Source organism: Paenibacillus sp. MB22_1, assembly GCF_047200555.1.
Lineage (GTDB): Bacteria > Bacillota > Bacilli > Paenibacillales > Paenibacillaceae > Fontibacillus > Fontibacillus phoenicis.
Map to the genome: position 1 here is coordinate 1,034,863 of NZ_JBLADV010000001.1, position 57,447 is coordinate 1,092,309.

At 54.0% G+C, this 57,447-nt stretch carries 58 protein-coding genes and 1 riboswitch (1 of these 59 only partly in view); of the genes, 52 read left to right on the top strand and 6 right to left on the bottom strand.

What is annotated here, in order from left to right; genetic code table 11:
* The 14 genes from ACL02P_RS04740 to ACL02P_RS04805 all read left to right on the top strand — a co-directional run.
* On the top strand, positions 1-602 hold the 3' portion of the coding sequence (locus ACL02P_RS04740) for a protein-glutamate O-methyltransferase CheR (RefSeq protein WP_323076727.1). Its footprint begins 256 nt before the window's first position; the window shows 602 of its 858 coding nt (coding positions 257-858); the start codon falls outside the window, past its left edge; it ends in the stop codon at positions 600-602.
* Between the two features lie 268 nt (positions 603-870).
* Entirely contained in the window at positions 871-1,044 is a 174-nt protein-coding gene (locus ACL02P_RS04745; RefSeq protein ID WP_260071693.1) for a hypothetical protein, read from the top strand.
* Positions 1,045-1,359: 315 nt separating this feature from the next.
* Complete coding sequence (locus ACL02P_RS04750) at positions 1,360-2,706, top strand: hemolysin family protein (protein ID WP_412836882.1); 1,347 nt, start codon at positions 1,360-1,362, stop codon at positions 2,704-2,706.
* 227 nt (positions 2,707-2,933) lie between these two features.
* Positions 2,934-4,103, top strand: coding sequence for a chorismate synthase (gene aroC, locus ACL02P_RS04755; RefSeq protein WP_009225887.1), 1,170 nt, complete (start codon positions 2,934-2,936; stop codon positions 4,101-4,103).
* Positions 4,103-5,206: a 3-dehydroquinate synthase gene (aroB, locus tag ACL02P_RS04760; RefSeq protein ID WP_009225888.1), complete on the top strand. Its 1,104-nt coding sequence runs from the start codon at positions 4,103-4,105 to the stop codon at positions 5,204-5,206. Before aroC ends, aroB begins: the two co-directional genes overlap by 1 nt.
* The gene (aroH, locus tag ACL02P_RS04765) at positions 5,199-5,573 is read left to right on the top strand and encodes a chorismate mutase (RefSeq protein WP_009225889.1); all 375 of its coding nucleotides are present in this window, start codon (positions 5,199-5,201) and stop codon (positions 5,571-5,573) included. The genes aroB and aroH overlap by 8 nt, the downstream gene beginning before the upstream one ends.
* A gap of 394 nt (positions 5,574-5,967) precedes the next feature.
* Positions 5,968-7,530, top strand: coding sequence for an anthranilate synthase component I (gene trpE, locus ACL02P_RS04770; RefSeq protein WP_412836883.1), 1,563 nt, complete (start codon positions 5,968-5,970; stop codon positions 7,528-7,530).
* A gap of 18 nt (positions 7,531-7,548) precedes the next feature.
* Positions 7,549-8,589 carry an anthranilate phosphoribosyltransferase gene (trpD, locus tag ACL02P_RS04775; protein WP_412836884.1) on the top strand — a complete coding sequence of 347 codons (1,041 nt, stop codon included), beginning with the start codon at positions 7,549-7,551 and terminating at the stop codon, positions 8,587-8,589.
* The gene (gene trpC, locus ACL02P_RS04780) at positions 8,579-9,418 is read left to right on the top strand and encodes an indole-3-glycerol phosphate synthase TrpC (RefSeq protein WP_009225892.1); all 840 of its coding nucleotides are present in this window, start codon (positions 8,579-8,581) and stop codon (positions 9,416-9,418) included. The genes trpD and trpC overlap by 11 nt, the downstream gene beginning before the upstream one ends.
* The gene (locus ACL02P_RS04785; RefSeq protein ID WP_036645815.1) at positions 9,411-10,076 is read left to right on the top strand and encodes a phosphoribosylanthranilate isomerase; all 666 of its coding nucleotides are present in this window, start codon (positions 9,411-9,413) and stop codon (positions 10,074-10,076) included. The genes trpC and ACL02P_RS04785 overlap by 8 nt, the downstream gene beginning before the upstream one ends.
* Positions 10,076-11,275, top strand: coding sequence for a tryptophan synthase subunit beta (gene trpB / locus ACL02P_RS04790; protein WP_036645846.1), 1,200 nt, complete (start codon positions 10,076-10,078; stop codon positions 11,273-11,275). Before ACL02P_RS04785 ends, trpB begins: the two co-directional genes overlap by 1 nt.
* Positions 11,272-12,093, top strand: coding sequence for a tryptophan synthase subunit alpha (trpA, locus tag ACL02P_RS04795; protein WP_009225895.1), 822 nt, complete (start codon positions 11,272-11,274; stop codon positions 12,091-12,093). Before trpB ends, trpA begins: the two co-directional genes overlap by 4 nt.
* A gap of 47 nt (positions 12,094-12,140) precedes the next feature.
* A complete protein-coding gene (gene hisC, locus ACL02P_RS04800) occupies positions 12,141-13,238 on the top strand; it encodes a histidinol-phosphate transaminase (protein WP_009225896.1) in 1,098 nt (365 codons plus the stop codon).
* Positions 13,239-13,273: 35 nt separating this feature from the next.
* Positions 13,274-14,368, top strand: coding sequence for a prephenate dehydrogenase (locus ACL02P_RS04805; RefSeq protein WP_009225897.1), 1,095 nt, complete (start codon positions 13,274-13,276; stop codon positions 14,366-14,368).
* 1,074 nt (positions 14,369-15,442) lie between these two features.
* On the opposite strand, the gene ACL02P_RS04810 is transcribed toward ACL02P_RS04805, so the two are convergent.
* Positions 15,443-16,402, bottom strand: coding sequence for a helix-turn-helix transcriptional regulator (locus ACL02P_RS04810; protein ID WP_009227006.1), 960 nt, complete (start codon positions 16,400-16,402; stop codon positions 15,443-15,445).
* A gap of 143 nt (positions 16,403-16,545) precedes the next feature.
* Here ACL02P_RS04810 and ACL02P_RS04815 point away from each other — a divergent pair, with 143 nt between their 5' ends.
* Positions 16,546-19,680, top strand: coding sequence for an alpha-mannosidase (locus ACL02P_RS04815; protein ID WP_412836885.1), 3,135 nt, complete (start codon positions 16,546-16,548; stop codon positions 19,678-19,680).
* A gap of 23 nt (positions 19,681-19,703) precedes the next feature.
* Here the strand turns inward: ACL02P_RS04815 and ACL02P_RS04820 are convergent, their stop codons facing one another.
* Both ACL02P_RS04820 and ACL02P_RS04825 read right to left on the bottom strand, forming a co-directional pair.
* Complete coding sequence (locus tag ACL02P_RS04820; protein WP_260071681.1) at positions 19,704-19,826, bottom strand: hypothetical protein; 123 nt, start codon at positions 19,824-19,826, stop codon at positions 19,704-19,706.
* Positions 19,827-19,939: 113 nt separating this feature from the next.
* On the bottom strand, positions 19,940-20,242 hold the full coding sequence (locus tag ACL02P_RS04825) for a hypothetical protein (protein WP_260071695.1): 303 nt from the start codon (positions 20,240-20,242) through the stop codon (positions 19,940-19,942).
* 230 nt (positions 20,243-20,472) lie between these two features.
* Positions 20,473-20,576: riboswitch (TPP riboswitch) on the top strand.
* 155 nt (positions 20,577-20,731) lie between these two features.
* On the opposite strand from ACL02P_RS04825, the gene tenA reads away from it, so the two are divergent.
* From tenA to ACL02P_RS04900, 15 genes are all read left to right on the top strand, one after another.
* A complete protein-coding gene (gene tenA / locus ACL02P_RS04830) occupies positions 20,732-21,418 on the top strand; it encodes a thiaminase II (RefSeq protein ID WP_036646632.1) in 687 nt (228 codons plus the stop codon).
* Between the two features lie 65 nt (positions 21,419-21,483).
* Positions 21,484-22,332: a hydroxyethylthiazole kinase gene (thiM, locus tag ACL02P_RS04835; RefSeq protein WP_260071996.1), complete on the top strand. Its 849-nt coding sequence runs from the start codon at positions 21,484-21,486 to the stop codon at positions 22,330-22,332.
* Positions 22,329-23,147, top strand: a complete 819-nt coding sequence (thiD, locus tag ACL02P_RS04840) for a bifunctional hydroxymethylpyrimidine kinase/phosphomethylpyrimidine kinase (RefSeq protein ID WP_009227000.1) — start codon at positions 22,329-22,331, stop codon at positions 23,145-23,147. Before thiM ends, thiD begins: the two co-directional genes overlap by 4 nt.
* Before the next feature lie 38 nt (positions 23,148-23,185).
* Positions 23,186-23,830 (top strand): thiamine phosphate synthase, encoded by a 645-nt coding sequence (gene thiE / locus ACL02P_RS04845; protein ID WP_269724348.1) that lies wholly within the window; start codon positions 23,186-23,188, stop codon positions 23,828-23,830.
* A 326-nt stretch (positions 23,831-24,156) separates the two neighbouring features.
* Entirely contained in the window at positions 24,157-24,750 is a 594-nt protein-coding gene (locus ACL02P_RS04850; RefSeq protein ID WP_009226998.1) for an RNA polymerase sigma factor, read from the top strand.
* Positions 24,747-25,349: an anti-sigma factor family protein gene (locus tag ACL02P_RS04855; RefSeq protein ID WP_009226997.1), complete on the top strand. Its 603-nt coding sequence runs from the start codon at positions 24,747-24,749 to the stop codon at positions 25,347-25,349. Before ACL02P_RS04850 ends, ACL02P_RS04855 begins: the two co-directional genes overlap by 4 nt.
* A gap of 69 nt (positions 25,350-25,418) precedes the next feature.
* A complete protein-coding gene (locus tag ACL02P_RS04860; protein WP_009226996.1) occupies positions 25,419-26,018 on the top strand; it encodes a histidine phosphatase family protein in 600 nt (199 codons plus the stop codon).
* A gap of 114 nt (positions 26,019-26,132) precedes the next feature.
* On the top strand, positions 26,133-27,221 hold the full coding sequence (locus ACL02P_RS04865; RefSeq protein ID WP_009226995.1) for a hypothetical protein: 1,089 nt from the start codon (positions 26,133-26,135) through the stop codon (positions 27,219-27,221).
* A gap of 186 nt (positions 27,222-27,407) precedes the next feature.
* Positions 27,408-27,593, top strand: coding sequence for an IDEAL domain-containing protein (locus tag ACL02P_RS04870; protein ID WP_009226994.1), 186 nt, complete (start codon positions 27,408-27,410; stop codon positions 27,591-27,593).
* Between the two features lie 131 nt (positions 27,594-27,724).
* Complete coding sequence (locus ACL02P_RS04875) at positions 27,725-28,147, top strand: DUF2487 family protein (protein ID WP_009226993.1); 423 nt, start codon at positions 27,725-27,727, stop codon at positions 28,145-28,147.
* Positions 28,148-28,333: 186 nt separating this feature from the next.
* Positions 28,334-28,876: a ubiquinol-cytochrome c reductase iron-sulfur subunit gene (locus tag ACL02P_RS04880; protein WP_009226992.1), complete on the top strand. Its 543-nt coding sequence runs from the start codon at positions 28,334-28,336 to the stop codon at positions 28,874-28,876.
* Between the two features lie 16 nt (positions 28,877-28,892).
* Entirely contained in the window at positions 28,893-29,564 is a 672-nt protein-coding gene (gene qcrB / locus ACL02P_RS04885) for a menaquinol-cytochrome c reductase cytochrome b subunit (protein ID WP_009226991.1), read from the top strand.
* Positions 29,565-29,644: 80 nt separating this feature from the next.
* A complete protein-coding gene (locus tag ACL02P_RS04890) occupies positions 29,645-30,520 on the top strand; it encodes a menaquinol-cytochrome c reductase cytochrome b/c subunit (protein ID WP_009226990.1) in 876 nt (291 codons plus the stop codon).
* Positions 30,521-30,610: 90 nt separating this feature from the next.
* Positions 30,611-31,237: a DUF1405 domain-containing protein gene (locus ACL02P_RS04895; protein WP_412836886.1), complete on the top strand. Its 627-nt coding sequence runs from the start codon at positions 30,611-30,613 to the stop codon at positions 31,235-31,237.
* Positions 31,238-31,295: 58 nt separating this feature from the next.
* Positions 31,296-32,219, top strand: coding sequence for a sporulation protein YpjB (locus ACL02P_RS04900; RefSeq protein WP_412836887.1), 924 nt, complete (start codon positions 31,296-31,298; stop codon positions 32,217-32,219).
* Positions 32,220-32,302: 83 nt separating this feature from the next.
* Here ACL02P_RS04900 and ACL02P_RS04905 read toward each other — a convergent pair whose 3' ends face one another.
* Positions 32,303-33,172: a YitT family protein gene (locus tag ACL02P_RS04905; RefSeq protein WP_009226987.1), complete on the bottom strand. Its 870-nt coding sequence runs from the start codon at positions 33,170-33,172 to the stop codon at positions 32,303-32,305.
* 209 nt (positions 33,173-33,381) lie between these two features.
* On the opposite strand from ACL02P_RS04905, the gene ACL02P_RS04910 reads away from it, so the two are divergent.
* The 22 genes from ACL02P_RS04910 to ACL02P_RS05015 all read left to right on the top strand — a co-directional run bounded on the left by ACL02P_RS04910 (position 33,382) and on the right by ACL02P_RS05015 (position 55,629).
* Positions 33,382-33,690, top strand: coding sequence for a nucleotide pyrophosphohydrolase (locus tag ACL02P_RS04910; protein ID WP_036646645.1), 309 nt, complete (start codon positions 33,382-33,384; stop codon positions 33,688-33,690).
* A gap of 56 nt (positions 33,691-33,746) precedes the next feature.
* On the top strand, positions 33,747-34,277 hold the full coding sequence (locus ACL02P_RS04915) for a tetratricopeptide repeat protein (protein WP_009226985.1): 531 nt from the start codon (positions 33,747-33,749) through the stop codon (positions 34,275-34,277).
* Positions 34,278-34,299: 22 nt separating this feature from the next.
* Positions 34,300-35,106: a 4-hydroxy-tetrahydrodipicolinate reductase gene (gene dapB, locus ACL02P_RS04920; RefSeq protein ID WP_009226984.1), complete on the top strand. Its 807-nt coding sequence runs from the start codon at positions 34,300-34,302 to the stop codon at positions 35,104-35,106.
* A gap of 14 nt (positions 35,107-35,120) precedes the next feature.
* A complete protein-coding gene (gene mgsA / locus ACL02P_RS04925) occupies positions 35,121-35,543 on the top strand; it encodes a methylglyoxal synthase (protein WP_009226983.1) in 423 nt (140 codons plus the stop codon).
* Positions 35,540-36,253 (top strand): bacillithiol biosynthesis deacetylase BshB1, encoded by a 714-nt coding sequence (gene bshB1 / locus ACL02P_RS04930; RefSeq protein WP_009226982.1) that lies wholly within the window; start codon positions 35,540-35,542, stop codon positions 36,251-36,253. Before mgsA ends, bshB1 begins: the two co-directional genes overlap by 4 nt.
* Before the next feature lie 40 nt (positions 36,254-36,293).
* Complete coding sequence (gene bshA / locus ACL02P_RS04935; RefSeq protein ID WP_009226981.1) at positions 36,294-37,454, top strand: N-acetyl-alpha-D-glucosaminyl L-malate synthase BshA; 1,161 nt, start codon at positions 36,294-36,296, stop codon at positions 37,452-37,454.
* Positions 37,455-37,611: 157 nt separating this feature from the next.
* Positions 37,612-39,003: a CCA tRNA nucleotidyltransferase gene (locus ACL02P_RS04940; RefSeq protein ID WP_412836888.1), complete on the top strand. Its 1,392-nt coding sequence runs from the start codon at positions 37,612-37,614 to the stop codon at positions 39,001-39,003.
* Positions 38,978-39,961, top strand: coding sequence for a biotin--[acetyl-CoA-carboxylase] ligase (locus ACL02P_RS04945; RefSeq protein WP_412836889.1), 984 nt, complete (start codon positions 38,978-38,980; stop codon positions 39,959-39,961). The genes ACL02P_RS04940 and ACL02P_RS04945 overlap by 26 nt, the downstream gene beginning before the upstream one ends.
* Positions 39,962-40,269: 308 nt before the next feature.
* Positions 40,270-41,148: a 3-methyl-2-oxobutanoate hydroxymethyltransferase gene (panB, locus tag ACL02P_RS04950; protein ID WP_323076707.1), complete on the top strand. Its 879-nt coding sequence runs from the start codon at positions 40,270-40,272 to the stop codon at positions 41,146-41,148.
* Positions 41,145-42,047, top strand: coding sequence for a pantoate--beta-alanine ligase (panC, locus tag ACL02P_RS04955; RefSeq protein WP_412836890.1), 903 nt, complete (start codon positions 41,145-41,147; stop codon positions 42,045-42,047). Before panB ends, panC begins: the two co-directional genes overlap by 4 nt.
* Positions 42,047-42,430, top strand: coding sequence for an aspartate 1-decarboxylase (panD, locus tag ACL02P_RS04960; protein ID WP_009226975.1), 384 nt, complete (start codon positions 42,047-42,049; stop codon positions 42,428-42,430). The genes panC and panD overlap by 1 nt, the downstream gene beginning before the upstream one ends.
* Before the next feature lie 420 nt (positions 42,431-42,850).
* Entirely contained in the window at positions 42,851-43,480 is a 630-nt protein-coding gene (locus ACL02P_RS04965) for a tetratricopeptide repeat protein (RefSeq protein ID WP_412837318.1), read from the top strand.
* Between the two features lie 196 nt (positions 43,481-43,676).
* Positions 43,677-46,532, top strand: a complete 2,856-nt coding sequence (gene dinG / locus ACL02P_RS04970) for an ATP-dependent DNA helicase DinG (RefSeq protein WP_412837319.1) — start codon at positions 43,677-43,679, stop codon at positions 46,530-46,532.
* A gap of 40 nt (positions 46,533-46,572) precedes the next feature.
* On the top strand, positions 46,573-47,217 hold the full coding sequence (locus tag ACL02P_RS04975; protein ID WP_009226972.1) for a redox-sensing transcriptional repressor Rex: 645 nt from the start codon (positions 46,573-46,575) through the stop codon (positions 47,215-47,217).
* Positions 47,214-48,512: an amidohydrolase gene (locus ACL02P_RS04980; protein WP_260070803.1), complete on the top strand. Its 1,299-nt coding sequence runs from the start codon at positions 47,214-47,216 to the stop codon at positions 48,510-48,512. Before ACL02P_RS04975 ends, ACL02P_RS04980 begins: the two co-directional genes overlap by 4 nt.
* Positions 48,513-48,572: 60 nt before the next feature.
* Positions 48,573-49,058, top strand: a complete 486-nt coding sequence (locus ACL02P_RS04985; protein ID WP_009226970.1) for a DUF5590 domain-containing protein — start codon at positions 48,573-48,575, stop codon at positions 49,056-49,058.
* A gap of 254 nt (positions 49,059-49,312) precedes the next feature.
* Entirely contained in the window at positions 49,313-49,846 is a 534-nt protein-coding gene (locus ACL02P_RS04990) for a hypothetical protein (protein WP_009226969.1), read from the top strand.
* Positions 49,839-51,341: an AAA family ATPase gene (locus tag ACL02P_RS04995; RefSeq protein ID WP_260070804.1), complete on the top strand. Its 1,503-nt coding sequence runs from the start codon at positions 49,839-49,841 to the stop codon at positions 51,339-51,341. Before ACL02P_RS04990 ends, ACL02P_RS04995 begins: the two co-directional genes overlap by 8 nt.
* A gap of 137 nt (positions 51,342-51,478) precedes the next feature.
* Positions 51,479-52,351, top strand: coding sequence for a 3-hydroxyacyl-CoA dehydrogenase family protein (locus ACL02P_RS05000; protein ID WP_009226967.1), 873 nt, complete (start codon positions 51,479-51,481; stop codon positions 52,349-52,351).
* Positions 52,348-53,553 carry an acetate/propionate family kinase gene (locus ACL02P_RS05005; protein WP_009226966.1) on the top strand — a complete coding sequence of 402 codons (1,206 nt, stop codon included), beginning with the start codon at positions 52,348-52,350 and terminating at the stop codon, positions 53,551-53,553. Before ACL02P_RS05000 ends, ACL02P_RS05005 begins: the two co-directional genes overlap by 4 nt.
* 61 nt (positions 53,554-53,614) lie before the next feature.
* Complete coding sequence (gene asnS, locus ACL02P_RS05010) at positions 53,615-54,910, top strand: asparagine--tRNA ligase (RefSeq protein ID WP_009226965.1); 1,296 nt, start codon at positions 53,615-53,617, stop codon at positions 54,908-54,910.
* A gap of 26 nt (positions 54,911-54,936) precedes the next feature.
* The gene (locus ACL02P_RS05015; RefSeq protein WP_412836891.1) at positions 54,937-55,629 is read left to right on the top strand and encodes a DnaD domain protein; all 693 of its coding nucleotides are present in this window, start codon (positions 54,937-54,939) and stop codon (positions 55,627-55,629) included.
* A 59-nt stretch (positions 55,630-55,688) separates the two neighbouring features.
* On the opposite strand, the gene ACL02P_RS05020 is transcribed toward ACL02P_RS05015, so the two are convergent.
* Together ACL02P_RS05020 and ACL02P_RS05025 are read right to left on the bottom strand one after the other, a co-directional pair.
* Entirely contained in the window at positions 55,689-56,057 is a 369-nt protein-coding gene (locus ACL02P_RS05020) for a DUF423 domain-containing protein (RefSeq protein ID WP_009226963.1), read from the bottom strand.
* 118 nt (positions 56,058-56,175) lie between these two features.
* Positions 56,176-57,336: an asparaginase gene (locus tag ACL02P_RS05025; RefSeq protein WP_412836892.1), complete on the bottom strand. Its 1,161-nt coding sequence runs from the start codon at positions 57,334-57,336 to the stop codon at positions 56,176-56,178.
* Positions 57,337-57,447: the final 111 nt, after the last annotated feature.

Sequence of the window (57,447 nt, forward strand, 5' to 3'; positions counted from 1 at the left end):
TTAACGTATCTGAATTTTGGCGCAACCCCAATCGCTGGGAAGTGCTGAGGGACTCGGTGCTGCCGGGGCTGGCCGCCGGGCGGCCCCGGCTGAAGGTGTGGAGCGCGGCCTGTTCGACGGGAGAGGAGCCATACACGTTGGCGATGATTCTCGCAGATCTGGGGCTTCTAGCGAACACCTATTTGCTGGCAACGGACATTGATGAAGGAGCGCTCGGGAAAGCCCAGGAAGGATTATATCTGGAGCGTTCGCTGAAGGATGTGCCGAAGGCGGTCGCCGAGCGTTATTTTACGCCGGAAGGCCCGATGTTCCGCTTTGATCCGAAGCTGAAGAAGGCCGTCACGTTCAAGAAGCAAAACCTGCTGCTCGATCCGTTTGAAGAGGGCTTTGACCTGATCGTTTGCCGCAACGTGATGATTTATTTTACCGAAGAAGCAAAACAAGGGCTTTATCATAAGTTTTCGCGTGCGCTGCGTCCCGGCGGCGTCCTGTTCGTCGGCAGCACGGAGCAAATTTTCTCCCCTGGCCAATACGATTTGGAAGCGGCGGAAACGTTCTTTTATCGTAAGAAGGGGGAAGGGAACAACGGAGCGAGCAACTGAATTCAAGATTCGAAGTCGAATTCGCTTCACACGAGCTACTTCATGATTAAAAATTTTGGGTTCTTAGCGCCGAGAAGGTTGGATGAAGAGGTGAGTGAGTAGCGGAGCGTAGGGAAACCTACGTGAGCAACGGAGCGAGCATCTGAATTCAAGATTCGATGCCGTATTCGCTTCACATGAGTTACTTCGCGATAAGAAGCCAAAACGATAGTATAGAATGGTTTGATCTTTCCTATACTTGGACCATATAGTCAATGGAGGTCAGATCATGGACAAGCGAAAAGTGATCGAAGCTTATCGGCGGGGATTCTTGACGCCGCAGGAATGCGCGCAGGTGCTTGGCATCGAAGGTTCGCACCTCAAGGTGATGCTTGAGGATTTTCCGGTGGATCCCCGGCGTTCCGCCGCTTTGGAAAATCAACCAGCTTCAGGCCTCAGATAAGCTGCAAGCGCCCATACCAGTTAAATAGCGCCGACATCGCCAAGCAGGGCGGGGAACGGCGCTTTTTGCGTTCTCGGTAGAGGCGTTCTTGACAGCCGCCAAGGTGACTTTCTATAATAGTTATAAATTCAGGTCAGGAGAGATTTCATTCATGTACGATTCGGACGACCCGGAGAGTAGCAACGTATTACAATGGATAAATAACCTATTCGTAGGAGAAATTCAGGCATAGCCTGCGTCAATTTAGTGACGGCGGGTTATGCCTTTTTGCGTTCGTTTACCCGCTTGAGTGACGTGGGAAACTTTTGGAGGTGCATGGGATTGTTGGAACTTTTAGTTGTCTTTATCTTGGTTTTGATTAATGCCTTTTTTGCCGCATCGGAAATCGCCTTGATCTCCCTGAATGATAATAAAATTAAGGCGATGGCAGGGCAAGGCCATCGGAAAGCGAAGGTCATCGTGGGTTTGCTTGGCGAGCCTAGCAAGTTCCTGGCGACGATTCAAATTGGCATCACCCTTGCGGGCTTTTTTGCCAGTGCTTTCGCCGGGGAGAGCTTTGCCGACGACCTGGCGGCTTATTTAATCCGGATGGGGCTGCCGATCCCCGAAAACGTACTGAGCACACTATCGCTGATCGTCATCACTTTGCTTCTCTCCTACTTCCAGTTGGTGCTGGGTGAGTTGGTGCCGAAGCGGGTCGCGATGAACAAGGCCGAAGCGATGGCGATGTTTGCGGCGACGACGTTGTCTGTGTTATCCAAGGTAACTTCGCCATTCGTGAAGCTGCTGACTACGTCAACCAACTTGTTGGTGCGGTTGTTTGGCATCGATCCGAACGCCAAGGAGGAGGAAGTCTCCGAGGAGGAGATCCGTATGATGCTGGATACCGGTGAGGAAATGGGAACGATCCAGCCCAGCGAGCGTCTGATGATTAACAACATTTTTGACTTCGACAATTTGACGGTGTCTGATATTATGACGCACCGGATTGACGTCGTGGCGATTCCGGCCGATGCCGATCAGCAGACTGTGGCTGAAATCGCAGACAAGGAGCAATATACCCGCTTCCCGGTGTATGAGGATACGGTTGACAATCTGATCGGGATATTGCACAGCAAGGATTTGATCCGCTTTTTGCGCACGGAGGATAAGGAGAATTGGGATTTGCGGAAGCTGGTGACGCCGCCTTATTTTATTCCGATCTCCAAAAAAACAAATGAGCTGTTCGAGGAGATGCAGCAAAACCGCATTCATATGGCGATTGTCGTTGATGAATACGGGGGAACCGCCGGCATCGTAACGATGGAGGATTTGCTGGAGGAAATCGTCGGCAACATCTATGACGAACACGACGAGGAGGAACGGGAATACGAGCAGGTTGGCGAAGGCAGTTATCTGTTCAGCGGTACGATGTCCCTTGACGACGCCCAGAAAATCTTGGATATTAAGCTTCCGATCGACCACTATGATACGCTAAGCGGGTTTATGATCGGACAGTTGAAGCGGATACCAACGGTGAATGAACGACCGGAATTCGAATACGGGGGTTATGTTTTCGCTGTTCGGGAAGTGGGTCAGCATCGCATTCGCAAGCTTTTAGCCACCCGACGGACTAACCCGGAGCAAGCATATGCAGTTCATCCGGTTTCCGCAGATTCTTAAGATGGATCAAGGCCCCCGGATTTTGGTGAACCTCGAAGCGTGAGGCGCGAAAATCCGGGCAGGGCTTGGCCTCGGACCGCGTATGGTAAGAGAAATCCGAGAGGGTATGAACAGGATAAGTGAATTCACCACGTGACAGAATGCATCAAACAATATTATAATGAGCAAAGATATCATCGGGTTTTAGTTCTTTACAGTTTAACAGTTTAAAGGGGGAACGCAGCATCATGAGTTTGCGATACTTAACAGCCGGGGAGACGCATGGACCCCAGTTGACTGCGATTATTGAAGGCTTGCCCAGCCATTTGCAGCTGGATTTTGAAGCGTTGAATTTTGAGTTGGCCCGTCGTCAGAAAGGGTATGGCCGCGGCCGTCGGATGCAGATCGAGAAAGATACCGCGAAGATCGTCGGGGGAGTCCGGCACGGGTATACAACAGGAGCGCCGGTGGCACTGGTTGTGGAGAATAACGACTGGAAGCATTGGCAGAAAATCATGAACATCGAGCCGATCGAAGGCACGGATGAGGAGAAACGCAGAGTACATCGTCCCCGTCCAGGGCATGCCGATTTAAACGGAGGCTTGAAATATAACCATAAAGACCTGCGGAACGTGCTAGAGCGTTCGAGCGCACGCGAAACCGCTGTTCGCGTGGCGGTTGGTGCGGTGGCCAAGCAGCTCCTGGGGCGCTTTGGCATCCGGATCGCCGGGCATGTCATTCGCATCGGCGAAATTGAAGCACCGCCGCATAACCTGCCGCTGGACGAGTTGGCTCGAGTCACCGAAGCTTCTTCGGTGCGGGTTGCCGACCTTGAGACGGAGAAGAAGATGGAAGCCTACATCGATAAAATCAAGGAGGAAGGCGACTCCATCGGCGGCATCGTCGAATGTATCGTTGAAGGCGTTCCGGTCGGACTGGGAAGCCATGTGCAGTATGACCGCAAGCTGGACGGCCGTATCGCGCAAGCGGTAATGTCGATTAACGCGTTTAAGGGCGTGGAAATCGGCATCGGTTTTGAAGCCGGGAAGCTGCCAGGCTCCAAGGTTCATGACGAAATTTTGTACAGCGAGGAGCGCGGCTATTACCGGGCGACCAACCGGCTCGGCGGCTTCGAGGGCGGGATGACCAACGGCATGCCAATCGTCGTTCGCGGCGTAATGAAGCCGATCCCGACGTTATACAAACCGCTGCAAAGCGTCGACATCGACACCCGCGAGGCGTTTGCTGCTCAGGTGGAGCGCTCTGATGCTTGTGCAGTGCCAGCCGCGAGCGTTGTGCTCGAGAACGTGGTCGCTTGGGAAGTGGCCAAAGCGTTCCTGGAGAAATTCGGCGGCGATTCGATCGGGGAGATCGAGCGTAATTATAAGGGATATTTGGCTCAACTGGAGGAATATTGATGCGAACGCTGCAGGTCGATTTGGGCGAACGTTCTTATCCGATTTATATCGGCGGCGGCTTGCTGGGAAAGGCCGGGGATTTCTTCGAGCAGCATAAGCTGTCGGCGAAGAGCCCTGTCTTAATCGTTACCGATGACCATGTCGCGCCGAAGTATCTGCCGGTTGTCGAAGCCTCGCTGCAGGCCAAAGGCTATCGTACGGTCAGCAAAGTCGTGAAGGCCGGTGAAAAATCCAAATCGCTGGAGGTTTATGAGGATGTCATGACTACGGCGATTGAAGGCGGTTTGGACCGCCGTTCTGTGGTCGTTGCGCTGGGCGGCGGCGTCGTCGGCGATTTGGCTGGCTTCGTGGCGGCAACGTATATGCGAGGCGTAGCGTTTGTGCAAATGCCTACCACGATCCTGGCTCACGACAGCAGTGTCGGAGGCAAGGTGGCCGTCAACCATCGGCTGGCCAAAAATATGATCGGCGCTTTTCATCAGCCGGAAATGGTGCTGTATGACGTGGACAGCCTGCAAACCCTGCCGCCGCGCGACGTCCGGGCGGGCTTGTCGGAAATGGTCAAGCATGGCCTGATCTGGGATGCGGCATTTGCGGACTGGTGCCGCGAGCACACGGCGGATTTGCTGGTGCTGGATCCGGAAGCGCTGGGATACGGATTAACCCAGGGGTGCTCCGTGAAAGCCCAGGTTGTCTCTGTGGATGAGAAGGAGAATGGGCTTCGTGCGATTCTCAACCTGGGGCATACGCTGGGTCATGCCATCGAGGCGATCGGCGGGTATGGTGAATTTTTGCACGGGGAAGCGATCTCGATTGGGATGGCCGCAGCGGCGAAGCTGGCAGTGAACCGGGGCCGGGATCCGCATATATACGAGTACACGGTGTCCCTGCTGAGCGGCTTCGGTTTGCCAACGGCCATGCCGGCACATTTGAACGAGCAGGATTTGATTGGTGCGATGATGCACGACAAGAAGTTTAAGGAACAGACGATGGTGTTTATTTTGCCTGTAGAGATCGGCAAGGTGGAAATTGTCTCAGACGTGACATTGGACGAAGTCCGCCAGGTGATTGCTGAACTCAAAGAGGAGGGACAACATGTATAACAGAGGTATTCGCGGAGCAACGACGGTATCCCGCAACGACGAACAGGAAATTCTGGACGCGACAGCCGAGTTGTTAAAAGAGATTGTCGCTCGCAACGAAATCGAGCCTGAGGATATTTGCAGCGTTTGGATTACGGTCACGCCGGACTTGACGGCGACTTTCCCGGCTCGTGCCATTCGCGTATTAAACGGGTGGGATATGGTTCCTCTGATGTGCTCCACGGAAATCCCGGTTCAAGGCGCTTTGCCGAAGTGTATCCGGCTGCTGATTCAGGTGAACACCACCAAAGGGCAGCGGGATATGAAGCACGTGTATTTGAACGAAGCCCGCAGCCTCCGTCCGGACCTCAGCTCCACCAATTCCTGAGGGCAGCAAGCGAGCGAAGCTATTTTTAGGATTGGCAAATCAAGCTGCAGGTTTGGGTTGCCAAACGGGCCGCGGTTAGGGTATAGTTAATTTAGATTTTAGATGAGTGCAAGTTAGTTGAGTAAGTTAGTTGAGAGTAAGTTCTAAGTTAGAAGAGTTTAGAGTAAACACATTTTTTAGAGCTGAGTAGAGATCAGTTGAGATGAGCTGAGTTTAGCTGAGTGAATAGCCTGTTCCTTGTGCGTACTTCGTCGTTTTCTTGATTGTGGGAGAATGACGGCAAGACCGTCTTTAGGAGCTGTGCTTTCCCATAAACCGCAAATCCTACAACCTCTACTTCGGTAGAGGTTTTTTTATTTGGCTCTGAAACCAATTCGAAAAGGAAGTGAGAGACATGGCAACCCCGAATGTAGAACAGGTCATTGCTTTAGCAAACGAATATAATCTGATCCCGATTGCCCGAACGTTGCTCGCCGACATGGAAACCCCAATCCGGATCTTCCGTCGTATTGCTCAGCGGGAGCAGGCATTTTTGCTGGAGAGCGTGGAAGGTGGCAGTCAGTGGGCGCGGTATTCTTTCATCGGCACCGCCCCGTTCTTGACGATTTCCGCGAAGAAGGGCGAGATCACGATTCAACGGGAAGGCGGTACAGAGCATTTGCGCTCGTCCCGTCCCGTCGATGAGTTGAAGGCGATCCTGCGGGGCTATCGCAGTCCGAAGCTTCCGGAAATGCCGCCGTTTACGGGTGGAGCGATTGGTTTCTTTGGATATGATCTGCTGCAGTACTATGAGAAGCTGCCGGCGCATCAGGTCGATGACCTGAACCTGAATGATATGCAGTTTATGTTCTGCGATCAAGTGATCGTGTTCGACCACGTGAAGCAGCGGATCCTGCTGGTGGCCAACGTACACGTGAAGCCAGACGATCGCGACGAAGATATTCGCCGGGCTTATGCGGAAGCGGAGCTGAAGCTGGATTTGGCGGCCGATCTGCTGCAGCAGGAGGGGCCGGGCGAAAGCTTTAACCGCCGGCCGATGCCGGCCGTGACGGATCTTGGGGACGTCAAATCCAACCTGACGAAGGAGCAGTTCATCGCGAACGTTGAAAAAGCGAAGGAATATATCCGCGCAGGCGATATTTTTCAAGTGGTGCTGTCACAGCGGTTCCATATCGAAACAGAAGTTGATCCGCTTCACGTCTACCGCGTCCTGCGGACGTTAAATCCGTCGCCGTACATGTATTACCTCAAGCTGGACGAGGAGATTATCGTTGGGACGTCGCCGGAGGCTTTGGTCAAGGTAGAGAACGGCCGAGTGGAAACGCGTCCGATCGCCGGCACGAGACCGCGGGGGGCGACGGAAGAAGCCGATTTAGCGTTGGAAGCGGAGCTGCTGCAGGATGAAAAAGAACGGGCGGAACATCTGATGCTGGTCGACCTTGGACGCAACGATTTAGGCCGGGTATCCGAGTTCGGCAGCGTAACCTGCGACTCGTATATGGAGATCGAACGGTATTCCCACGTTATGCACATGGTATCCAAGGTGTCTGGCAAGCTGCGGGAGGATAAGGACTTCTTCGATGCATTCCTGTCTTGTTTGCCAGCCGGGACCGTCTCCGGGGCGCCAAAGCTGCGGGCGATGGAGATTATTGCGGAGCTGGAGCGCGAGGCACGCGGCACTTATGCCGGGGCCATTGGGTACCTTGGATTCTCAGGGAACATGGATTCTTGTATTACGATCCGCACGATCGTGTTCAAGCAAGGGAAAGCATACGTGCAGGCCGGCGGAGGCATCGTATGGGATTCCATACCGGAGAACGAATATCAGGAGTCGGTGAACAAGGCGAAGGCTTTGCTGACGGCGATCCGTACAGCGGAGCAGATGTTTCCGCCAGCCACCCGAAATGACGGTGTGATTAATCAGGATTACCTTTACGAATATACCCCGGGGAACTAAAGAGAGGAGCGAATCGAGATGACAGGACAGCAAACCGTTCAGGCGGGCATTAGCCGCTTGATTGAAGGACGGCATTTGTCGCGGGAAGAAGCGCGTGGTGTGATGCAGGCGATCATGAACGGCGAATCAACGCCAGCTCAAATCGGCAGCCTGTTGACCGCGCTGCGAATCAAGGGAGAGACTGTCGAGGAGATCACCGGCTTCGCCGAGGCGATGCGCGGCGCCTCCAGCCGAATTCATACGGAAACGCAAAAGCTGCTGGATACGTGCGGAACAGGCGGATCCGGCATCCACAAAATCAACGTGTCCACGACGGCGGCGATCGTGGCAGCCTCGGTGTCAGTGCGGGTGGCTAAACACGGCAATCGGTCGGCATCCGGTCGTTCGGGAAGTGCCGATGTTCTCGAAGCGCTGGGCGTGAATATTCAACTGGACGCCGGTCAAGCGAAACGCTGTCTGGATGATATCGGCATCTGCTTTATGTTTTCACAGCTGTATCATCCATCGATGAAGCACGCGGCAGCCCCTCGCAAAGAGTTGGGGATTCGGACGGTCTTCAATATGCTGGGGCCATTAACGAATCCGGCAGGAGCGGACCGCCAGGTGCTGGGCATTTATGACGGCAGCAAAACGTCAACCATAGCAGAAGTGCTGCGTGAGCTTGGTTCCAAACGGGCGCTGGTTGTCAGCAGCCAGGAAGGTCTGGATGAAATCAGTATTTCGTCGCCGACACGGGTATCCGAGTTGAAAAACGGGGAGATCACAACCTACGAACTGCTGCCGGAAGATCTGGGACTTCGCACGTACCCGCTGGAAGCGATGATCGGCGGCGATCCCGAGACGAATGCGGAGATCGTCCGGCGCGTGCTGCAAGGGGAGCGCGGCGCTCACCGTGACGTCGTACTGGCCAACGCAGGCGCTTGCGTATATGTGGCTGGTTTGGCGGACACGATCCGGGACGGAGTTACGATCGCTGCGGATGCGATCGATTCCGGGAAGGCCTATGCCAAGCTGCAACAGCTGATTCAGACAACGGGGGAATTAAGTTATGTATCTTGATCGAATTGTAGAGACGAAAAAAACAGAAGTCGCACGTTTGGCAGAAAGCTTCTCCCTTGCGGATGCGGAGCGCCGCATTGCGGCGATGGAGCCCACGCGGGGGTTCCACGCGGCACTTACAACCGGCCGGAAGCGGGATATGGGGTTAATCGCCGAGGTGAAAAAGGCGTCCCCCTCCAAAGGGCTGATTCGCCCGGATTTCCATCCGGTGCAGCTGGCAGCGGCTTATGAAGCGGCGGGAACCGATTGCATCTCCGTGCTGACGGATGAAACGTATTTTCAGGGCAGCGGCGCCTATTTGAGCGCAATTCGCGAGGCCGTAAATGTGCCGCTGCTGCGCAAGGATTTTGTGATTGACGAGCGGCAGATTTACGAAGCCCGGCTGCTTGGCGCTGACGCTGTACTGCTGATCGCCGCAATCCTGAGCGATGCACAGCTTCGCGACTACCTGTCGATCGCCACGGCGCTGGGACTGGATGCGCTTATCGAAGTGCATGATCGCGAGGAGCTGGAGCGGGTCCTGATGCTTCCAGCGGCGAAGCTGATCGGCATCAACAACCGGAACCTGCGGACGTTTGAAGTGTCCCTGGAGACGACGGCCGCGTTGGCGGAGCTGGTGCCATCCAGTGCGACGCTGATCAGCGAGAGCGGGATTCAAACCCGGCAGGATGTAAAATACCTTCAACAGACCGGCGCACAAGGCGTGCTGATCGGAGAAACGTTTATGCGGCGAGAAAATGTGGGGGACGCCGTGGTTGACTTAATGGGACCGTTACTTCAAACGGATTCCCGCGAATTGGATGCCGAAGGGACGACGTCAAATGGGTGAAGTGGCCGTAAAAATTTGTGGACTTCAAAGCGTTGAAGTGCTAAAATCTATGGTGAACTTACCCGTAGATTATGTTGGATTCGTGTTTGCCCGAAGCAAGCGCCAAATCAGCGGAAGCCGTGCAGCGGAGCTGCTTCCTGTGCTTCAAACGTGGAGCACAGGGGCAGTTCCGCAGAGCGTTGGGGTGTTCGTCAATCCGACCTTGGAGGAGCTGGACGAGGTTTTGCGGCAGGCGCCGCTGGACATCCTGCAGCTCCACGGGACGGAAAGCCCGGATTTTTGCCGGAAGGTGAAGGACGCTTATGGCGTCGAGCTTTTCAAGGCATTTTCGGTCAAAACGGACGGATCGGTCCATGCCGGCGCGACCTTGGCGGAGTATGACGGCGTGCTGGACGGGCTGTTGCTCGACACGTACGATCCGAAGTACGGCGGGGGCTCTGGCGTTGCATTTGATTGGGCTGCTGCAGAGCCTTTTCGTCAATGGGCCAAGGAGCGAGGAATCCCGTTCTTTGCGGCCGGCGGCTTGCATCCCGGCAACGTTAGGACGTTAATTGAGACGCTGCAGCCGGATGGCGTAGACGTCTCAAGCGGCGTGGAAACCGACGACGTGAAGGATATCGCGAAAATAACTGCATTCGTAGAGAGGGTGAAGGGATGATGAAGCAGGTACCGGATGAGCATGGACGGTTTGGTCCTTTTGGCGGCCGCTACGTGCCGGAGACGCTGATGAACGCTTTGATCGAACTGGAAGAGTCCTATTTGAAATTTAAAGATGATCCCGAGTTTCAAGCGGAGATCGCTTATCTGCTGAAGCAGTATTCCGGACGGGAGACGCCGCTTTATTACGCGGAACGCCTGACGGAGCACCTGGGCGGGGCGAAAATTTATCTGAAGCGCGAGGATTTAAACCATACTGGCGCCCATAAAATCAACAACGCGATCGGGCAGGGGATTCTGGCGAAGCGGATGGGCAAGCAGAAAGTGATCGCCGAAACCGGCGCAGGCCAACACGGCGTGGCTACGGCTACGGTAGCGGCCTTGCTAGGTCTTGAATGCAAGGTATTCATGGGTGAAGAGGACACGAAGCGGCAGCAGCTTAACGTGTTTCGGATGAAGCTGCTGGGTGCTGAAGTTGTTCCGGTTATGTCCGGTACACGCACGTTAAAGGATGCTTGCAACGAAGCGCTGCGCTATTGGGTGAGCAATGTGCATGATACTTTCTATATTCTCGGATCGGCCACCGGGCCGCATCCTTATCCGATGATGGTGCGGAACTTCCAGCGGATTATCGGCGATGAAACGCGGAAGCAGATTTTAGTGGCGGAAGGCCGATTGCCGGATATGCTCGTCGCTGCGGTTGGCGGCGGCAGCAATGCGATTGGGATGTTTTATCCGTTTATCGAGGATCAGGGCGTTCGCTTGGTCGGGGTAGAGGCCGCAGGTAAAGGGATTGACACCGAGTTCCATGCCGCCACGATGACCAAAGGCACCAAAGGCGTCTTCCAAGGCTCGATGAGTTATCTGCTTCAGGACGCTTACGGCCAAGTTCTGCCAGCCCACTCGATCTCGGCCGGTCTCGATTATCCGGGCATTGGCCCAGAGCATTCGTATCTGAAGGATATCGAACGTGCGAAGTATTATCCAATCACGGACCGTGAGGCTCTGGATGCCCTTCAGCTGCTAAGCCGGACCGAAGGGATCATTCCGGCGCTGGAGTCGGCGCATGCGGTGGCCCAAGTTGTGAAAATGGCTCCGGCAATGAGCCGGGACGAAATCATCGTCATTTGCTTGTCCGGCCGCGGGGATAAGGACGTGGAGTCGATTATGGCGTATACGGAAGGCGGGGAGACGATATGAGTCAACAGGCAGGTCAATTGCTGGACGACACGTTTGCGAAGCTAAAAGCAGCGGGACAAACCGCGCTGATTCCGTTCGTGACCGTCGGTGACCCGGACCCGGAGACGACGCTCGACATTTTGGCCGTTCTGGAGGAAGCCGGTGCCGATGTGGTGGAGCTGGGTGTACCTTATTCCGATCCCTTGGCGGATGGCCCGGTGATTCAGCGGGCGTCGGAACGTGCCCTTGTCCACGGAATCACGGTGGCTTCCTGTATCGAGACGGCATCCAAAGCCCGGGAACGCGGCATCCGTATGCCATTTGTCTTGTTTACTTATTACAATCCCGTGTTGCAAATGGGGACAGAGCGCTTGTTGGCTGAGCTGCAGAAGGCGGGGATCAGCGGCTTAATCATTCCGGATTTGCCGTATGAAGAAGCGGAGGAGGTCCTGAAGTTGGCGGATGCCGCCGGCGTAAGGCTGATCCCGCTCGTCGCGCCTACCTCCAGCGGCCGGATTGCACGGATCTTGGAGCGTGCCCGCGGATTCGTATATTGCGTCTCTTCGCTGGGCGTAACCGGAGAACGGACTTCGTTCCATGCCAGCGTCGACGAATTTATCGCCTCGGTTAAAGCGCAAACGGATTTGCCCGTTGCCGTCGGCTTCGGAATATCTAGCCGGGAACAGGTCGAGCGGTTTGCTGCGATCTGTGACGGAGCGGTCGTGGGCAGCGCCATCGTGCGTAAAATCGAGGAAAACTTGCCGCTCTTGTCCCAGGCTTCGACTAGGGACCAAGGGTTGTTGCAAATTCGCGACTTTGTGGCAAAATTGAGATTATAGTTTTTTTGGCTAAACCATCACAAAGTCATTTGAGGAGGAACCTATACATGTTGCCGAAACCCCAGATCGTCAATTTGCCGGTATATCAGCCGGGAAAACCGATTGAAGAAGTGAAGAAAGAGCTTGGGCTCGAGGATGTCATTAAGCTGGCTTCCAACGAAAATCCGTTTGGTTGCTCGCCGCGCGTCCGCGCCGCCATTGAACAGGAGCTGGCGAACTTAAGCTTGTATCCTGACGGCAGTGCCGCAGAATTGACCGAGGCGTTGGCCAGCCAGCTTGGCGTTGGGAAGGAGCACATTATTTTCGGCTGCGGTTCGGATGAGATCATCGCTCTGATTGCCCGCGCTTTCTTCCTGCCGGGGGACGAGACGGTGATGGCAGACCAGACGTTTAGTGTGTATAAAAGCAACGCCGACATCGAAGGTGCAGTCAGCATCGAGGTGCCGCTGAAGGAAGGTACCCACGATTTGGAGGGAATGCTTGAACGCATCGGAGACAAAACGAAAGTGGTTTGGATTTGCAATCCGAACAATCCAACCGGAACGATCGTGCCTCATGCGGAGTTGGTTGCTTTTCTGGACCGGGTTCCGGGGCACGTGCTGGTCGTTTTGGATGAAGCTTATGCCGAATATGTGACTGATTCGGATTACACGAACGGGATCGCTTTGCTGAACCAGTACCCAAATCTAGTTGTGCTTCGTACTTTCTCTAAAATTTACGGTCTCGCTGCGCTGCGGATCGGTTATGGCGTGGGGCAACCGGCGGTCATTAAACTGATCAATCAGGTTCGTGAGCCGTTTAATACTTCGCGGATCGGGCAAGCGGCGGCAAAAGCGGCTTTGGCCGATCAGGAATTTGTGGCTGACTGCCGGGCTAAAAACCGCGAGGGAATCGCCTATTTGTATAAGGAATTCGACCGGCTGGGCCTGAAGTATTTCCCGGCGCATGGCAATTTTATCATGGTGGATGTTCAGCGTCCGGCGGGTGAAATGTTTCAGTCGTTATTGCAGCTGGGGATTATCGTGCGCGGAGGATTCCATAAATATCCAACTTCCGTGCGGGTGACCGTCGGATCGGCGGAACAGAACGCTAAATTTATATCTGCCTTGGAGCAGGTGCTTGGCAAATCGGCAACTCGGGTCTAATCCCCAATTTATTCGCAGAAAATGAGTGAGATACGATGACAACGAAAATTGCCATTTTTGGCGTGGGCTTGATCGGCGGATCGCTGGCGTTGTGCTTCAAAGGCAAGCCGGGAATTACGGTCGTTGGCCACGCCCATCGCCCGGAATCCTTGAAACGCATTGAGGAGCGCGGTGTCGTTGACGCCGCGACTCTGTCCATGGAAGAGGCGGCGGCGGATGCCGACTTTATTTTTTTGTGCGTGCCGGTCGGGTTGCTGGAAGATTACCTGCGGAAGCTGACCGAGCTGCCGCTGAAGCCGGGCTGCATTGTAACCGACGTTGGCAGCACCAAGGCGTCGGTCGCCGCTTGTGCGGCCAAAATCGCCCGTCCGGGCGTGCATTTCATCGGCGGCCATCCGATGGCCGGCTCGGAGCGTTCCGGCGTGGAGGCGGCTTCGACGCTCTTGTTCGAGAACGCCTACTATGTGCTGACGCCGTCTCCTGATGTGCCGGAGGAGGCCTATCAACGCCTGGAGCAGCTGCTGGCGTACACCAAAGCGCAAATTGTGCGTGTGGACCCAGTTCTGCATGATGAAATCGTTGGGGCGATCAGCCATCTTCCGCATATTATCGCGGTTGCCTTGGTGAATCAGGTGCGTAATTACAACGATGGCAACGGGTTATACCGGATGCTGGCGGCAGGTGGTTTCCGCGACATCACGCGGATCGCTTCAAGCGACCCGGTGATTTGGCGGGATATCCTGCTTAGTAACCGGGACGTGCTGCTTCATTTGTTGAAGGACTGGAACCGCGAGATCGAAGGCTTTATCACTTTATTGGAGGCACAGAACGGGGAAGGGATCGAGGCCGAATTCCAAAAGGCCAACCAGTTCCGCAGCGAGCTGCCGGAGCGGCGCAAAGGGGCGATCACCTCGTTGTTCGATATTTATATCGACGTACCCGACACACCGGGGATTATCGGGCAAATCGCAACCGAACTTGGTCTGCGCCATATTAACTTGAGCAACATGCAGATTATCGAAAGCCGCGAGGACGTTCCGGGCGTACTGCGCCTCTCTTTCCGCCAGGAAGGGGAGATGGAGCGGGCGAAAGCTCACCTCCAATCGCTGGGGTATGTTGTGTACGTGTAGTTGGCTTTTGTTAGGGGAAAGGCTTGGCTCGGTGTTGAATTTTAAATTCAGCCGGGCCTTTTGTTGCTTTGGCCGCTGACGGGGATTTAACGGAACCTAGGGACGTTATTTGCGTGGATGTGGGCCTTTTCCAATTCTAACGGAACGAGGAGACCTTATTTGGCTTAATCGCTGCGAATTCGCAGGCGTGACTGGCGAATAAGGTCTCTGGGGTCCGTTACAACGGGAAATCGCCGGGAAATGGACAAATAAGGTCCATACGTTCCGTTAGCAGCCCGTCGTGATCGTAATGTAAGCGCTAAAAAAAGATGTTGACAGAATGAAAACGTATACATATAATAAAAGTACAGTATGGTTTCTCTCCACTCCTATCCAATAACTTCTTGCTCCCAAGTGAGCAAGGACCGCTTCTTCGGAAGCGGTCTTTTTTTGCGTCAGCTGGTGAGCAATCTACTCGAAAAATCGAATACAATTCGCTCGTTCTGCTGGTTTCAGCCGAAATATATATGAAATTTCGTGTTTATTGGGGCATCAGGAGGGTGGAAGGCGCGATTCTGTATGAAATTTCGAATACATTTCGGATTTTTGGGCGTTCGCGGCAAAATGTATGCGAAAAATCGAATACATTGCAACCGATCCCCATGCATGCTAACTACGGTACACGGCAAGCGAACTACGGTAACGGTTTGATTAGTTTCTCCTGCTGCCCCCATATCCGTACCCCTTAACTATAATCGACACCCATAAGTCACACTATCCGCATCCAAGAGAAGTTACTTCCCCACCATCCCCGGTTACTTCTACCGCGACCTAAGACAAGTTACTCAACAACAGCACTGGTACCTCGCACGCGCCTCAGGTCCAGATTATCATCAACTATTTCTCACCGCCTCACAAAACTAACGCCAGACAACAAACTTCATACCGCGGTCTATGGAACTCACACTATACATCTTTCGGACCAACACGGCGGACGATAGCACACGCACACGTTTTCAGCATCAGTTACTTCATCATGGTCATGTTATCCGTAGCTTCCTTGGCACATTTTTTAACACGCTTAACACGCTGGAGTTAGCCCGACCGGTTGAAATGCTGCTTGCGATAGGTGAGTGGGCTGACGCCGTATTTCTTCTTAAACGCTTTGCTGAAGTAGTAAATGTCAGGGAAACCGGCTTGTTCGGCGACTTCTTTGATCAGCAGGGAAGGCTGCTGCAACAGTTCGCAGGCTTTGGCCAGCCGGATCCGGTTCATCTCCTCGATCAGGGTTCGGCCGGTTTTTTGCTTATATACGCGGGACAGATGGCCGTAGCTCATATGCAGCGATGCGGCTAGTGCTTCCACATTCAGACGCTCCCCGCGAAAATCCTCCAGGTACACCTCCACCTTACGAAGCAAGGCGTCCCGGGCTTGCGCAGGCTCCGAAGCTGATGCGCCGGTCTCATGTGCGGCGGTCACGCCGGACAAGACCTCCAGCAGTTGTACGAGCAGCAGCCTGAGATAAAAAGGCGACCGCCCATGTTCAGCCTCGGCAAACAGCTGAATGAGCAGCGACCGAATGCCGTAATCGTCCCGGTAGGCCCCCGGAGGCCAATCCTTCAACCGATTCAGCCGCAGGAGAAAGCTGTCGTTCGCCGGCTTTGCTGCGCTATTTTCCGCTAAATCGTCCGCTGCTTCTGTCGCAGTCTCTTCCTCTGCCGCGCCTGGAATTGGCCGAAACCGCCACCGCAAACAAATGCCCTCATGGGGATCTTCCCGAGAGTAGTCGTGCGCATGGGTCATCCCCGGAGGGATCAAAAAAAATTCGTCCGCATACACCATCACGTCCTGGTCGATAAATCGTGTTTGCATACGGCCGGACAAGACATAGTTGAATTCATACCAAGTGTGGGCGTGGGGAGGGCATTTGCCTGAACCCCCGGTTTGTTCTATCACGATATCGACCCAGTCCACCACCGCATCGCCAACCGCGATTTCACCACAGATTTTGTTCAGTGCAGGCACCAGTTCGTTACGCCATTTTTTCAAATCCATGAGCTGCTGCTCCTTTGTTCGATTTGACTCCATCATATCATAATAGGACAAAAATTGATGAGGATAAGTAATTTACTTCGCCGGGGGAGAACCGGAAAATGAGGGGGAAGGCTAACTCATATTCAGGGGAGGTACCCGATACGATGTTCTGGACGGAGGAGAAATTAAACGCACGGATTCGCGAGCTGGAGGGGTATCGATACCGCGATGCCCGGCCGATCGAGGCGTTTCGCGCTCAAGTGGATGAGGAAGGGCGCATCGGCGCCAGACCGCCCAAGGAGGGGCCGTGGTCCACAATGCAGACAGGAGAACGCTGGGAAGGCCGCGATCTTTATTTATGGCTGGAGACGGACGTCGAGCTTCCGGCCGAATGGAAAGGGCGCAAGATCGTTGGCGTGTTTGACTTCGGCAAAACGGGAGGCGGAAACAACTCCGGGTTTGAATCACTTCTGTATGTTAACGGCGAACCGTTCCAAGGCGTGGATATGAATCACCAGGAGGTATTTTTCCCGGACGAGGCTTCCGGTACGAAGGTGAAGCTGCAGTTCCGCTTATGGTCCGGTCTGGAGGGCGGCGGGAAACCGCAGGTACAGGAGCACCGGATCAAGCGGGCGGAGATCGCGTGGCTGGACGGAACGGTGGACCGTTTGTACTATACGGCCCGTGCGGTCATGCAGACGGTGGAGGTATTGCCGGCGAACGCGCCAGAGCGGACGGATTTGTTGACGGCGCTGGATCGCGCTTTCCTGCGAATCGATTGGTCCTATCCGGGATCGGAGGCGTTTTATGCGTCGCTGACGGAAGCGGAGGAGCAATTAACCCAGGCGGTGGCGGGAATGAAGAAAACGTCGCCGGTGACGGTGCAATGCATCGGGCATACGCATATCGATGTCGCCTGGTTGTGGCGGCTGAAGCATACACGGGAAAAAGCAGCCCGCAGCTTCAGCACCGTACTGCGACTGATGGAGATGTTCCCGGAATACGTGTTCCTGCAAACGCAGCCGCAGCTATACGAATATCTGAAGCAGGATTACCCGGAGCTCTATGAACAGATCAAGGAACGGGTCAAAGAAGGACGCTGGGAAGCGGCCGGCGGCATGTGGCTGGAGGCGGACTGCAATTTGACGAGCGGGGAATCGCTGGTGCGGCAGCTGCTGTATGGGACGCGGTTTTTGCGCGAGGAATTTGGCCAGGAATGCACCTATCTGTGGCTGCCGGACGTCTTTGGCTACAGCTGGGCCTTGCCGCAGATTTTACGCAAGTCGGGTATTCACACGTTCATGACAACAAAAATCAGCTGGAACCAGTACAACCGCATGCCGCATGATACGTTTTGGTGGCGCGGCATCGACGGCAGTGAGGTGCTGACCCACTTCATCACCACGCCGCAGGACGGAAATTTCTGGTGGTACACCTACAACGGGCAGATCGAGGCGTCCAGCGTGCAAGGCATCTGGGAGGCCTACCGCGATAAAGAAGTGAACAAGAAGCTCTTGCTCTCTTACGGATACGGCGATGGCGGCGGCGGCGTAAACCGCGAGCACTTGGAGCTGCGTCGGCGCCTCGACGAGATGCCGGGTCTGCCGCGTGTGACGACCGGAAGGGCGGACGATTTTTTTGCGAAGCTGCATGAGACAGTGGAAGCAGCGGATCGTTACGTCCATACGTGGGACGGCGAGTTGTACCTGGAGTACCACCGGGGAACCTATACCAGCCAGGCGTACAATAAAAAAATGAACCGGAAGCTGGAGCTGCTGTCCCGGGACGCCGAATGGCTGCTTAGCTTGCAGGCGTTGCTTGCGGGCTGCGGAAACTGGGAGGCCTATCCGAAGGCCAAGCTGGACGAAAGCTGGAAAACGATCCTGCGCAACCAGTTCCATGACATCATCCCGGGCTCGTCCATTCCAGAGGTATACCGCGATTCCAAGGAGGAGTATGCCCAAGCTGAATCGCTGCTGGAGTCGTGCCGGGAGCAGGCCATTCAAGCCTTGACGAGCGATGCGGGGGATACGTATACCGTGTGGAATCCGTCCTCTTGGCCGTTTACCGGACTGGTTGCCTTGGAAGGTCAAGACACAGACACGGGAACACAGTGGATTCAAGCGGATGGGCAAGAGCTGCAATCCGAATTCGACGGGACGACCGTGTGGGTACGCGTGGAGAACGTGCCGCCGCTTGGCTTTGTAACGATCCAACGTAAGAAGGACGGGCAAGCAAATAACGCGGTGACAAGCGAACCGTTTAAAGCGCGGCCAAACGGGATCGAAACTCCGATTTATAACATTGAGTGGAACGACCGCGGGCAGCTGATCTCCATCTTCGACCGCGTCGCTGGCCGTGAAGTGCTGGCTTCCGGCGAACGGGGCAACGTGCTGCAGGTGTTTGAGGATAAGCCCAAAATGTTTGAGGCTTGGGACATCGATGTGTTCTATCAGGAGAAGCAGCGCGAGGTTGAGCAACTCCAAGAATGCAAGGTCGTTACCGGTACGCTGCGGGCTGTCGTCACATTTACCTGGACGTACATGAGCTCGACGATTCGCCAGCAGATGATTCTGTATGCCGATAACCGGCGGATCGATTTCCGGACTTGGGTGGATTGGCAGGAACGTCAGCAGCTGCTGAAGGTTGCTTTTCCAGTGGACATTCGGGCGACGGAAGCGACTTACGACATTCAGTATGGCAACGTGAAGCGCCCAACGCATTGGAACACGTCGTGGGATTTCGCCCGCTTCGAAACGGTCGGGCATCAATGGGTGGATTTGTCGGAGCGCGGCTATGGGGTTAGTCTGCTGAATGATTGCAAGTACGGGCATGACATTAAGGATCATGTGATACGCCTGTCGCTGCTGAAATCGGCAACGTACCCAGACCCGCAGGCGGATCGCGGCGAGCATGAATTTACGTATGCGCTGTATCCGCATGAGGGGGATTGGTCCGAAGGCGGTACCGTGCAGGCGGCAGCGCTCCTGAATCAACCGGTATACGCTACGCCAGGTACGGCTCATACTCCGTCGTTTTCCTTGCTCCAAACGAGCGGCAGTGCGGATGTCGTCATCGATGCGGTGAAAAAAGCGGAAGACGACGATAGCGTGATCGTCCGTTTCCATGAATATAAGGGCGGCCGGGGCCGCGTCCGGTTACACGTCGGAGTGCCCGTGGCGTCCTGGCAGGAAACCGACCTGATGGAACGTCCGGCCGGAGAGCTGTCCTCCGCAGATACGATTGAGCTGACAGTGACGCCTTATGAAATCAAGACGATTCGTCTTCAGTTGAAATAAAGATGGGCGAAACGGGCGCCTCCTCAGTTGTCGGAAGTGGGGGCGCCTGTTAGCGTTTCAATATCGTTGGAACCATAGAAAAATAAAACCACCAGAATAATGATCACAATCCATTCGGAAAAACCTTCGCCGTCAAATTGACCCATGTGGCAAACCCCCGTAATCGTAATTAAGTTCAAAGCGTACAATCTCCATTTGGCGTCCGCTGAAATGAACAGGCATTTGGAGCAACTCCGGCTTACGACAACGAACGCCAGCATTAGGAGGAACTGTCCGCTTTTTTCTTCATGGCATTAATGATGTCGTTGATGGTGAGATCCCCGTTTTCATTGAGGAAATTCAGCAGTTTATCGGCGTTCGCGTCGCTGCTGATCGTTTTGTACTCGCCAACCAAGGAGACGAACATGGTCGCGTTTCGGTATAACTGGACGGAATCCACGCGTAGTTTGCCGGAGAGCAGCAGCGCAGCTACGGTGTATTCCGGGGTTTTAGGCCGGAAGCCGCCTTTTTTGCCGTTCTTCTTGCTGGAAGACGAGGACTTGTTCTTTCCGGCTGAGTTCATGGCTTTACCTTCCTTAACTTGATGGAGTCCAGTTGCTTGTCATGGGGAACAGGTCGAACCGATCCCGAAATCGATCCTAAATCGATTCCTAGGAGTGCCCTGTTATTTATGCTATGCAACCGCGCGGGGTTGGTGTAGACGAAGAGATGCAAACGATCCACCTATTCCACCATCTGGACGGGATTGACAATCCAGGCAGGGACCGGTAGAGTAATAATTGAATTGCATAGGAAATCCACTAGGGGCGCCGTCATCGGCTGAGACAAGAGATCATCTTGGACCCTTTGAACCTGATCTAGTTCATACTAGCGTAGGAAAGTGGAGCCGGCCCCAAGTGACATGCGCTTAGGCTGCCATGAGTATATCGGTATGCCTAGGGTTCATCCAGCCGCTCCCTCTACGGAGCGGCTTTTTTGCGTGCTCTGGCAGCTCGGTTTGCCGTTGTCCTCTCAGAGGATTTCCTTGCCAAAATTTGTGGAGGTGGAGAAGTTGGGATTTTCTCAAGAGTTGCGTAGGCAGGCGGACGGAATTTATCAAGCGATATTTGATCATCCCTTTGTCAGAGGTATTGCGGAAGGCCGGTTACAGAAAGAACAGCTCATTCATTACGTCAAGCAAGATTTTGAGTATCTGAATGCTTACATGCGAATTTACGGGATCGCGATTTCCAAGTGCCAGACCCGCGAGGAGATTGCGTTGTTCAATCAACAGATCGATTTCATTTTAAACAGTGAGATTCATCCGCATCACAATTTTTGCCGGGTGGCCGGGGTGAAATTTGAAGATTTGCAAGGCTTTCCGCTAGCCCCTTCGGCTCATCATTATATCCGTCATATGCTGACGGTGGCCCACGAAGGAAGTTTGGGAGAAATATACGCCGTGCTCCTGCCTTGTCCGTGGACTTATCTGGAGATTGGCAAGAAGCTGTTGGAGGAAGTGCAGCCGACGCCGGAGCATCCGTACTATGAGTGGATCACTTTCTACGGTCAACGGGCAGGAGGCGTCACAGAGAAGTTCATGCGGGCGTTGGACCAATGGGCGGAAACCGCCAATGCGGCGGAGCGTCAACGCATGACCGAGCATTTTTTGCAGAGCTGCCAGCTCGAATATCTCTTCTGGGATATGGCGTATCGGTTGGAAGATTGGCCGGTTGCGGTGCCGGTGCTTCAGCTGTAACTCCGCGCCGATTCGCTATCCATCCATGCCCAAAGCCAAATGATCGAAAGAGAGGTTGAACTTATATGAGTTTGCTGGAAAAAGAGCTATCCGAAGTGCTGCAAAAGGTGCAAAATACGAAACCGCTCGTTCATAACATCACGAACGTGGTTGTCACGAATTTTACGGCGAACGGCTTATACGCGCTTGGCGCGTCGCCGGTCATGGCGTATGCGCCGGAGGAGGTGGCCGATATGGCCAAGATCGCCGGCGCGCTTGTCCTTAACATCGGCACGTTGTCGACGCCGCAGGTGGAGGCGATGATCCTTGCCGGCCAGTCGGCGAACGCTCACGGCGTGCCGGTGCTGCTTGACCCGGTGGGCGCGGGAGCTACCGCCTTCCGGACCGAGTCGGCGCTGAGCATCCTGCGCGAGGTGAAGGTGTCGCTCGTGCGCGGCAACGCGGCGGAGATCGCCCATCTCGTCGGGGAATCCCGCGAGATCAAGGGCGTCGACGCCGGCGACACCGCGAGCGCCGAGGCGGCCGAGCTCGCGGTGCGGGCCGCGCGGGCGCTGAACACGGTCGTGGCGATCACCGGCCGTGAAGATGTCATCACCGACGGGCTGCAGTGCCGGATCGTGAGCGGCGGCGACGCGCTGCTCACCCAGGTGACCGGCACGGGCTGCCTGCTGACGTCGGTGTTGGGGGCTTTCGCCGCGGTGGAGCGCGATCTGCTGCTGGCCGGCACCGCCGGGCTGGCGTTCTATGGCGCTGCCGCGTCCCGCGCCGCCGAGCGGACGGCTTCGGCCGGCCCGGGCAGCTTCCAGATCGCGTTCCTCGACGAGCTGGCGAAGCTGCACCCGCACTCGCTCAAAGGGCACGCGGCAGTGCGTGAATTTCAGGCGACCGGAGCCGGCGGATGGTGGGTCGGATGAGCCAGATCGCTAGAGCCTTAACGATTGCCGGGTCGGACAGCGGCGGCGGGGCTGGCATCCAGGCCGACCTGAAAACGTTCCAGGAGCTGGGTGTATTCGGGATGTCGGCGATCACCGCCGTGACGGTTCAGAACACGCTGGGCGTGTCCAACGTCTATCCGCTGCCTCCGGAAGCTGCGGCAGAGCAAATCGATGCGGTTGGCTCCGACCTCGGCGTAGATGCGCTAAAGACCGGAATGCTGTTCAGCGCCGAAATCATTGGGGCGGTGGCCGCGCAAATCCGCGCGTTCGGCTGGAACCGGGTCGTTGTCGACCCGGTGATGATCGCCAAAGGCGGAGCTTCCTTGCTCCAGACGGAAGCGGTGCAGGCGTTGCGCTCGCAGCTGCTGCCGCTGGCGTACATCGTAACGCCGAACCTTCCAGAAGCGGAGGTGCTGTCCGGCCTGTCCATCCGCAGCATGGAGGACCGCCGCGAGGCAGCAAAACGGATCTGTGCTTACGGGGCGCAGCAGGTCGTCATCAAAGGAGGGCATGATGCCGCTGCCGGCGAGCAGGTCGTGGATTTGTATTATGACGGCGCGACCTTCAGTGAACTGGTGGAGCGGCGGATCCCTACGTCACAAACGCACGGCACAGGCTGCACGTTCTCGGCCGCTTTGACGGCAGAGCTTGCTAAAGGAACACCGGCCTTCGAGGCGGTGCGAACCGCGCGAGCCTTCATTCAGGCGGCGATTGAGCATGAGCTTGGATTGGGGCAAGGGCACGGCCCGACCAACCATTTTGCCTATCGCCGGCTGCAAGGAGCGTCCCGATGAGCGGCGGGGGCGGAAGCGGGCGGATTGCGGCGGATTGGATGCGCAAGCTGCTGCGCACGTATCTGGTCCTTGGCAGCCCGAACTGCCGCGATCATCCGCTCCGCGTATTGGAGGCGGCGTTGGACGGCGGCGTGACGCTGGTGCAGTTCCGCGAGAAAGGACCGGGAGCGCTCACCGGGGAGCCGCTGCGGGCGCTTGCCGTCCAACTGCTGGCCGCATGCCGCCGGCGGGGCGTGCCGTTCCTCGTCAATGACGACGTGGAACTGGCCCTTGCGATCGGTGCCGACGGCGTTCACGTCGGCCAGGAGGACGAGGCGGCCGCGCAGGTCCGCGCCCGGATCGGCGACCGCATTCTCGGCGTCTCCGCGCACACGTTCGCCGAGGCGGAGGCCGCCGTGCGGCATGGCGCCGATTACCTCGGCATCGGGCCGATCTACCCCACGGCCTCGAAGGCGGACGCCAAAGCGCCGCAAGGGCCGGCGATTCTCCGCGAGCTTCGCGACCGCGGGATCACCTTGCCGCTGGTTGGCATCGGCGGCATTACGGCCGAAACAGCCGGCGACGTGATTCGCGCCGGTGCCGATGGCGTTGCCGTGATCTCCGCCATAACCTTGGCGGATGACGTCCGCCAAGCCGCTGCGCAGTTATACGCGACAACGGATGCCGGCACAAGCACAACTTGAGAGCTTCATCATATACGCAATACGCAGACCAGACCCTTGCCCCAGGCAAGGGTCTGGGAATTTGTGGATCATATGGTAAAGGGGATTCGTATTAATTTCGCTTTTGTCATGAATAATGCGTGAACGCATATTTTTTTAATTCCTACTCCTATGGTATAATATCCTCAATGTTTGGCAATGCTGTTAATTTGCTGTCTTGTTGGTATGATATTTTTTAGTTTATGTTACATAGATCACCGCAACTTTTTCGCCCCTGTTCGGTAATAATTTAGGAAAGAATCGAACGGGAAGATGGCCCATGGAAGCGCGAGGAGGATCGCACCTAAATGACGGATTCCCAAATGATTCGCGAAATTAAGGAAGGTAACACGGAACTGTACTCGGAGCTGATGCGAAGGTATCAGCGGAAGATTCTAGCTTTCGTGTATCACATGTTAAAGAGCGCTCATTTAGAGCTGCTTGCTGAAGATTTATGCTCGGAAACGTTCTATAAAGCATTTCGCAGCTTGCATTCCTTTAGAGAGCTGGATGCTTCTTTCTCAACCTGGTTGTATACGATTGCCCGTAACACGGTGCTCAGCGAGCTCCGCAAGCAACGAAACGGTAACGTCCCCTTGGAGGAAAGCGGGATTATTCCCGTAGCCCCAAGCGAAGTCGCCCCGGAGCAAGCGGTATTGCGGAACGAGAAAGTGGGCATGGTGAGAGAAGCAATCAACAATTTGCCGGAGAAGCAAAGGTCAGCTTTGATCTTGCGTGAATACGATCAATTGGATTACCAGGAGATCGCAAACATACTGGGACAAAGCGTCAGCGCCGTGAAGTCGCTATTGTTCCGGGCGCGCAGCAGTGTAAAGAGTCAGCTTGAACCCTACTTTTATGAACCCATCTACGAGCATTACGAAGGGATGAAAAGCAGATGAATTGTAAAGAGGCCCAAGAATTGTTCGGATTGTTACGGGACTTGCCCGAACAACACCCACAGCGGCTAATGCTGGAACAGCATCTTTTGGGCTGCGAGTCTTGCGCGGGCGAATACCAACAATGGGAAGAATGCCTGGACATGCTGCAGTACATACCGATCGAAGTGACAGAAGAGCAAGCGGAAGCGGTCAACCGGCGAGTGATGGACCGGATTTATGCCGAATCGCCTTGGCTGGCTCCCGATGTGAAGCGCGGCGTGACCCGTCGTATTCGGCGGCGGGTGGTGATTTGGGCCGCCAGCTTCCTTGCGATCTTCGTCTTTAGTTTTGGATTCCTGCTGATGGATCATTTTACGACGGACCAGAAAAGTGCCGAGCCGACGACCGGGATTCTCCCGGCCGCCGTTGTGGTAGCGGGATCGGAGTCGGATACGTATGAGGATTTCTCAATCGCCTTAACTAGCGTCTCGCGTGGGATTGTAGAGCCTTTTGCGGTACAAATGGGTCCGGCCTATCCGCAATATTGGATGTACCTGTCCATGGGCGGTATGCTGCTGGCACTCTTTTCCTGGAAAGGGCTGCGCCGAACCAAAAGATAAACTTGGGTCCTAACGCTTCTCCCGCTTTCGGAGCGGGCGGGGCGTTTTTACATCTAAAGGGGGATGATTATGCTCGTTGGGTTGATTCGCCATGGACTTACCGATTGGAACGCAATCGGAAGAATTCAAGGACAAAGCGATATTCCGTTAAACGATGAGGGACGGCGTCAAGCCGAGCTGCTGGGCAGAAGATTGAAGGAGGAAAACGAATACCGCTGGGATTTCGTCCTGACGAGCACGTTGTCACGGGCGCGGGAGACCGGTTCGATCATCGCCGATGCGCTCGGGATTCCGCTATACGATCCGGATCCACGGTTGATGGAACGGTCGTTTGGCAAGGTTGAGGGGCTGACGCTAACAGAAAGGGAAGCCTTATGGGGAAAAGATTGGGATCGCCATGAACTCGGGCAGGAGAAGGATGAGGAGATTCGTCAGCGGGCCTTGTCTTTTATGACCGATTTGGCGGAGCGTTACCCGTCGAATAACATCCTGGTCGTTACCCACGGCGGCCTGTTGGCTCAGTTATACATTGCCTTGTATCAGGAGAGATGCCAGGAGCGCATCGGCAACTTATCGCTCACCATTCTGGAGAAAAACGAGCAATCCTGGGACCTGCGGCTTTATAATTGTACGCGTCATCTGCAGGAAAGCGTCCAGGAACCGAAGTAAATCGGCTTAGGCCGGTTTCTTTTTTTGCCTATTTCATGGAATAATTTTGCTTTCAGGGAATAAACGCCGGAAAACCTTCCCATAATGGGATTAAAACGGCGAGGCGGTAAAACTATGAATCTTGCGGATATGCTCACTTATGCCGATATCGGACAACTTAGCAGAATAGCGGATCATTACCGCTGTGAATGCAACGGGCACTCGAAGCATGAACTGATTCAATCCATCCTGCAGACAGTAGGGCGCCGTGATTTTATCGAGCGCTATATCGGCAGCATGAGTATGGAGGATTTGCGCTTCCTGAACACCCTGCTGTTTGATGGTCGTCGTCAGTTCAGCCTGGAGGAATTGGTTGCCTGTGCACAGGGCTCGCGGTTTACGGAAGATGCGAAGGAACGGGAAAGTCCGCGGGAGATGATCACCCGCTTTCGCCAGCAGGGTTGGCTGTTTAATGGCACCACCCAGCAAACTCGCTATCTGTTTGAGGTTCCGGAGGACTTGAAGCAGCGTTTCCGCGAAGCACTGGAACGCCGGTTTCTTGCCGAGGTGAAGGCGGCCGCCGCCGAACCGCCGATGTACCGGGAGGAGCCGGAGATGTTGTCCGCCGACCTGCTGCTCTTCCTGCAATACGTTTCCCGGCATGACATCCCGCTGAATAGCGAAGGGGTCATGTATCGGAGAAACCAGTCGCAGATCATGGAATCACTGCACGTCTCCGAGGGGCTGGTTGGCAAAGGGTGGCGTTTCGGGTATGGCCGCCGTTTTAAGGATTATCCCAACCGGTTTGCGCTGCTCTACGACTATGCCTATCATTTCCGTCTCATTCAAGAGAACAACCATCGACTGGAATTGACGGATACGGGAGTGGTCTGCCTGACGGAGGAACGCAAGGAGCCGATGATCCAGTTCGTCCGCTTTTGGTTAAGATTATATAAAGGACCTATACCCAATTTGCTGTCTCTCGTCTACTGGATTGTCTGCTGTTCGAAAGAATGGGTGACGGTCTCCTCGCTGTTCGAACGAGTAGAGCCGCTGATCAAGCCGTTCTTCTACGACTCTCCGGCTTCGATTTTTGAAGAGCGGATCCTGCAGATGATGCTTCATCTCGGGATGGTGCGCTTCGGAGAAGACGAGCAGCGCGAACGATATGTGCAGGCTTCCCCGTTCGGGAAACAAGCGGTTCAGCAAATCCATAAGGGCTAGGCCGGGATCCGCGAATGCCGCTAGGCACAGACATATTCATGAGAATGGGGGCAAACGTCTCCCATATCGGCGAAGATATCGGTGAATATCTTTAAGTATGAGCAGGTTGTGAAGTGACGGAATCTACGAGATGTGTGACGGTATGGAAAAGAATATCTATGTAACGATGGTTTGGAGGTGCATCCTATGGATCAGATGAAGGTTACTTATGAAGCAATGCTTGGATTGGCGGCGGAAATGATATGGGACGAAGCGCTCCGGAAGCATCGCTCGGAACAGATCTACAACGAGATTGACACCGCCTTGGCGAATGGCGACGAGGTTGCCTTCCGGCTCCTGACGGATGAACTGAAAACACTAGAAGAACGCTAAAAGCAAACCGCCCTATCTGTTCACAAGAATACGAACGGATGGGACGGTTTTTTTGTGAGGAGATGAAGGATGGATTTGTCAAGGATCCCTGTTTATAATGGGAAGACATTGATCGAAGAAGGGGATGCAACATGAAATTTAGTGAAATTGAAGCTTCCGCCTGGGAAGAGCTGCGCCCATACCTGGATACCTGCTTGATTCCGGTAACGGGATTATCCGGACAAGAACGCCCGTATGAAGTCACCAAAAAGTTGGAAAGGCTGAGAGATGTCCTCGATTGGGTGGAAATCCCTTTCAAGGGAAGGGTCGTTACGTACCCGTCATACCAATACCAGACGCCGGATATGGCGCAGACCCTAAATGATTTGTGCCGAAATGTCAAGAGCAGCGGATTTAAGTACGCTGTGGTCATCTCAGCTGATTTTGAATGGGGAGATGCGGGGCTTCCAGAGGCGGATTTAATCGTGACGCCAGGCCGTTTTGCGGCGGATTCGAAGGAGGGAGCTGCGGCACGAGTGAAGGCGGCAGTACAAGAAATGTGGCAAGGCAAATAGCGATGATGATTGTGACAAAATATCGACAATTTCAAGTGGGACAAGCTTTTTGCGGGTCAAAAAAATGTGTCAAATTCTTGACGCTCTTAAAACGCTAATATATTATTAATATGTCTTACGCGATGTTGTGATAATTATCATTGAAACGCACGGAAACAATTGCTTGACAAGGGGGGTTGAAGACATATGAGCAATCAGCATGACCAGCAGGAATCCTCGCACAAACCGCCTATTCGCAAAGAGATGTCCCGTCGGCAATTTCTTACATATACGCTAGGGGGCGCCACAGCATTCATGGTGGGTGGGGTGACGCTTCCTATGGTTCGTTTTGCGGTTGATCCGATTTTGCACAAGAAAGGCGAAGGTACCTTCGTTAAAGTTGTGGAAGTGAGTAAGATTACCAGCGAACCACAGGAATTTTCGTTCGAGCTCAAGCAGCAAGACGGTTGGTACTTAAGTACAGCTTCCCTGACGGCTTGGATTCGCAAAGACGAAAGCGGCAAAATTTATGCGCTTTCACCGATCTGTAAACATTTGGGATGTACGGTCGGTTGGAATAACGACAAGAATTTCCCGAATGAATACCATTGCCCTTGCCACGGTGCGCATTACACCAAGGAAGGCAAGCAGTTGGCGGTGGCGTCGAAGCCGCTGGATGAGTACAAGGTTATGATTAAGGACGACTGGGTTTATCTGGGGGATATCATCCCGAACACCATCGTGAAATAAGGAGGCGTAGATTCGGATGTTTAAAAATGTATACAACTGGATTGACGAACGTCTTGATATCACGCCGATTTGGCGCGATGTGGCCGATCACGAGGTTCCGGAGCACGTGAACCCAGCGCATCACTTCTCCGCGTTTGTGTATTGCTTCGGCGGCTTGACGTTTTTTATTACGGTGATCCAGATCTTATCGGGGATGTTCCTGACCATGTATTACGTTCCCGATATTATTAACGCTTATGCCAGTGTAGAATACCTGCAGACCCAGGTCGCTTTTGGCCAGATTGTCCGCGGGATGCACCACTGGGGAGCAAGCTTGGTTATCGTTATGATGTTTCTACATACGCTTCGCGTTTTCTTTACCGGTTCCTACAAGGCACCACGCGAAATGAACTGGGTAGTCGGCATGCTGATTTTCTTCGTCATGATCGGTCTCGGTTTGACGGGTTACCTGCTGCCATGGGATAACAAAGCTTATTTCGCAACAAAGGTAACGTTGGAAATCGCCAACTCCGTACCGGTGTTGGGTCCGGTTATTAAGGAACTGCTGCAAGGTGGATCGATTGTAGGGGCAGAAACGTTAACTCGCTTCTTTGCCATTCACGTGTTCTTCCTGCCTGCAGTATTGCTGATCCTCTTGGTGGGTCACTTTATCATGATCCGCAGACAAGGGATTTCCGGTCCTCTATAAGAAGCGTGGGGCAAAGCTGATTCTAATGAATTAAATTAAGTTTCGAATGACCTCTATAAGAGAAGGGGGGCAAAAAGGACATGGCTCATCATGACAATTCGAAGGAAAAGGTCGTATACGTCGGCGATTCCCGCGTCCGTAAGGGGAAGGGCTTTATTACGCCTCCGGATTATACGGCGTATCCCGGCAAGTCGGAAGCGTTCATTCCTAACTTTTTGCTGAAGGAATGGATGGTTGGCGTCGTTGTGCTCGTTGGATTCCTGGTGCTGACGATTTCGGAACCGGCTCCGCTGGGCTTCCCGGCCAATCCGACGGCTTCGGTTATCCCGATGCCGGACTGGTACTTCCTGTTCCTGTACCAATATCTGAAATATCCATATGCCTCCGGCGATTACGTCGTGCTTGGTACGATGGGGATTCCGGCTGTGATGTTCGGCGGCTTGCTGCTCGCGCCGTTCTTGGATCGGGGCAAGGAGCGCCGCTTCTATAAGCGTCCGATCGCATCGGCGCTGATGTTTCTTTCGATCGCTGCTGTCGTTTACTTGACGAACTTTGCTTGGACGCATTACCAGAAAGAACTTCAAGCGACAGGTCAAGTACCGGAACATATTCAGCGGGAAGAACAAGCTCGCGAGAATCGGGAGAAGGGCTTACCCACGTCGAATGCGAACCGTCAGGAAGAGGTCGCGATCGTGGATAAGGACGACCCAGCCATGGAAGTATACAAGAAAGCGACCTGCGTATCGTGCCATGGGGCTGACCTGAAAGGGGCGGCTGGACCATCGCTTCGCGGCGTTGGTGACAAGCATGATAAGGAAGCAATCCTTTCGATTATTAAAGAAGGATACAATGGCAAGATGCCTGCAATGTATGATACTGCGATTAGCGCAGGCTTGACGGATCAAGACATCGACCACTTGGCTGAATGGCTTGCGAAACAAAAAGCAGAACAGTAAAATAAGTAGTAATCTAAAAACCTGATCGTATTGCGATCAGGTTTTTTTAAGCTGTGGTGCTATTTTCGTGGAAAAAGAGGGAGATCGCGCTTGAAACTATCGGATCTGTGGAGCAAGTCTTTTTTATCTTCCCGCTTCATTCTTTGGGCATTGTTCGTATGTAATCTATTGGGGACGGTTTACGGCTATATTTGGTATGATGCGCAGCTGCTAGACACCTGGCGGAACCATCCGCATTGGCAAATCGTGTTCGTTCCGGACAGCCCGACGGCCAGCTTATTCTTTACGTTAAGCTTGCTGTTTTTGTTGTTCCCGGCGACATTGGCGAAATATTACCGCCTCCGAACCCTGATCGAGGGGCTGGCGGTCGTGACGAGTGTGAAATACGGGGTGTGGGCCGTGACGATGATTTTTGCCGGGGCGTATCAGGGCGGGGAGCTGGTGTGGCAGGACTGGATGCTGGTCGCCTCCCATTTGGCGATGGCCGTAGAGGCGATGCTGTTTGTCCGATTGTATAAGTTTGGGACGTTGATGCTGCTTGGGGCCGGTGCCTGGACCCTGCTAAACGATACGGTGGATTATACCTATGAGGTCTATCCCTGGTTACCGGAGACGTTGTGGGATGACGTGTCCGAAGTGGCGATCTTTACCGTCCTCTTGACGGTGGCGAGCATTGCCGCCGGCTGGCTGGCGCTGAAGCAGGCCAAACGCGCCTGAGAGCGGGGTTCTAACGTAGGACAGCCTGCCATACCATGATGGTAGGGAGGGGATGTCCGTGAGAAGAACTTGGTTGAAAGGAGCGGTAGCCGTACTTGCTTTGCTTGCCGCCATGCTGCTATGGAATTCGGTGGTATTCGCTCAGCCGGAGAAGAACGGGACTGAGAGCACGCCAGCAACGTTGAAGGCGGTGGCGCCAGCGATGTCCGAACAGGAACGCAGCGAGCGGCTAAAGCAGCTTGAGTTGGCATCGGAACGGCTATATGAGCATATGCAGCAGGGAAGTACCCAAGAAGCATTGGCTGACATGGAGGCGTTAATTAACGCGCTGGAGGGGGTATCCTTTAAGGGGTTAACCTCGGTGGAGGGCATCCATGCCTTGGCGGAAACGATTATGGACACCAAAGAGACGTTAGTTAAGGTGGATATTCAGCCTGAAGCGTGGGCGCAATCCTCGGCCCGACTGCGGCTGGCGGTCAATAGCCTGCTGCATCCAGATAAGGCCTTATGGCAGCAATATTATAAAGTCATGTCCGATAATTTGCAGCAGATGAAACAGGCGCGTGCAGGCGGAAAACCTGCGGAGCTTCGTAAGGCGTTCCAAGCGTTGCAGGATCATTACGATGTCGTCCGCCCGGCCGCAGTGATTCGTCGCCCGGCCTCAGAGATCAACCGCTTTGAGTCGTGGCTGTCGTATACGGGAGGGCTAAGCAGTGCACCAACCTGGGATGAAACGGCTCTGAAAGGGGCCATCGAGCAAGGAGAAGGCGCATTAAAAGCATTGTTTGGCCGCCGGGGAGACGAGCCCGTATTCCTGCCGGTCACCGGCGTAGACAGCCCGTGGTATTGGAGCGCTCTGATCGGGCTTTGGATCGTGCTTGCCTTGACCTATACGGGAATCCGGAAGTATCGCGCTGACCAAGCCGTAACTGCCGTACGAGCGCAGCGCCGGGCGGAAGAGATGAATCGGTACCGGCTTTAAGCCGTGAATCACACAAAAAGCTTAAGAGGCAGGGATGACCTTAACCCTCTTAAGCTTTTTTGCAGGTTTATGTTTATGTGCCTTTAATCTTCCTTGAACCCTTCCCCGTGTACATCGTGGACGTCATTGATGATGATAAATGCCCGCGGATCCACGGATTTGGCGATCGATTGCAACCGCCGACTTTCCTGCCTCGACACGACGCAGTAGGCCATATGCTTCGCTTGCTTGGAGTAAGCCCCAATGGCCGGAATCAGTGTGACGCCACGATCCATCTCCTTCGTAATGATATCGGCAATCGCGGGGGCATGGTCGCTGATGATCGTAAACGCCTTGGCGGAGTACGCACCCTCTTGAATAAAATCGATCACTTTCGAGGCGATAAATACGGCCACAAGCGTGTACAAAATATTTTCCTTCCTAATATAGAAGAGCGATAACCCGATAATGATGATGTCCAGCGTCAGGATGACCTGCCCCATACTAAACCCGTACTTGCGGCCAAGAATCCGCGCCACGATATCCGATCCTCCGGTTGTGCCGCCGAAACGGAAGACGATGCCAAGTCCTGCCCCCAGCGTCACCCCTGCATACAACGAGACGAGGATATAGTCCGTCTGCGTCTCGAACGGCAAAATCCAACCCTCATCAATCATCCGTTCAAACAGCCACAGGAAGAGCGTTAATGAGCCGATGCCGACTCCGGTCCAAAGAATGGACCGTCCGCCGAGGATCTTCCAGCCGATCAGAAACAAAGGGATATTTAACATGAGGTTGGACAGCGAAGGTGAAATGCCAAACGCATAGTTCAGCAGCAGCGTCACGCCTGTAACCCCGCCTTCCATCAGTTGGTTGGGCAGGATAAAATAAAGAAGGCCAAACGCATAAATCGCCGTACCCAGCATGATGGGCAGCAGCGTTTTTAGAAATCCGGTTAATTTGCTCAAAGCCATGAAAAAACCTCACCTGTCCCCAGCGTAATTTATGTTATGTAGCTTACTACCGCCAATTGGATAGATCTTCCTATCCTAGTATACCTTTTTCCGCGCCGATTAAAAAAGGATTTGTTTTCGTCACCTACTTACGATAACATAGGGGAAAACGGGACATAAAGCGGAGGGATTGGCACTTGGATAGGAACAATGAGAAATCTCTCGCGGAAATGCAGCGCGAAGTAGACCGTTATATTTCGCAGTTTAAAGAAGGCTATTTCAGCCCGCTGACGATGCTCGCTCGAATGGCGGAGGAAGTAGGCGAGCTGGCCCGCGAGGTGAACCATACCTTTGGTGAGAAGCCAAAGAAGAAGGATGAACCGGAAAATTCGATCGAGCTGGAATTGGGCGATATCCTGTTTATTACCATATGCTTTGCCAATTCGCTTGGGATTAATCTCACCGAGGCCCATGATAAGGTGATGCATAAGTTTGCGACCCGGGATGCGGATCGATGGACGAAAAAGGACACCGAATAGGGTCATCCTTCATATGCTGTTAGCATGATCATCCCTACAGTAAAGGGGGATAGCATATGAAGGCGGAGGATTATTTACAACGAGCTTACCGCAGCATCTATGAAAACGACTTTGCGCAGGCGATGCACTGGTTCGAGCGAGCGCTGGACGTCCAGCCGGATCACGCGGACATCCATTATCGCTACTCGATTACCTGCGCCCGGAGCGGGCAGCTGGATAAGGCGCTGCAACACGCGCGTCTGGCTGCGGCCTTGGAGCCTGAGCAGGACGAATATAAGCTGCATTGCGATCGTTTGCAGTCCATGGAACTGACGCAAATGGCCAGACGGCAGCTGGAGGCGACCGGCGCCAAGCGGAAAGCGGCAGCCGAGCCGGCAGCCCGCATGTTAAAGCGTGCGGTCGAGCTTGATCCGTTGTCGTTGGATGCGCAGGTTTGGCTGGCGATCGCCTACGGCGAGCTGGAATGCTACGACCTTGCGCTGCAGGCGGTTCGCAATGCATCGGCCCTTCCTTTGGACGCCGGTGCAGCAGGTCAGCTGAAAGAGCTGGAGCAGCGATTGAAGCAGCAAATGAAGCAATCATCCTAGTAGAGAATGTGAGGAGATCGAGATGTCGGAACCGATTAAAGTCGCCGTGGCGGGCGCCGCAGGCAGAATGGGCAGAGAAGTCGTTAAAATGGTGCTCCAGGACCCGGAGCTTCAGCTGGTTGCCGCTGTGAATTTATCAAATGAAGGCATCGATGCCGGAACGCTGGTTGGCCTTCCGGCTTGCGGCGTGCCGATAACCACGAATTTAGAAGAGGCGCTGCGGGAGACGAGCCCGCGAGTGCTTGTAGACTTTACGACACCGCAGTATGCTTATACGAACACCGAACTCGCGATTCGGTACGGCGTTTCGCCGGTTGTAGGGACGACCGGGTTTACGCCGGAGCAAATCGAAGAACTGGACAAGCTGTGCCACGCCCAGGGGATCGGTGGTTTGATCGCTCCGAACTTCTCCATCGGGGCGATTCTGATGATGCGTTTTGCGGCACAGGCGGCGAAATATTTTCCGCATCTGGAAATCATCGAATACCACGGCGACCAGAAGCTGGATGCCCCTTCAGGGACAGCGGTGAAGACGGCTGAGCTGATCGCGCAGAACCGGAAGGAGCTTCGTCAGGGCAACCCGAATGAGGAAGAGACGATTGAAGGCGCACGCGGCGGTTATTATAACGGTTTTCGGATACATAGCGTCCGGTTACCGGGCGTATTTGCACAGCAGGAAGTTGTGTTTGGCGGTTTTGGCCAGACGCTGAAGATTCGTCATGATTCGTATGAGCGTGCCGGTTACATGCCGGGCGTGAATTTGGCCATTAAGAAAGTGATTGACTGCAAGGGCATGATTTACGGGTTCGACCATTTCATGGATGAATAAAGGGGATAAGGCATATGTTAAACATCGCATTTATAGCTCATGACCGTAAGAAAGAAGATATCGTTAATTTCGTCATCGCCTACGAGCATGTATTCAAAGATAAGCGGCTTTATTCCACGGGGACGACCGGAAGGCAAATCATGGAAAATACTTCGCTAAAAATACACCGGTTCCTGTCGGGACCGCTCGGCGGGGATCAGCAAATCGGTGCGTTAATTGCCCAGAACGAGATGGATCTGGTCATCTTCCTGCGCGACCCGTTGATGGCACAGCCCCATGAACCGGACATCACCGCACTGCTGCGCTTGTGCGACGTACACGGGATTCCAGTAGCAACGAATATGGCCACCGCCGAAATTTTGGTACGTGCCTTGGATCGCGGCGACTTCGGTTGGCGCGAACTGGTGGAACAGAATAAACCGGGGTTGACAAAATGAACGGCTTACTGGATATCTTAATCTTTGGGGCACATGCGGACGATGCCGAAATCGGCATGGCCGGCACGATCGCCAAGCATATTGCCGCGGGGTACCGCGTGGGCATTTGCGATTTGACCGAAGCCGAGCTGTCCTCCAATGGCAATCCGGTGCTGCGTAAGCAGGAAGCCGAGGCGGCAGCCGATGTGCTCGGATTAGCCGCTCGCATCAATTTGGGGCTTCCTGACCGTGGGTTAACCGGGTCGGCGGAGCAGCTGGCTGCGGTAACCGAGGTGATTCGTCAGTATGCACCGCGGGTGGTTTTTGCCCCGTATTGGGAGGATCGCCACCCCGATCATATCGATTGCAGCAAGTTGGTGGAGGCTGCGGTCTTCAACGCCAAGCTGCGTCGGTACATGCCGGACAAGCCGGCGGTCGCTGCGCCTGAGCTTTATTTTTATTTCATTAATGATTGGGTGACGCCTGATCTGATCGTCGATGTGAGCGCAACCTACGAGCAGAAGGAGCGGGCGCTCCGGTGCTACCGTTCTCAATTCGAGGCCGGTTCGCCGGGCGAAGACATTGCCTTAACCCCGCTGAATCAGGGATATGTGGAACGGGTCAAAGCCCGCGACTCGCTGATTGGTCAGCGTGCCTTGATTCCTTTCGCAGAAGGGTTTATGACGAAAACCGCATATCAGGTTAATCTATTTGGCTCCCATCGCACATAAGCTGAAAGAGGGAACAAACAACAAAGGAGGCCCCCACCATATGGAACCATTTTTGAAAATTGGCATCACATGTTATCCATCCTTGGGCGGTTCGGGGGTTGTGGCCACCGAGCTCGGGAAGCTGCTGGCGGAGAAGGGCCACGAAGTCCATTTTATTTCGCATAGCGTTCCTTTTCGCTTAGGGAGTTACCATAAAAACATTTTTTACCACGAAGTTGAAGTCAGCGATTACTACGTGTTCCGGTATCCGCCTTATGATTTGTCCTTAGCCACCAAAATGGCTACGGTAGCCAAAGAGCAAGGACTGGATATTCTGCATGTTCATTATGCGGTGCCACACGCGGTTTGCGCGTTTCTCGCCAAGCAGATGGTGGGAGACTCGCTTAAGGTCGTGACAACGCTGCATGGGACCGATATCACCGTATTGGCGCAGGACGAATCGCTCAAGGACTTGATTCGGTTGGCGATTAATGAAAGTGACGCTGTAACCTCGGTGTCCCGCGATTTGATGCGGGAAACCCGCGAGGTCCTCGACATCACGCGGGATATCGACTTGACGTATAACTTTGTTGACGAGCGGGTGTATTACCCGCGCGACGCCAAGAGCTGCCGGATGAATTTTGCCGCTCCCGGCGAGAAAGTGCTGATGCATATCTCCAACTTCCGGCCGGTGAAGCGGGTGAGTGATGTGGTGGATATTTTCCATCAAGTCAACCGGGAAGTTTCGTCGAAACTGTTGTTTGTCGGTGAAGGACCGGAATTGCCCAAGATCCAATGCAAAATCAAGGAGCTGGGCCTGGCCGACCGGGTGCATTTCCTCGGAAAACAGGACGATATCGCTCATGTGATTTCCATGGCGGACGTCTTGCTGCTGCCTTCGGAGAAGGAAAGCTTTGGCCTGGTCGCCCTGGAGGCGATGGCTTGCGGAGTGCCGACCATCGGCTCAATTGCAGGCGGGATTCCGGAGCTGGTGAAGCACGGGGAGACCGGTTTCCTGGCGCCGATCGGCGATACGAAGCAGATGGCAGAGTACTGCATCTCGCTGCTGAAGAACCCGGAGCTGGCTGAGCGGATGCGTGAAGCCTGTTTAACCCGGGCCAAAACCGAGTTCAGCAGCGATAAAATGATGGCAGCATACGAAGAAATTTATTACCGTGTGCTAAATGTTCCAATGCCAACGTTAAATCCGGCGTGCGGTTGATGGGACCGGACGATGATTAAGCGAATTCGCAGCATGTTAACGGCGCAGGGCTGGAGAGCCCTGCGCTTGCTGTGCCGATTTTTTGTCTATGCTTGTATTGATTGGAAGGGAGGTGTCCGCAATCGAAAAACATCATTGGAGTCAAGTTGACCCCCTTATGCTAGCTCAGGGGGAACGTGTGCTGCGTATTTTGCGAGATGGCGGGCACCAGGCTTTTTTTGTCGGGGGTTGTGTGCGTGATGAACTCATGGGGCGCCCGGTCCACGACATGGATATTGCTACTTCAGCGAAGCCGGATGAGGTGGTTCGGTTGTTTGAACGCACGATCCCAACGGGAATTCAGCACGGGACGGTAACGGTGATGATGGGGGATCATGCGTTTGAGGTGACGACGTTCCGCAAGGAGTCGGATTACGCCGATTATCGCCGTCCGACTTCGGTGGAGTTCGTCGATGCGGTGACAGAGGATTTGCGGCGGCGGGATTTTACGATGAATGCGATCGCCCGGGGGCTGGAAGGCGAGCTGATTGACCCGTTTGGCGGCCGGATGGATATTGAGCGCGGGCTGATCCGCTGCGTGGGCGATGCCGAAGAACGGTTTGCGGAAGATGCCCTGCGCATGATGCGGGCGGTCCGGTTCGCTTCGACCTTTGGGTTCCGCCCGGTTTTAAGCTTGTGGAAGGCGCTCCTTGCAGGTCGGGACAAGCTAGGCTACATTGCGAAGGAGCGCGTGCGGATGGAGCTGGAAAAAATAGTGCAGGGCCCGGATCCGCTGCGCGGGCTGGCCCTGCTGGAACGCAGCGGGCTGCTGCGGTACGCGAAGGCAGCGCAGGAGCCCGCTGCGGCGGAGGCGCATGGCGCCGAGGCGGGGGCGGGCGCCGCTGAGGCAACGCCAGGCGCTGCAGCCACGCCAGGCGCCATCGCCGCGCTGTCGCGGCGCCTGCTGCACCGCGAGCCGCCGCGCCGCGCGCTGCTGGCGGCGCTGCCGCTGCTGGCGCCTGCGCCGCCGGCGCTGCGCTGGTCGCTGCTGCTGCAGGCGCTTGGCGCCCCGGGCGAGGCGGCTTCCCCGCTGCTCAAAAGCTGGACGTTCCCCAACCAGACCGCCCAAGAGGCGGCTGGGATCGTCCGCTTTGACGAAGCGTGGGAAGCCATCCTGGCCGAGGCGCCAGGCGAGCGCGAGCAGCGGCGCGGCTGGATCGGCCTGCAGGTCGCGTTTGGCCGCGAGACCGCCGGGCGGTGGCTGCACCGCCAGCAGGCGGTGGTGCAAGCGGCCATAGGCGACGACGCCAAGCGGCAGGCCGACCAGGCCATCCTGGCACGCGCGGGCCAGTGGCACCGCGAGGTGCAAGTACATACGCTGAAGGAGCTGGCCATCAGCGGCGGCGAAGTGCTGCAAACGGCCGGCCGCAAAGGCGGCCCTTGGCTTAGCGAACTGCTGAAGCAACTGCTGATCGCAGTTGCCGCAGGTGAGCTGCCCAACGACCGGCTAACTCTCCTGAAACATGTGGAAACGGTGGTGAAGAATGATGGAAGCAAACCGATTGCTTGACATGCTGCTGGAGCATCCGGGGCAATATATATCTGGCGAGGAGCTCAGCCGCCGGCTGTCGATCAGCCGGACGGCGGTATGGAAGCAAATCGCCAAGCTGCGCGAAGAAGGCTACGAATTTGAGTCCGCCCCGCGCAGGGGATACCGGTTGACTCGGCAGCCCGACAAGCTGAGTCAAGCCGGTTTGCTGCATGCCTTGCAGGGGACGAAGACGTTTGGACAACGGCTGAAGCTGCTGGACAGCACGTCCTCCACGCAGGAAGAAGTCCGCAAGCTGGCGGAGGAAGGCGCGCCTCACGGCACCCTTGTGCTCGCCGAAGAGCAGACGGCGGGGCGCGGGCGCCAAGGTCGCCGCTGGTATTCACCGCCGGGCAAAGGCGTGTGGATGAGCCTATTACTGCGTCCCGACCGCCAACCGCTGTCGATTGCGCCGCAGTTGACCTTGCTGACCGCAGTGGCGGTTTGCCGCGCCATACGGAAAGTCACCGGCGTAGATGCCGGTATCAAATGGCCAAATGATATTTTAGCCCGCGGCCGTAAGCTGTGCGGCATTATCGTGGAGTCTGCGGCGGAGGACGAGCTGATCCGGTACGCCGTCGCCGGGATTGGCATTGATGTCAATCTGACGGCTGCTGACATTCCGCCGGAGCTGGAGACCATCGCGACCTCATTATGTATTGAAAGCGGGCGGCGGATTGATCGGACAAGCTTGATCGGCGCGGTGATCAAGGAGCTGGAGCAGCTTTACGAGCTTTATATCCAGGAAGGTTTTGCACCGATCGGCCACTTGTGGGAGGCGCTGTCGGTCACGTTGGGCCGAGAGATCACCGTGCATACGCCAAACGGGGTGCTCCAAGGCACAGCAACCGGATTGGATTCGAGCGGCGCATTATTCCTTTTGGATCAGAATGGCAAACATTTCACGATATTCTCTGGAGAAGTACAACTTGGCGGATGAAAAAAATAACGTAATTTGTTATACTGAGCACAGGAGGCGGTATCGGCATCGTTCTGAACTGCACTCCGGTTGCTTGTCGGAGGTATGAATGTGGTGAAAGTTCAAACCGTCGGCCGACTTTTTGAACGACCACAAATCAAGTTGCGTTGGATTCTGCTCTGAGCCGAAAGAGGACCGAGACAGAAGAACGAGGATATAACTCACTCTTCTTTGGACTTCGGACCTTTTTAGTGCCAAACTAAAAGGTTTTTTTGTTGTGCGCGTTTTTGGAGGACTCGCACAAAGTCAAACCGAAGGAGATGGATCAAATGGCAGGGAAACAAGCTTTAAACATTGTGAAAATGAAAAAAATGAAGCAAGACGGCATTCCGCTCGCGATGATTACCGCCTACGACTATCCGTCGGCCCAACTGGCCGAGGAAGCGGGTGCGGATTTGCTGCTCGTCGGAGACTCGCTGGGCAACGTTGTTCTCGGGTATGATTCGACGATCCCCGTAACATTGGACGATATGGTATACCATGCCCGTTCCGTTGCGCGCGGGGCGCAGCATACCTTCATCGTGGTTGACATGCCGTTTATGACATATCACGGAAGTATTGACGAAACGTTGCGGAACGTCCGCCGTTTGATGCAAGAAGGTCATGCCCATGCCGTCAAAATGGAAGGCGGTGCGGAGATCGCTCCCGCCGTCCAAGCCATCGTGCAAGCCGGGGTGCCGGTGCTGGGGCACATCGGATTGACGCCTCAATCTGTTAACCAGATCGGCGGTTACCGGGTGCAGGGCAAAGACGCTGCTGATGCGAAGCGGCTCATGGAGGATGCCAAGGCGTTGGAATGCGCCGGTGCCTTTGGTATTGTGCTGGAGCTGGTAACGGAAGAAGTGGCAACGGCGATCTCCCGCGAGTTGAGTATTCCGACCATCGGCATTGGCGCGGGACGCGGCTGCGACGGTCAAGTGCTGGTGTACCATGACGTGTTGAAATATACGGCGGATTACCGGGATAAACGGTTTGTGAAAACCTACGCCGATATTGGCGCGCAGATCCGCCAAGGGATTTTAGAATACGTTACGGATGTCAAAAACCGCTCGTTCCCGGCAGAAGAGCATGTGTTCCGCGCGGATCAAGGCGTGCAGGAATCACTGGGAACTTTGTATGGCAAAGGAAAGGTGGAAGTCCGGTCATGAAGACCTTTAACAAGATTGTCCCGCTCCGTGAACAGTTGAAGGATGCACGGTTCACAGCAGCGAAAGAAGGAAAATCAATCAAAGTTGCGCTCGTGCCAACGATGGGATATCTGCACGAGGGGCATGCAAGCTTGTTGCGTAAAGCACGGGCGGAGAACGATCTGGTAGTGCTGAGCATCTTCGTGAACCCGATCCAGTTCGGGCCGAACGAGGATTTTGAGCGCTACCCCCGCGATCCGGAGAAAGACCGGGCCTTAGCCGAGCGTGAAGGTGTGGATTTCGTCTTTTTGCCCACTGTAGAAGAAATGTATCCTGAGCCAACCCGTACTCACATTAAGGTCGACGGTTTGACTGACGTGCTGTGCGGTGCTTCCCGGCCGGGCCATTTCGACGGGGTCACTACCGTTGTAGGCAAGTTGTTTCATATCGTGCAGCCGGACCGTGCTTATTTCGGGCAAAAAGATGCCCAACAGGTGGCGGTCATTACGCGGATGGTAGAGGATTTGAACTTTGATGTCGAAGTGATTCCTTGTCCAATCGTGCGGGAAGCTGATGGATTGGCACTTAGCTCCCGAAATGTATACTTGAGTCCGGAAGAACGGCAGGCAGCGCTTGTTTTATCCCGCAGTCTTGAGGATGCAAGGGCTAAGGCAGAGGGGCAAACTCCTGTTACCGCAGGGGAGCTGCGGGCGGAAATCCGCGACACAATCAGCGCTGAACCGCTGGCGAATATCGATTATGTGGAAATTTCGGATTTTCCGGAATTGTCGCCTTTAGCGGACGATGAATGTGTTGATGCCGCTGGCCGCCAAAAAGGTGTGTTGATCGCCGTTGCCGTGAAATTTGGCACGACGCGGCTGATCGATAACGTCATTTTAACGAAGAAGGTGAACCATTAATGTATAGAACGATGATGAAATCGAAAATTCACCGCGCAACCGTGACGGAAGCTAACCTGAACTATGTGGGCAGCATTACGATCGACGAGGATCTGATGGAGGCTTCCGATCTGCTGGAGAACGAGCAGGTGCAAGTCGTCAACAACAATAACGGCGCCCGCCTGGAAACGTATGTGATTCCGGGACCTCGCGGCAGCGGCGTGATTTGTTTGAACGGTGCGGCGGCACGACTTGTGCAGCCGGGCGACAGTGTCATCATTATTTCTTATGCCCAAATGTCGCCGGAAGAAGTCCGCAGCCATAAACCAACCGTCGTGTTCGTTGACGAAAACAACAAGCCGGTGGATAAGGCGCATCAAGAACTCCATGCCATGATCCGTTAATAAGGTTGTTCAAAAAGCATCTTCGGATCACGAGGAGGCCATGGGGGAAGGGGCTCGGCGTCAGCCGGGCCCTTCGTATGTTTAATTATGATGCGGCCGCGCTACACTATTCATGCCGCTGAATTGTATTCGATTTTTCGCATATAATTGGGCCGTAGTTCGCATTACCCCCAATCTATTCGATTTTTCATATAGAATTTGGGAAATTGCCCGCTCAACCCACAATTTTGTATGAAATTTCGAATACAATGAGCTGTAAATCGCAACAAACGCTGAAATGTATTCGATTTTTCACATCCAATCAGAGAAACGGGCCATCAAAAAGTGTAATTCCTCCCTGCCGGAATGAAATCGTCCCCCGAAACAAAAAATGTACGTAAGGCTCGGACTGATTTCATTTTCGTTAGGGGGATGCGAATGATGTTTCAGCATGTGTTTGCGGAAATGAATGAGATGTTGGACGAAATCACGAGGAAATACCCCTTGGCCGGCCATGCCCAGAAGCAGGAGCTCGCGAAGAAATGGAGCCTGCTTCAGCATATGAGCGACGGCATTATCGAGGAATGGCTGAGCTTTGAGGAGAAAATGGGATATTTACGCCATGCGTTCCGGAGCCTGGAGTCCAGAGAAATTCCCGATCTTCCTGAATTGGATGACCCCGCCTTTGTGAAAGGCCAAGGATATTACAAGCTGCTGATGTTTCCCCAGGCTTCTGCCCAATTCGAGCAGGTGGTGAAGCAATTTACGGACAGCGTGTTAGCGCGGACCTATCTGGGGATGTGCCATCTGCACCTCGAGCAATATGACAAAGCCGCCAAGCATTTCTGGATTGTGCTGGAAAAGGCTGCAAATAAGCGCCTGCGTTCTATTATCTACAACGCGCTGGGGTGTATTGAGGCGCACAAGGGCGTATTTGACAAGGCAAAAGAGTACTTCAAGTTGGCTCACCACCATGATCCGTCCTTACCCGAGCCGTTGGCCAATTTGGAGGCCTGTGCGAACAGTACAGGGAAACTCCATTACGGTCCCGAGTTGACGTCGTTATTGTAGATTTATCGCTCATTGACTTGGAAATTCACGCACTTATTACGGCATGTTTTGGAAGCGATGCGAACCCCCGCTTACGGCGGCGCATCGCTTGTTTTATTTTGTGATTTTTATTACAGATATGGTTTGTATTAATTTTCAAATTGGCTATCTTCTGTTATGCTGTAAAGAGACTGGAATGAAGGGACAACTAATTGCAATGAAATATGCTGTGCTTGATTTTGAAACGACGGGTAACCAGTCCTCCGATGATATTATTCAAGTGGGACTTGCCATTATAGAGCCGGATCGATCGATTTCTCAGGTGTATCGTTCCTTCGTCAAGCCAGGCGTTCCGATCCCATCGTTTATTACGGGGTTAACGGGCATCACCGATGAGGATGTGAAGGATGCGCCGGAGCTGGACGAAGTGATGATGGAGATGGTTCCACTCCTGAACGACGTCGTGTTGGTTGGGCACAACGTAGCATTTGATTTTAATTATCTGCAGAGCGCCCTGGACAAAACGGGCTACTTGCCGTTCACCGGACGGATCCTGGACACAATGGATTTCTTGAAAATCCTGTTCCCTTCGCTGACTTCTTACCAGCTGGGGATGGTGGCGGCGGAGTTCGAGGTGGAGCATGAGCGTCCGCACCAGGCGGACAGTGACGCGCTGGCGACGGCGCTGATTTTCCTCAAATGCTTGGAGGAATGTGACCGACTGCCGCTGCTGACCTTACAGCGTTTGGCCGATCTGTTTGCAGGTGAGGACAGCGATCTCGGGTGGTTTTTTGATGCCATGGTGCAGGAGAAGGAGCGCGAAGCGCTGCCAAGCGAAGACGGCTTTGTATACTACCGCCAATTCGCCTTGCAGGTTGAAGATTGGCTTGACATTGAAGCGCCAAGGGACAGCACGGAGCGCAATCCGCTGGCGGGCGTGACCTTCGAGCAGTTTATGGAGCAGGTCCGGGAACGATTGCGGGAGCGTTTGCCGCAGTATGAGGAGCGGGAAGCCCAGAACATGATGCTGAATGAGGTCATGCGGGCTTTTGAGGAAGACAAGCATTTGCTTGTTGAAGCTGGAACGGGAACGGGCAAATCCTTAGGATATCTGCTGCCGGCCATTTACCACAGCGTCAAGAACGAAGAGAAGGTCATGGTCAGCACGCACACCATCAACCTGCAGGAACAGCTTAGGGAGCGCGATGTGCCGTTGTTGACGGAGGTCGTGCCTTTTCCGTTTCGTGCAGCCGTTTTTAAAGGTAGGCAGCATTATTTGTGCTTGCGCAAATTTGAACATAAAATAAATAGAAAAGACTTCTCAACACCTAAAGAAGAGGTGATGACGGCCGCGCAAATGGTCGTATGGCTTACCCAAACGGAAAGCGGCGATGACGAAGAGCTGAATCTCGGCAATCGCGGCGGTGATTTATGGGAGACGGTGGCCAGTGAGTCGGAATCCTGCTTAGGCCGATCCTGTCCTTGGTTCCGCAAATGCTTCTATCATCGCGCAAAACACGAAGCCGGTGTCGCGGACGTGGTCATTACGAACCACTCTAAGCTGTTTACGGACATCCAGGCGGGGCATCAGCTGCTGCCGGGTTACGAGCGGCTGGTTATCGATGAAGCGCATCATTTAGAGGATGTGGCCGGCAAGCATTTGGGGATTCATATGAAGTATTTTACGGTCGTGCATACGCTGACCCGGTTATTTAAAGACAGCAAGACGGGGCAGCTGGCCAACCTTCGCAGCTCGCTTGAAGCGTCGGGCGCGGAGAAAGCCTCAGAATGGTGCTCAGTCATCGACGGAATCTATCCAACGCTGGTGGACGTGAAGGAGAGCTGGGACAAGCTCAGCGAGCTGCTGTTCAGCTTGATGCCTGACCGCAGCGACGCCGCCCCTGGCGATCCCGGGCAATTCGTGTACCGGCTGTTGCCGAATCGAAAACCAAAGGATTGGGAGACGCTGACCGCGCTCGAAAATCAAATTTACGTAGGTCTTGGCGACGTGCTTCGGAAAGGGGAGCGCCTCCTGTCCGAAATCCGAGAAGAGCAGGACGATTATGCAGCGGAGAGCCTGATCACCGATATCAGCGGCTTGTTTAAAGATTTAGCCGGGGAACGGGAAGCGCTGCGCTTCTTCATGAAGCTGGAGAGCGAGGACACCGTCTATTGGATGGAGGCGAACGGGAACTTCCGTAGCCGGTCGCTCCAAATGTATGCGGTGCCGATTGACGTCAGCGCTCAATTGAAGCAATTTTTCTTCGACCGGAAGAAGAGCGTCGTAATGACGTCCGCGACTTTATCGGTGGATAAATCGTTCCAATATATGATCGAGCAGCTTGGCTTGACTGAGGCGGCGGAAGAGGATCGGTTGATCACAGCGATGCTGCCCTCGCCGTTTAACTACCGCGATCAGGCGTTGCTGGTGATCCCGCGCGATTTTCCAAGTGTGAAGGGCAGCGTGGGGGATGACCATTTCATTCATACGCTGGTGCAATCGCTGGCGGATGCCGCGGTGGCGACGCAAGGTCGCATGCTGGTGCTGTTTACATCCTATCGGATGCTCAGGCAGGTGTATGACCCGCTGAAGGAACTGCTCGCAGCGGAGGGAATCACGGTGATCGGACAAGGGATGGACAGCGGCAGCCGCACCAAACTGACCCGGCGGTTCCAAGGGAACAGCGCATCGGTGCTGCTCGGGACAAGCAGCTTTTGGGAAGGGGTGGATATTCCTGGCGAGGCGCTGACCAGTTTAGCGATCGTACGCTTGCCGTTCCAGCCGCCAAACCACCCGCTGATGGAAGCGAAGAGCGAACGCCTGCAGCGGGAGAAGAAGAATCCATTCATGAAACTGTCCGTCCCGCAAGCGGTTATCCGCTTTAAGCAAGGATTCGGACGACTTGTCCGCTCGTCGCAGGACCGCGGCATCGTGATCGTTTATGATACCCGGATCCTGGAATCTTATTATGGAAAATATTTCTTATACTCTTTGCCCGGACCGAAGATGGAGCATATGCCATTAACTCAGATGGTTCCGCGCATCTCGGAATGGTTAAATCCCGAAGCCTAAGCCGCTTCATAGATCGCATTGAAGAATAGGGGGAACAAGCATGAAGTCAGATAAAATTTCGGACGCTGTCGTCCGCAGACTGCCGGTTTACCTGCGTTTCTTAAATGAACTCAGCCGACGGGAGGTGCCAACGGTGTCCTCCCAGGAGCTCGGACAGAAGCTGGATCTCAATCCGGCGCAAATCCGTAAGGATTTGGCTTATTTCGGCGATTTTGGCCGGAAGGGGATCGGCTACGATGTCGCTTATTTGATTGAAAAAATTCAACAAATTCTCAATCTGGACCAACAGATTAACGTCGCGCTGGTGGGTGCCGGGAATCTGGGGCAAGCCCTTTCGAATTATAATGCGTATTTGAAGGATAATATGAAGATTGTTGCGGTGTTCGACGCTTCACCGGCTAAGATCGGCAAGCAGATCAACAACATCACGATTCAGCCGATCGAAGAGCTGGCGGAAACCGTCCGGGCGAAAAATATCCGCATCGGCATCATCACCGTGCCGGATACGGAGGCGCAACGCGTAGCGGATGAGCTGGTTGCCGCCGGAATCGGTGCGATTCTGAACTTCGCGCCAACGATTCTGAAGGTTCCGCCGGAAGTTCGGATCCATGCGGCTGACTTCACTACTGATTTGCTGAGCTTGGCTTACTACTTGGAAGACGGAAAGGAAACAAGCAACGTATGAGTCGTAAATGGTTAATTAAGAACGGGACGTTTGCCGTCTTAAATGCGGACCGTCCTGTAATTCACGGATATATGCTCGTTGAGGGCGATACGATCAGCTATATTGGCGAAGAGCGCCCGGAAGGCGTGGAAGGCGCCGAAACGTTGGACGGCAAAGGGTTGTTGTTCCTGCCGGGCCTGATCAATACCCATGGCCATGCGGCGATGTCGCTGCTGCGCGGCTATGGGGATGATATGGTGCTGCAAACCTGGCTGCAGGAGAAAATGTGGCCGATGGAAGCCAAATTTACTGCGGCGGATGTGTATGCCGGTACGGCGTTATCTGTGTTGGAAATGCTCAAGGGCGGGACGACGACGTTCCTGGATATGTACGATCACATGGACGAAGTGGCCAAAGTCGTGGAGGAATCGGGTATTCGCGCCGTGTTGATGCGCGGGGCCATCGGGTTGTGCTCCCCGGAAGAGCAAGATCAGAAGCTCAAAGAAGCGATCGCGTTTGCTCAGAACTGGCACGGCAAGGCAGAAGGCCGCATCACCACGATGATGTCGCCGCATGCACCATACACCTGCCCGCCAGCCTTTATCGAGAAATTTGTGCAAGCTGCCCATGATCTCGATTTGCCGATGCACACGCATATGTCGGAGACGCGCGCCGAGGTAGAGCAGAACGTTAACGATTACGGCGTCCGCCCGGTAGAACATTTGCTGAAGCTGGGGATGTTCTCCCGCCCGACCCTGCTTGCCCACGCTGTGCATTTGACGGACGAGGAAATCGACATCTTGGCAGCGCACGGCGTTACCATCTCGCATAACCCAGGCAGTAACCTGAAGCTGGCCAGCGGGGTCGCCCGCGTACCGGAACTCCTGAAGAAGGGCGTAGTTGTATCGCTGGGTACTGACGGTCCGGCGAGCAATAATAACCTGGATATGCTGGAGGAGATTCGTTTGGCTGCGCTGATTCATAAAGGCGTATCCGGCGATCCAACGGCGGTTCCTGCGCTGGAAGCTCTGAAAATGGGGACGGAATACGGCGCGAAATCGGTCTTCTTGCAAAATACAGGCAAGCTGGCTGCTGGCATGAAGGCGGATATCATCGCCTTAAATACGGAGCAAGCCCATTTCCTGCCGAGAACGGATTATATCTCCCATACCGTTTATTCCGCTGGCGCCAAAGATGTAGAGCATGTCTGGGTCAACGGTAAGCAGGTAGTCAAGCACGGTGCTTGTCTGACACTGGATGAAGAACGCATCCGCTACGAGGCGCAAGCGGCGTTTGAGGGACTGTTGGCACGATAATGAGCGGCGCGCGGTTTCCTGAAGGAGGCTGCTTGCTTAGGAAGGGAAAGGAAGAGTAGCTTGAGGAAGCGAACGAAATGGATCCTGCTGTCCCTCGTGATTCTGTTGATCGTGCTCCTGGGTCTCCACCGGTTTTATCTATACATTCATGAGGATACGTGGAAAGCCGAAAGAGCCGCTATCCAGCAGGCGAAGCAGGAGACGGATCTCGTCCGGGGCGACAAGGTTTGGAAGTCGGTATGGGATGAAGTTACCTGGGTCGTGCAAGGGGAGGATGCATCCGGCCGCCAAATGATGGTCTGGTTAAGGGAAGGACATGATCCAGAGGTACGCTTGCTGTCCGATGGCAAGTCCGAGAGCCAAATGCGTGAGATCATCAAACAATCGTTGCCGGGGATCCGGGTGGTTCGGCTGCTGCCAGGCATATACAATAACCAATTGGTGTGGCAGCTGTTCTATAAAGAGAAGGACCACCATTATTATCGGTTTTTCAGTTTCACGACCGGCGAAGCTTTGCCGGAAGTGTTCACCCTGCCGAACCGCTGACAGGGGGGCTATGGATCAATCATAAATAAACGGTTTCGTTGTTTAGGCGAAGAGCCTGAATCGCGGAACCGTTTTATTTTTTGGCTTGAGAAAAAGTAGCATTTCGGGGTAGAACTACTAGCGTTCATTTTTAAATATCTTCACACTTTTCTTCGAAATTTGATATACGATGTGATATACTCATATTTGTAGTTTTGATATACGGGAATATATATCACAGAGTTGATAGTTTATATAGATAAGGGGGGCATCACGTGAAACTGCGTATTGGACCAATTGCTGCAAGCATTGCTATTTCCGCCCTTGTATTATTTGGTGGATGGTTCCTATATCGGCAGTGGGCGATTGAGCGTCCGCTGGAGAATATTGTGAAGAGTGTAGATGGAGTAAATCATGTCGATATGAACGTGAAAGCGGACGAGCTGGAGCTTAAGCTGAATTTAAAGCCGGGGACGGATCTTGGTGCTCTGGTGCGTCAAATTGAGAAGAACGGGGAGAAGCAAATCGGTAGCCGAACTTTGAAGCTGGATATCGAGGATCATTCTTCGCCGGAACTTGACCAGCTGTGGGAAAACGCCATGTTTACCGTTGCTCAGGCTATGGAAAATAAGCAATATACACAAATTACAGCTGCATTGAAACAGATGGAGCAAGAAAACAGCAAGCTGAAAGCTACGGCAGAGATGGATGAGAAGAACGTGTATATCACCTTAACGGACGGACAATACAGCAAATTTATCATTTTGCCTCGTTCGCCGGAACGGATGGGGGTATGGCCAAATGCGTAAATGGATGATTGAAGCCGCGCTTGGCTTTATTCTCGTACTGATCGTGTTTCTGGCAGTGATCGGCGTTAACGTGATTCCGCTCGTTACGGCCATCGTGTTGTTCGGCGCAGTATTTACAATGCTCAAACTACGTGGCGGCATCACGATTGGAGCTGCCCAGGAACGGAAACGCAAAAAGCGCGGGCCGGCGAAGCTAACCTTCGAGCAGATCGGCGGTCAGGAGAGCGCCAAGCAGGAGCTTCGCGAAGCGCTGGACTTCATGGTGCGCCATGAGGAAATCAGCAAGTTTGGTATCCGGCCGATCAAAGGGATTTTGCTGACCGGGCCTCCCGGAACCGGGAAAACATTGCTGGCCAAAGCGGCGGCGCATTATACGAACGCGGTGTTTGTGGCCGCTTCCGGCAGTGAATTCGTTGAAATGTATGTCGGCGTGGGGGCAAGCCGGATTCGTGATCTGTTTAAGGAAGCCAGAACCCGCGCGGTTAAGGAAAACAAAGAAAACGCGATTATTTTCATTGATGAAATCGAAGTGATCGGCGGTAAGCGGGAAGGCGGACAGCAGCGTGAATACGATCAAACGCTCAACCAGTTGCTAACGGAAATGGACGGCATCTATACGTCCGACACGCCGCGGATCTTGCTGATCGCGGCGACCAACCGCAAGGAGATGCTGGACAGCGCGTTGCTGCGGCCGGGCCGTTTTGACCGGCATATCCAGGTTGATTTGCCAGACAAGAAGGGACGCCGTCATATCCTCGAACTGCATGCAGCCAACAAACCGCTGCGGGAGGACGTTGATTTGGACAAAATCGCCGAAGAATCGTTTGGCTTCTCCGGTGCTCAACTGGAAAGTGTGATGAATGAAGCGGCGATCTATGCGATGCGGGATGGCGTGGATCAAATCACTCAGGAACATTTGTCGGTTGCAATCGATAAAGTGCTGATGGGTGAGCAGACCGACCGGCAGGCCGCCGAGGAGGAGAAGCGCCGCGTGGCCATCCACGAATTGGGCCATGCGATTGCCGCGGAGGTTGTTGCCCCAGGCAGCGTCAGTCAGGTTGCATTAAGCCCGCGCGGAAGAGCGCTGGGGTATGTCCGGCACAATCCGCAGGACGAGAAGTACTTGTACACCAAATCGTATTTGGAAGGTCAAATTATGATCGCCTTGGCCGGAGCAGCCGCAGAAGAAATTTACTACGGCGGGCGCAGCACCGGGTCAAGCAACGATTTCGAGCAGGCGTTAAAGATCGTGCATACGATGATGACGTCGGGGCTGACCGAGCTTGGAATCGTGAATATGGACATGGTGACGACCGAGGTGCTGATGAACGAAAATACGCGAATTTTGGAGGATCTTGCCGCCAGAACAAAGCGGTTGCTTGAACAGCATTCAGCAGTTTTCGACAAATCCTTAGAGATATTGTTAAAAGAAGAACGTCTCTCCGGCGAGCAATTTCGTTGTCAATTTCGTGACAGCGCCCATTTACCGGCATAATTCATGATGCCGGTTATTTTTTTTTACTTTTTCTTCGTGCTAAGATATTATTATATGTTGGGTGTTAAAAGATGTATGTTTCGACATCTGGAAAACCATATTATGTACAGATGATGAAAGGATGGAGCGAGAGGACCATGAATTACAAACGAATTGGTGTCATCGGCGGCGGCACAATGGGTCAAGGCATCAGTGAAATGCTGGCTGCTAAAGGGCTGGACGTGTTGCTCGTGGAGGAGACAGCCGATAAATTGGATCATGCATATAACATGATCGAGACGAGTTTGGAGAAACAGCTCGAGAAATGGGCGATCACAAAAGCGGAGAAGAAATTGATCTTATCCCGTATTCATAAAGTTACACACTTTGCCGAACTCGGTACCTGCGATATGGTGATCGAGACCATTTCGGAAGATTTGAATGCCAAAAAAGAGGTATTCACGCAACTGGACCAAGTTTGTCCAAGCAACATTATTTTAGCAAGTAATACATCCACGCTGAGTTTGACCGAGATTGCCGGCGGAACGAAATATCCGGAGCGCGTCATCGGCATGCACTTTATTTATCCTGTTGCCAAAATCAATCTGGTGGAAATCATCCGCGGTCTGAAAACTTCGGATACGACGTTTGAAGAGACGAAGCGGTTCGTTGAAGAGGTCGTGGAGAAACGCGGCATCATGGTATACGAATCTCCGGGCTTTGTAACATCCCGGATTATTTGCGTTATGATCAATGAAGCGCTGCATGTACTGGGCGAAGGCGTTGCTTCCGCAGAAGAAATCGATGAAGCGATGCGCATGGGTTACCAATTCCAATACGGTCCGCTGGAAATGGCTGACCGCTTTGGTCTGGATTCGGTGCTGGCCGCTTTGGAACGGATGTTCCGCGAATTTGGTGAACTGAAATACCGTCCTTCCTTCGTGCTCAAGAAAATGGTCCGCGCCGGCAATTTGGGTGTTAAAACGGGCGAAGGCTTCTTTAAATACGATAAGGACGGTGATCGGCTGTGAAAGTGTTAGTTATTAATGCAGGAAGCTCCTCTTTGAAATATCAGCTGTACGATATGACGAATGAGTCCGTTTTGGCCAAAGGCCTGGTCGAACGGATTGGCATGGATTCCTCGATCCTGACCCACAAACCAACGGGTAAAGAAGAAGTGACGGAGGTCAGTGAAATTCTGGAGCATACGACGGCGATCCGTAAAGTGCTTGAGAAATTGACCGACAAAGAGCATGGCGTTCTGTCCTCGGTTGATGAGATTCAAGCGGTAGGTCACCGCGTCGTGCATGGCGGCGAAGCGTTTAAAGGTTCTGCTCTCGTTACGCCGGAAGTTAAAGCTGAAATCCGCCGCTTGTTTGATCTGGCGCCGCTTCATAACCCGCCGGCGATCATGGGGATCAATGCGTCTGAGGCGAATATGCCAGGCGTTCCAAACGTAGTGGCCTTTGATACGGCCTTCCATCAAACGATGGAAGAGAAGGTGTACTTGTACCCGATTCCGAAGGTATTGTACAAGAAGCATCGCATCCGCCGTTATGGCGCGCACGGCACTTCGCACCAATATGTCAGCCGTGTGGCAGCGGAATTTTTGAACCGTCCGATCGAAGAGCTGAAGATCATCACCTGCCACATCGGGAATGGAGCCAGCTTGACTGCGGTTAAAGGCGGAGTATCGGTGGATACCTCCATGGGTCTGACGCCTTTGGAAGGCTTGATGATGGGTACGCGCAGCGGTGACTTGGATCCAACGGTCGTTACCTTTGTGATGAATAAGGAAGAGCTGTCCATCAGCGAAGTGAACTCGATGCTGAACAAGCATAGCGGTCTGCTCGCCATCTCCGGCAGCAGCAGCGACATGCGGGACATTACAGACGGCTGGGAAGCCGGCAAACCCAATGAAACGCTGGCCTTTGAAATGTACGAATATCGCCTGCGCAAATACATCGGTGCGTATGCTGCGGCAATGAACGGGGTTGACGTCATCGTCTTTACGGCCGGCGTCGGCGAAAACTCGGCAATCGTCCGCGAGAAAACCTGTGAAAACCTCAGCTATTTGGGCGTTGAGCTGGACAAAGAACTGAACAAGGTTCGTTCCGGGGAACCACGCCGGATCTCGACTCCGAACTCCAAGGTTGAGGTTTTGGTCATCCCGACCAACGAAGAGCTGATGATTGCTCGCGATACGCTGCGGATCGTGCAGGAATCGAAGTAAAATACGGCGAATTTAAACCTTGGGTTTTAAATATCGTTATCGTTAGAGGAGAGATATAAGCATGGCGGTCAAAACTGTGATTCGTCAAGTGAATGAGCATGTCGGGGAACAGGTCGTCATCGGCAGCTGGCTCAATAACAAACGCTCCAGCGGTAAAATTCAATTTTTGCAGCTTCGGGATGGCACGGGTTACATCCAAGCCGTTGTTGTAAAGAACGAAGTGTCCGAGGAAACTTGGAACAAGGCGAAGAGCTTGACCCAGGAATCCTCGATGTACGTAACGGGTGTGATTCGTGAGGAGCCGCGAAGCAAGTCCGGTTATGAAATGACGGTTTCCGACATTGAAATCATCCAATTGACCGAAAACTATCCGATTACGCCTAAAGAACACGGGGTCGATTTCTTGATGGACCATCGTCATCTGTGGCTTCGTTCCTCGAAGCAGCGGGCGATTATGGTCATTCGGGCTGAAATTATTCGCGCCGTGCAAGAGTTTTTCGATCAAAACGGGTTTACTTTGGTGGATCCGCCAATCCTCACGCCAACTTCAGCGGAAGGAACCACGAACCTGTTCCATACGAAATATTTTGACGAAGACGCCTATCTGACGCAAAGCGGCCAGCTCTACATGGAAGCTGCTGCGATGGCGTTAGGGAAAGTGTACTCCTTCGGACCGACGTTCCGTGCTGAGAAATCCAAGACGCGCCGCCATTTAATCGAGTTCTGGATGATCGAGCCGGAAATGGCCTTCACGGATCATGAGGAAAGCTTGAAGATTCAGGAGAACTTCATCACTCATGTGGTGCAATCGGTATTGAAAAACTGCCGGGCTGAGCTGGAAGCGGTAGGCCGCGACGTGTCCAAGCTGGAAGCAATCCAAGCGCCGTTCCCGCGGATCACGTATGACGAAGCGATCGAATACCTGCATTCGCAAGGCTTTGATATTCCTTGGGGTGAGGATTTCGGGGCGCCGCATGAAACGGCGATTGCCGAACGTTACGACAAGCCGGTATTTATCACCCATTATCCGGCGGGAATCAAGGCGTTCTATATGAAGCCGGATCCGAATCGTCCGGAGGTCGTGCTGTGCGCCGATATGATTGCTCCGGAAGGCTATGGGGAAATTATCGGCGGCTCGCAACGGATCGACGATCCGGTTCTGATGGAGGAACGCTTCAAGGAGCATAACCTGTCGCCGGAAACGTACCAATGGTACCTGGACCTGCGTAAATACGGCTCGGTGCCGCATTCCGGCTTCGGCCTCGGATTGGAGCGGACCGTTGCTTGGATCTGCGGTCTGGATCACGTACGTGAGACGATTCCGTTCCCGCGGATGCTGTACCGGTTGTATCCATAAGGCAACTAGTGAAAGGTGAGCTTGCTATGGCCATGAAAGAAGGCAACAACGCTTGGGCGAAGGGAATGGCTTTTGGGATGGAGGCGGGGATGGTGAACGTCCCTTACCCGCTGCTCGCCCATTACCGGAAGCTCCGTTTAAGCGATACGGAAGCGATGTTGCTGATCCAGCTACTGGCTTTCCAGCAAATCGAGCGTAACGATTTCCCGTCGATTGAACAGCTGGAATCACGGATGGACATGGCACCCGGAACGCTTGCCCCGGTCATTCGCGGTTTATTGAAGGAAGGCTGGATCAGCATCGACGAGACGGTTGATGAAGCAACCGGCATCCATTCGGAGCATTATAATTTGCACGGAATGTACGAGCGGTTGGGCGAGTGGCTGGCTGCGCAGCCATCGGCCGACTCCGGCCGCAAACCGGTAGATTCTGCTCCTGATGTTCGGGAGGAGCCGGAACGGAACTTATTTGTTATCTTCGAAAAAGAATTTGCCCGTCCGCTTTCGCCGATGGAATGCGAGACGATCTCCAGCTGGGTGGACCAAGACCGTTATCCAGAAGAGCTGATCCGATTGGCGCTGAAGGAAGCGGTATTTGCCGGAAAGGTCCATTTCCGGTACATTGACCGGATCTTGCTGGAATGGAGCCGCAACCGCGTGCGTACAGCGGAGGACGTCAAAGCTTATACGCAACGCTTTCGCGGAGGGTTGCGATCATAGGGCGAAGTAATAGAGTGCCTTCTCCAAGAGGAGAGGGCACTCTTTTTTGTGGGGATCTTTTAGCCCTGAATCACAGCGATGACAAAGATTACCCAGCCCGCGAGGAAACTAACACCGCCTAGGGGCGTGATGGCGCCCAGCTTGCGGATGCCGGTCAAGCTCAAGGCATACAAACTGCCGGAGAACAGAATGATCCCGACAAGCAGGAGCCAACCGGCGAGGACGATTAGACCTTCGCTCTCGAGCTGTGCTGCGGTAAGACCCAGCAGAATTAACCCGATTCCGTGGGCGATATGGTATTGGATGCCGGTCTGGTATGTTTTCTGCCGATCCTCGGTCAAGCGGTTTTTTAGGGCATGGGCGCCGAAGGCACCGAGTGCGACTGCGAGGAACATCATGATTCCGCCCAAAGTAAGCAGTAAAGTCATTTTGGATCAACACCTCCACCCAAATCTTACCGATTCCCCACAAGCTCGTCAATCGGGCGAAAAAACAAGCAGCGTGTTCATAGTGAACGCGCTGCTTGTTTTATGGAGGTAGCCCTCCTTATTTGGCCGGAAGCTCAATTTGGCCGTACCCAACCGTGGTGAACCAATCCTTGACCGTATCGAAGTCATTGGAGAAGGACAAGCACAAGAGCAGGAGAATTCGGGCATGAGCCGCATTCAGGTTGTCGCCGGCGATAATACCTTCACCGCTGGAATAGTTGCTGCCCGAGCCGGTCCGGGTCGTCGTAACGAACACGACGCCTTTCTCGATGGCGGCTTTACGCTCCTCGGTCATGGCCTTCGAGATGCCGCCTGCCCCGGTGCCAGCCGTAACGATGCCTTTGGCTCCATTGGCGACAAATCCGCTGATCGCACCTGCACCTGCATCTTGATAGGAGTAGGCGATTTCGACCTTCGCCAAGTCCTTTTTGCTGATTTTGCTCAGATCAAACGGAGTTGCCCAATCTGCAGCGGATTTCAGAGCGCGGAATGGTGCGCGGTAAACGCGGATTGTTTTTTCGTCGATATATCCAAGAGCCCCAATTTCCGGAGTCACGAACGTATCGGTACGGTAGGAGTTCGTTTTCGTAACTTCGCGGGCGGCATGGAATTCGTCGTTCAGCATGACGACGGTGCCGAAATATTTCGTCTTGCCGCTCGCCGCCAACTTAATCGCATTATAGAGGTTGGCTGGAGCATCCGTCCCGATCACTGTCCAAGGCCGCATAGAACCTGTGACAACGACCGGTTTTGGACTGCGTACGGTCAGATCTAGGAAGTAGGCGATTTCTTCCATCGTATCCGTACCGGTTGTAACCACTACCCCATCTTGCGTTTTGAGTGCTTCATCTACTTTCAAAGAAAGATCATATAATTGCTCGATCGTATAGGCGCTGGAACCAGAGTTACCGAATTGATAAGTAGAAACTTCAGCGATTTGATCTTTATTTGGGAGGGAGGCTACCAGATCGGCAATCGGCAGCGAGCCGGCTCGATAGGTTTGGAAGCTCGTTTCATCCGTGGATTGCCCGGCAAGCGTGCCGCCGGTGGCGATGACCTGTACTTTCGGCAGCTTCTTTACAACTTCGGTCGCGGTAAAGGTACCTGTCACCGTTTCGGCTGCAGAAGCTGGAGAGAGATATAAATTGGGGAGCAGTGCGGTCACGGCGAGGCCGGTGACTAATAAGGTCTTCAAACTTCGAGATGTCCACTTCTTCATTCCATCAACCTCCAAGATGTTTTTTTAGTTAACGATATGTAATTAAACCTGACGCAAAATTCGTTAACTTGAGAGAAATTATAGTTTGATGTCATGTATATTGACAAACGA

Coding starts and splice junctions, on each gene's coding strand:
- trpD (WP_412836884.1), top strand. CDS start 7,549: ATGACAGGACAGCAAACCGTTCAGGCGGGCATTAGCCGCTTGATTGAA.
- thiE (WP_269724348.1), top strand. CDS start 23,186: ATGCGCAAGCTGCTGCGCACGTATCTGGTCCTTGGCAGCCCGAACTGC.
- trpB (WP_036645846.1), top strand. CDS start 10,076: ATGAAGCAGGTACCGGATGAGCATGGACGGTTTGGTCCTTTTGGCGGC.
- ACL02P_RS04980 (WP_260070803.1), top strand. CDS start 47,214: ATGAGTCGTAAATGGTTAATTAAGAACGGGACGTTTGCCGTCTTAAAT.
- ACL02P_RS04745 (WP_260071693.1), top strand. CDS start 871: ATGGACAAGCGAAAAGTGATCGAAGCTTATCGGCGGGGATTCTTGACG.
- ACL02P_RS05020 (WP_009226963.1), bottom strand. CDS start 56,057: ATGACTTTACTGCTTACTTTGGGCGGAATCATGATGTTCCTCGCAGTC.
- ACL02P_RS04855 (WP_009226997.1), top strand. CDS start 24,747: ATGAATTGTAAAGAGGCCCAAGAATTGTTCGGATTGTTACGGGACTTG.
- qcrB (WP_009226991.1), top strand. CDS start 28,893: ATGTTTAAAAATGTATACAACTGGATTGACGAACGTCTTGATATCACG.
- trpA (WP_009225895.1), top strand. CDS start 11,272: ATGAGTCAACAGGCAGGTCAATTGCTGGACGACACGTTTGCGAAGCTA.
- ACL02P_RS04915 (WP_009226985.1), top strand. CDS start 33,747: ATGAAGGCGGAGGATTATTTACAACGAGCTTACCGCAGCATCTATGAA.
- ACL02P_RS05015 (WP_412836891.1), top strand. CDS start 54,937: ATGGCCATGAAAGAAGGCAACAACGCTTGGGCGAAGGGAATGGCTTTT.
- ACL02P_RS04815 (WP_412836885.1), top strand. CDS start 16,546: ATGTTCTGGACGGAGGAGAAATTAAACGCACGGATTCGCGAGCTGGAG.
- panB (WP_323076707.1), top strand. CDS start 40,270: ATGGCAGGGAAACAAGCTTTAAACATTGTGAAAATGAAAAAAATGAAG.
- thiD (WP_009227000.1), top strand. CDS start 22,329: ATGAGCCAGATCGCTAGAGCCTTAACGATTGCCGGGTCGGACAGCGGC.
- hisC (WP_009225896.1), top strand. CDS start 12,141: ATGTTGCCGAAACCCCAGATCGTCAATTTGCCGGTATATCAGCCGGGA.
- aroC (WP_009225887.1), top strand. CDS start 2,934: ATGAGTTTGCGATACTTAACAGCCGGGGAGACGCATGGACCCCAGTTG.
- ACL02P_RS04945 (WP_412836889.1), top strand. CDS start 38,978: ATGATGGAAGCAAACCGATTGCTTGACATGCTGCTGGAGCATCCGGGG.
- ACL02P_RS04810 (WP_009227006.1), bottom strand. CDS start 16,402: ATGGATTTGAAAAAATGGCGTAACGAACTGGTGCCTGCACTGAACAAA.
- ACL02P_RS04875 (WP_009226993.1), top strand. CDS start 27,725: ATGAAATTTAGTGAAATTGAAGCTTCCGCCTGGGAAGAGCTGCGCCCA.
- ACL02P_RS04905 (WP_009226987.1), bottom strand. CDS start 33,172: ATGGCTTTGAGCAAATTAACCGGATTTCTAAAAACGCTGCTGCCCATC.
- ACL02P_RS04965 (WP_412837318.1), top strand. CDS start 42,851: ATGTTTCAGCATGTGTTTGCGGAAATGAATGAGATGTTGGACGAAATC.
- ACL02P_RS05025 (WP_412836892.1), bottom strand. CDS start 57,336: ATGAAGAAGTGGACATCTCGAAGTTTGAAGACCTTATTAGTCACCGGC.
- ACL02P_RS04750 (WP_412836882.1), top strand. CDS start 1,360: ATGGGATTGTTGGAACTTTTAGTTGTCTTTATCTTGGTTTTGATTAAT.
- asnS (WP_009226965.1), top strand. CDS start 53,615: ATGGCGGTCAAAACTGTGATTCGTCAAGTGAATGAGCATGTCGGGGAA.
- panD (WP_009226975.1), top strand. CDS start 42,047: ATGTATAGAACGATGATGAAATCGAAAATTCACCGCGCAACCGTGACG.
- ACL02P_RS04860 (WP_009226996.1), top strand. CDS start 25,419: ATGCTCGTTGGGTTGATTCGCCATGGACTTACCGATTGGAACGCAATC.
- ACL02P_RS04850 (WP_009226998.1), top strand. CDS start 24,157: ATGACGGATTCCCAAATGATTCGCGAAATTAAGGAAGGTAACACGGAA.
- ACL02P_RS04820 (WP_260071681.1), bottom strand. CDS start 19,826: ATGGGTCAATTTGACGGCGAAGGTTTTTCCGAATGGATTGTGATCATT.
- mgsA (WP_009226983.1), top strand. CDS start 35,121: ATGTTAAACATCGCATTTATAGCTCATGACCGTAAGAAAGAAGATATC.
- ACL02P_RS04890 (WP_009226990.1), top strand. CDS start 29,645: ATGGCTCATCATGACAATTCGAAGGAAAAGGTCGTATACGTCGGCGAT.
- ACL02P_RS04825 (WP_260071695.1), bottom strand. CDS start 20,242: ATGAACTCAGCCGGAAAGAACAAGTCCTCGTCTTCCAGCAAGAAGAAC.
- ACL02P_RS04785 (WP_036645815.1), top strand. CDS start 9,411: ATGGGTGAAGTGGCCGTAAAAATTTGTGGACTTCAAAGCGTTGAAGTG.
- bshA (WP_009226981.1), top strand. CDS start 36,294: ATGGAACCATTTTTGAAAATTGGCATCACATGTTATCCATCCTTGGGC.
- ACL02P_RS04940 (WP_412836888.1), top strand. CDS start 37,612: ATGCTAGCTCAGGGGGAACGTGTGCTGCGTATTTTGCGAGATGGCGGG.
- thiM (WP_260071996.1), top strand. CDS start 21,484: ATGAGTTTGCTGGAAAAAGAGCTATCCGAAGTGCTGCAAAAGGTGCAA.
- aroB (WP_009225888.1), top strand. CDS start 4,103: ATGCGAACGCTGCAGGTCGATTTGGGCGAACGTTCTTATCCGATTTAT.
- bshB1 (WP_009226982.1), top strand. CDS start 35,540: ATGAACGGCTTACTGGATATCTTAATCTTTGGGGCACATGCGGACGAT.
- ACL02P_RS04865 (WP_009226995.1), top strand. CDS start 26,133: ATGAATCTTGCGGATATGCTCACTTATGCCGATATCGGACAACTTAGC.
- ACL02P_RS04805 (WP_009225897.1), top strand. CDS start 13,274: ATGACAACGAAAATTGCCATTTTTGGCGTGGGCTTGATCGGCGGATCG.
- dinG (WP_412837319.1), top strand. CDS start 43,677: ATGAAATATGCTGTGCTTGATTTTGAAACGACGGGTAACCAGTCCTCC.
- ACL02P_RS04975 (WP_009226972.1), top strand. CDS start 46,573: ATGAAGTCAGATAAAATTTCGGACGCTGTCGTCCGCAGACTGCCGGTT.
- ACL02P_RS04880 (WP_009226992.1), top strand. CDS start 28,334: ATGAGCAATCAGCATGACCAGCAGGAATCCTCGCACAAACCGCCTATT.
- ACL02P_RS04870 (WP_009226994.1), top strand. CDS start 27,408: ATGGATCAGATGAAGGTTACTTATGAAGCAATGCTTGGATTGGCGGCG.
- ACL02P_RS04910 (WP_036646645.1), top strand. CDS start 33,382: ATGCAGCGCGAAGTAGACCGTTATATTTCGCAGTTTAAAGAAGGCTAT.
- panC (WP_412836890.1), top strand. CDS start 41,145: ATGAAGACCTTTAACAAGATTGTCCCGCTCCGTGAACAGTTGAAGGAT.
- ACL02P_RS05000 (WP_009226967.1), top strand. CDS start 51,479: ATGAATTACAAACGAATTGGTGTCATCGGCGGCGGCACAATGGGTCAA.
- ACL02P_RS04995 (WP_260070804.1), top strand. CDS start 49,839: ATGCGTAAATGGATGATTGAAGCCGCGCTTGGCTTTATTCTCGTACTG.
- aroH (WP_009225889.1), top strand. CDS start 5,199: ATGTATAACAGAGGTATTCGCGGAGCAACGACGGTATCCCGCAACGAC.
- trpC (WP_009225892.1), top strand. CDS start 8,579: ATGTATCTTGATCGAATTGTAGAGACGAAAAAAACAGAAGTCGCACGT.
- dapB (WP_009226984.1), top strand. CDS start 34,300: ATGTCGGAACCGATTAAAGTCGCCGTGGCGGGCGCCGCAGGCAGAATG.
- trpE (WP_412836883.1), top strand. CDS start 5,968: ATGGCAACCCCGAATGTAGAACAGGTCATTGCTTTAGCAAACGAATAT.